The organism is Caldimonas tepidiphila, assembly GCF_003569765.1.
GTDB lineage: Bacteria > Pseudomonadota > Gammaproteobacteria > Burkholderiales > Burkholderiaceae_C > Caldimonas > Caldimonas tepidiphila.
The window spans coordinates 1-53,469 of sequence record NZ_QXMG01000036.1; the positions used below are offsets into that span (position 1 = coordinate 1).

General features: G+C 70.5%; 57 protein-coding genes, 1 tRNA gene and 1 pseudogene (1 of these 59 only partly in view). 16 read left to right on the top strand and 43 right to left on the bottom strand.

Annotation, left to right across the window (positions count from 1 at the left end):
* Together D3A59_RS26000 and D3A59_RS18015 are read right to left on the bottom strand one after the other, a co-directional pair.
* A pseudogene (locus D3A59_RS26000) lies at nt 1-218 on the bottom strand (tripartite tricarboxylate transporter substrate binding protein); the annotation flags it as partial.
* 141 nt (nt 219-359) lie between these two features.
* A complete protein-coding gene (locus D3A59_RS18015) occupies nt 360-1,658 on the bottom strand; it encodes a gallate dioxygenase (protein ID WP_119156718.1) in 1,299 nt (432 codons plus the stop codon).
* Nucleotides 1,659-1,942: 284 nt separating this feature from the next.
* Here D3A59_RS18015 and D3A59_RS18020 point away from each other — a divergent pair, with 284 nt between their 5' ends.
* From D3A59_RS18020 to D3A59_RS18045, 6 genes are all read left to right on the top strand, one after another.
* Complete coding sequence (locus D3A59_RS18020) at nt 1,943-2,854, top strand: LysR family transcriptional regulator (protein WP_119156719.1); 912 nt, start codon at nt 1,943-1,945, stop codon at nt 2,852-2,854.
* A gap of 117 nt (nt 2,855-2,971) precedes the next feature.
* Nucleotides 2,972-4,204: an efflux RND transporter periplasmic adaptor subunit gene (locus D3A59_RS18025; protein WP_240636111.1), complete on the top strand. Its 1,233-nt coding sequence runs from the start codon at nt 2,972-2,974 to the stop codon at nt 4,202-4,204.
* Between the two features lie 13 nt (nt 4,205-4,217).
* Entirely contained in the window at nt 4,218-7,364 is a 3,147-nt protein-coding gene (locus D3A59_RS18030; RefSeq protein ID WP_119156721.1) for an efflux RND transporter permease subunit, read from the top strand.
* Between the two features lie 335 nt (nt 7,365-7,699).
* Nucleotides 7,700-9,973, top strand: coding sequence for a TonB-dependent receptor (locus D3A59_RS18035; RefSeq protein ID WP_119156722.1), 2,274 nt, complete (start codon nt 7,700-7,702; stop codon nt 9,971-9,973).
* Nucleotides 9,974-9,987: 14 nt separating this feature from the next.
* Nucleotides 9,988-10,674 carry a Fe2+-dependent dioxygenase gene (locus tag D3A59_RS18040; RefSeq protein ID WP_119156723.1) on the top strand — a complete coding sequence of 229 codons (687 nt, stop codon included), beginning with the start codon at nt 9,988-9,990 and terminating at the stop codon, nt 10,672-10,674.
* 10 nt (nt 10,675-10,684) lie between these two features.
* Nucleotides 10,685-11,815: an alpha-hydroxy acid oxidase gene (locus tag D3A59_RS18045; RefSeq protein ID WP_119156724.1), complete on the top strand. Its 1,131-nt coding sequence runs from the start codon at nt 10,685-10,687 to the stop codon at nt 11,813-11,815.
* Between the two features lie 40 nt (nt 11,816-11,855).
* Here the strand turns inward: D3A59_RS18045 and glmS are convergent, their stop codons facing one another.
* Nucleotides 11,856-13,718, bottom strand: coding sequence for a glutamine--fructose-6-phosphate transaminase (isomerizing) (gene glmS / locus D3A59_RS18050; RefSeq protein WP_119156725.1), 1,863 nt, complete (start codon nt 13,716-13,718; stop codon nt 11,856-11,858).
* 160 nt (nt 13,719-13,878) lie between these two features.
* On the opposite strand from glmS, the gene D3A59_RS18055 reads away from it, so the two are divergent.
* Entirely contained in the window at nt 13,879-14,358 is a 480-nt protein-coding gene (locus D3A59_RS18055) for an Lrp/AsnC family transcriptional regulator (RefSeq protein ID WP_240636112.1), read from the top strand.
* Nucleotides 14,359-14,457: 99 nt separating this feature from the next.
* Entirely contained in the window at nt 14,458-14,700 is a 243-nt protein-coding gene (locus D3A59_RS18060; protein ID WP_119156726.1) for a hypothetical protein, read from the top strand.
* An 18-nt stretch (nt 14,701-14,718) separates the two neighbouring features.
* Here the strand turns inward: D3A59_RS18060 and D3A59_RS18065 are convergent, their stop codons facing one another.
* The 6 genes from D3A59_RS18065 to D3A59_RS18090 all read right to left on the bottom strand — a co-directional run bounded on the left by D3A59_RS18065 (nt 14,719) and on the right by D3A59_RS18090 (nt 19,396).
* Complete coding sequence (locus D3A59_RS18065; protein WP_119156727.1) at nt 14,719-14,991, bottom strand: cysteine-rich CWC family protein; 273 nt, start codon at nt 14,989-14,991, stop codon at nt 14,719-14,721.
* 1 nt (nt 14,992) lies between these two features.
* A complete protein-coding gene (gene glmU, locus D3A59_RS18070; RefSeq protein ID WP_119156784.1) occupies nt 14,993-16,357 on the bottom strand; it encodes a bifunctional UDP-N-acetylglucosamine diphosphorylase/glucosamine-1-phosphate N-acetyltransferase GlmU in 1,365 nt (454 codons plus the stop codon).
* A gap of 178 nt (nt 16,358-16,535) precedes the next feature.
* A complete protein-coding gene (locus D3A59_RS18075) occupies nt 16,536-17,123 on the bottom strand; it encodes a DUF4136 domain-containing protein (RefSeq protein ID WP_119156728.1) in 588 nt (195 codons plus the stop codon).
* Between the two features lie 101 nt (nt 17,124-17,224).
* Nucleotides 17,225-18,163 carry a tRNA 2-thiocytidine(32) synthetase TtcA gene (gene ttcA / locus D3A59_RS18080; protein WP_119156729.1) on the bottom strand — a complete coding sequence of 313 codons (939 nt, stop codon included), beginning with the start codon at nt 18,161-18,163 and terminating at the stop codon, nt 17,225-17,227.
* A gap of 68 nt (nt 18,164-18,231) precedes the next feature.
* Nucleotides 18,232-18,603 (bottom strand): dihydroneopterin aldolase, encoded by a 372-nt coding sequence (locus D3A59_RS18085; RefSeq protein WP_119156730.1) that lies wholly within the window; start codon nt 18,601-18,603, stop codon nt 18,232-18,234.
* Between the two features lie 10 nt (nt 18,604-18,613).
* Nucleotides 18,614-19,396: an SDR family oxidoreductase gene (locus D3A59_RS18090; protein ID WP_119156731.1), complete on the bottom strand. Its 783-nt coding sequence runs from the start codon at nt 19,394-19,396 to the stop codon at nt 18,614-18,616.
* Nucleotides 19,397-19,415: 19 nt separating this feature from the next.
* Between D3A59_RS18090 and D3A59_RS18095 the strand changes: the two genes are divergently transcribed.
* Both D3A59_RS18095 and D3A59_RS18100 read left to right on the top strand, forming a co-directional pair.
* On the top strand, nt 19,416-20,591 hold the full coding sequence (locus D3A59_RS18095) for a class I SAM-dependent methyltransferase (protein ID WP_119156732.1): 1,176 nt from the start codon (nt 19,416-19,418) through the stop codon (nt 20,589-20,591).
* Nucleotides 20,592-20,633: 42 nt separating this feature from the next.
* Nucleotides 20,634-20,828 (top strand): DUF2905 domain-containing protein, encoded by a 195-nt coding sequence (locus D3A59_RS18100; RefSeq protein ID WP_119156733.1) that lies wholly within the window; start codon nt 20,634-20,636, stop codon nt 20,826-20,828.
* A gap of 34 nt (nt 20,829-20,862) precedes the next feature.
* On the opposite strand, the gene D3A59_RS18105 is transcribed toward D3A59_RS18100, so the two are convergent.
* On the bottom strand, nt 20,863-22,119 hold the full coding sequence (locus D3A59_RS18105; RefSeq protein ID WP_119156734.1) for a multifunctional CCA addition/repair protein: 1,257 nt from the start codon (nt 22,117-22,119) through the stop codon (nt 20,863-20,865).
* Nucleotides 22,120-22,296: 177 nt separating this feature from the next.
* Between D3A59_RS18105 and D3A59_RS18110 the strand changes: the two genes are divergently transcribed.
* Complete coding sequence (locus tag D3A59_RS18110) at nt 22,297-22,803, top strand: FxDxF family PEP-CTERM protein (RefSeq protein WP_157991582.1); 507 nt, start codon at nt 22,297-22,299, stop codon at nt 22,801-22,803.
* A gap of 83 nt (nt 22,804-22,886) precedes the next feature.
* On the opposite strand, the gene D3A59_RS18115 is transcribed toward D3A59_RS18110, so the two are convergent.
* From D3A59_RS18115 to D3A59_RS18125, 3 genes are all read right to left on the bottom strand, one after another.
* Nucleotides 22,887-23,570, bottom strand: a complete 684-nt coding sequence (locus D3A59_RS18115; protein WP_119156736.1) for a glutathione S-transferase family protein — start codon at nt 23,568-23,570, stop codon at nt 22,887-22,889.
* A 97-nt stretch (nt 23,571-23,667) separates the two neighbouring features.
* Entirely contained in the window at nt 23,668-24,615 is a 948-nt protein-coding gene (locus D3A59_RS18120; protein ID WP_119156785.1) for a complex I NDUFA9 subunit family protein, read from the bottom strand.
* A 46-nt stretch (nt 24,616-24,661) separates the two neighbouring features.
* Nucleotides 24,662-26,671 carry a lytic transglycosylase domain-containing protein gene (locus D3A59_RS18125; protein ID WP_119156737.1) on the bottom strand — a complete coding sequence of 670 codons (2,010 nt, stop codon included), beginning with the start codon at nt 26,669-26,671 and terminating at the stop codon, nt 24,662-24,664.
* 20 nt (nt 26,672-26,691) lie between these two features.
* Between D3A59_RS18125 and D3A59_RS18130 the strand changes: the two genes are divergently transcribed.
* Entirely contained in the window at nt 26,692-27,264 is a 573-nt protein-coding gene (locus D3A59_RS18130; RefSeq protein ID WP_157991583.1) for a 5-formyltetrahydrofolate cyclo-ligase, read from the top strand.
* A 31-nt stretch (nt 27,265-27,295) separates the two neighbouring features.
* On the opposite strand, the gene D3A59_RS18135 is transcribed toward D3A59_RS18130, so the two are convergent.
* A complete protein-coding gene (locus D3A59_RS18135) occupies nt 27,296-28,285 on the bottom strand; it encodes a LysR substrate-binding domain-containing protein (RefSeq protein ID WP_119156739.1) in 990 nt (329 codons plus the stop codon).
* A 108-nt stretch (nt 28,286-28,393) separates the two neighbouring features.
* On the opposite strand from D3A59_RS18135, the gene D3A59_RS18140 reads away from it, so the two are divergent.
* Nucleotides 28,394-28,747 (top strand): DUF2917 domain-containing protein, encoded by a 354-nt coding sequence (locus tag D3A59_RS18140; RefSeq protein ID WP_157991584.1) that lies wholly within the window; start codon nt 28,394-28,396, stop codon nt 28,745-28,747.
* 22 nt (nt 28,748-28,769) lie between these two features.
* Here the strand turns inward: D3A59_RS18140 and D3A59_RS18145 are convergent, their stop codons facing one another.
* The 4 genes from D3A59_RS18145 to def form a co-directional block, all read right to left on the bottom strand.
* A complete protein-coding gene (locus D3A59_RS18145; RefSeq protein WP_336470423.1) occupies nt 28,770-29,156 on the bottom strand; it encodes a hypothetical protein in 387 nt (128 codons plus the stop codon).
* 156 nt (nt 29,157-29,312) lie between these two features.
* A complete protein-coding gene (gene htpX / locus D3A59_RS18150; RefSeq protein WP_119156742.1) occupies nt 29,313-30,170 on the bottom strand; it encodes a zinc metalloprotease HtpX in 858 nt (285 codons plus the stop codon).
* A gap of 71 nt (nt 30,171-30,241) precedes the next feature.
* On the bottom strand, nt 30,242-31,201 hold the full coding sequence (fmt, locus tag D3A59_RS18155; protein WP_119156743.1) for a methionyl-tRNA formyltransferase: 960 nt from the start codon (nt 31,199-31,201) through the stop codon (nt 30,242-30,244).
* A complete protein-coding gene (gene def, locus D3A59_RS18160) occupies nt 31,201-31,713 on the bottom strand; it encodes a peptide deformylase (RefSeq protein WP_119156744.1) in 513 nt (170 codons plus the stop codon). Before def ends, fmt begins: the two co-directional genes overlap by 1 nt.
* 250 nt (nt 31,714-31,963) lie before the next feature.
* Here def and D3A59_RS18165 point away from each other — a divergent pair, with 250 nt between their 5' ends.
* The 3 genes from D3A59_RS18165 to D3A59_RS18175 all read left to right on the top strand — a co-directional run bounded on the left by D3A59_RS18165 (nt 31,964) and on the right by D3A59_RS18175 (nt 34,810).
* Nucleotides 31,964-33,115 (top strand): LysM peptidoglycan-binding domain-containing protein, encoded by a 1,152-nt coding sequence (locus D3A59_RS18165; RefSeq protein ID WP_119156745.1) that lies wholly within the window; start codon nt 31,964-31,966, stop codon nt 33,113-33,115.
* 40 nt (nt 33,116-33,155) lie between these two features.
* Nucleotides 33,156-34,268, top strand: coding sequence for a DNA-processing protein DprA (gene dprA, locus D3A59_RS18170; RefSeq protein ID WP_119156786.1), 1,113 nt, complete (start codon nt 33,156-33,158; stop codon nt 34,266-34,268).
* A gap of 89 nt (nt 34,269-34,357) precedes the next feature.
* Nucleotides 34,358-34,810, top strand: coding sequence for a Smg family protein (locus D3A59_RS18175; protein ID WP_119156746.1), 453 nt, complete (start codon nt 34,358-34,360; stop codon nt 34,808-34,810).
* A 78-nt stretch (nt 34,811-34,888) separates the two neighbouring features.
* On the opposite strand, the gene D3A59_RS18180 is transcribed toward D3A59_RS18175, so the two are convergent.
* The 25 genes from D3A59_RS18180 to rplE form a co-directional block, all read right to left on the bottom strand.
* Nucleotides 34,889-37,186 carry a DUF1631 family protein gene (locus D3A59_RS18180; RefSeq protein ID WP_119156747.1) on the bottom strand — a complete coding sequence of 766 codons (2,298 nt, stop codon included), beginning with the start codon at nt 37,184-37,186 and terminating at the stop codon, nt 34,889-34,891.
* A 44-nt stretch (nt 37,187-37,230) separates the two neighbouring features.
* Nucleotides 37,231-38,262 carry a protein translocase subunit SecF gene (gene secF / locus D3A59_RS18185; RefSeq protein WP_119156748.1) on the bottom strand — a complete coding sequence of 344 codons (1,032 nt, stop codon included), beginning with the start codon at nt 38,260-38,262 and terminating at the stop codon, nt 37,231-37,233.
* A 131-nt stretch (nt 38,263-38,393) separates the two neighbouring features.
* On the bottom strand, nt 38,394-40,277 hold the full coding sequence (gene secD, locus D3A59_RS18190) for a protein translocase subunit SecD (protein ID WP_119156749.1): 1,884 nt from the start codon (nt 40,275-40,277) through the stop codon (nt 38,394-38,396).
* Nucleotides 40,278-40,355: 78 nt separating this feature from the next.
* Nucleotides 40,356-40,682: a preprotein translocase subunit YajC gene (yajC, locus tag D3A59_RS18195; RefSeq protein WP_119156750.1), complete on the bottom strand. Its 327-nt coding sequence runs from the start codon at nt 40,680-40,682 to the stop codon at nt 40,356-40,358.
* A 227-nt stretch (nt 40,683-40,909) separates the two neighbouring features.
* Nucleotides 40,910-40,986: transfer RNA gene (locus tag D3A59_RS18200), tRNA-Met, on the bottom strand.
* Nucleotides 40,987-41,053: 67 nt separating this feature from the next.
* Complete coding sequence (gene dsbD / locus D3A59_RS18205; RefSeq protein ID WP_119156751.1) at nt 41,054-43,045, bottom strand: protein-disulfide reductase DsbD; 1,992 nt, start codon at nt 43,043-43,045, stop codon at nt 41,054-41,056.
* On the bottom strand, nt 43,042-43,380 hold the full coding sequence (gene cutA / locus D3A59_RS18210) for a divalent-cation tolerance protein CutA (protein WP_119156752.1): 339 nt from the start codon (nt 43,378-43,380) through the stop codon (nt 43,042-43,044). The genes dsbD and cutA overlap by 4 nt, the downstream gene beginning before the upstream one ends.
* A gap of 30 nt (nt 43,381-43,410) precedes the next feature.
* The gene (locus tag D3A59_RS18215; RefSeq protein ID WP_119156753.1) at nt 43,411-44,196 is read right to left on the bottom strand and encodes an ABC transporter permease; all 786 of its coding nucleotides are present in this window, start codon (nt 44,194-44,196) and stop codon (nt 43,411-43,413) included.
* 12 nt (nt 44,197-44,208) lie between these two features.
* Nucleotides 44,209-45,147, bottom strand: a complete 939-nt coding sequence (locus tag D3A59_RS18220; protein ID WP_119156754.1) for an ATP-binding cassette domain-containing protein — start codon at nt 45,145-45,147, stop codon at nt 44,209-44,211.
* 87 nt (nt 45,148-45,234) lie between these two features.
* The gene (gene rplQ, locus D3A59_RS18225) at nt 45,235-45,636 is read right to left on the bottom strand and encodes a 50S ribosomal protein L17 (protein ID WP_119156755.1); all 402 of its coding nucleotides are present in this window, start codon (nt 45,634-45,636) and stop codon (nt 45,235-45,237) included.
* Between the two features lie 165 nt (nt 45,637-45,801).
* A complete protein-coding gene (locus tag D3A59_RS18230; RefSeq protein ID WP_119156756.1) occupies nt 45,802-46,788 on the bottom strand; it encodes a DNA-directed RNA polymerase subunit alpha in 987 nt (328 codons plus the stop codon).
* Between the two features lie 151 nt (nt 46,789-46,939).
* Nucleotides 46,940-47,563, bottom strand: coding sequence for a 30S ribosomal protein S4 (gene rpsD, locus D3A59_RS18235; protein WP_119156757.1), 624 nt, complete (start codon nt 47,561-47,563; stop codon nt 46,940-46,942).
* A gap of 181 nt (nt 47,564-47,744) precedes the next feature.
* Nucleotides 47,745-48,149, bottom strand: coding sequence for a 30S ribosomal protein S11 (rpsK, locus tag D3A59_RS18240; protein ID WP_119156758.1), 405 nt, complete (start codon nt 48,147-48,149; stop codon nt 47,745-47,747).
* 36 nt (nt 48,150-48,185) lie between these two features.
* On the bottom strand, nt 48,186-48,551 hold the full coding sequence (rpsM, locus tag D3A59_RS18245) for a 30S ribosomal protein S13 (protein ID WP_119156759.1): 366 nt from the start codon (nt 48,549-48,551) through the stop codon (nt 48,186-48,188).
* A 48-nt stretch (nt 48,552-48,599) separates the two neighbouring features.
* Entirely contained in the window at nt 48,600-48,713 is a 114-nt protein-coding gene (gene rpmJ, locus D3A59_RS18250) for a 50S ribosomal protein L36 (RefSeq protein WP_047196694.1), read from the bottom strand.
* A gap of 74 nt (nt 48,714-48,787) precedes the next feature.
* Nucleotides 48,788-49,006: a translation initiation factor IF-1 gene (infA, locus tag D3A59_RS18255; protein WP_089416251.1), complete on the bottom strand. Its 219-nt coding sequence runs from the start codon at nt 49,004-49,006 to the stop codon at nt 48,788-48,790.
* A 35-nt stretch (nt 49,007-49,041) separates the two neighbouring features.
* Nucleotides 49,042-50,352 carry a preprotein translocase subunit SecY gene (gene secY, locus D3A59_RS18260; RefSeq protein ID WP_119156760.1) on the bottom strand — a complete coding sequence of 437 codons (1,311 nt, stop codon included), beginning with the start codon at nt 50,350-50,352 and terminating at the stop codon, nt 49,042-49,044.
* Nucleotides 50,353-50,405: 53 nt separating this feature from the next.
* Nucleotides 50,406-50,840, bottom strand: a complete 435-nt coding sequence (gene rplO / locus D3A59_RS18265) for a 50S ribosomal protein L15 (protein ID WP_119156761.1) — start codon at nt 50,838-50,840, stop codon at nt 50,406-50,408.
* Nucleotides 50,841-50,857: 17 nt separating this feature from the next.
* Nucleotides 50,858-51,040, bottom strand: a complete 183-nt coding sequence (rpmD, locus tag D3A59_RS18270) for a 50S ribosomal protein L30 (RefSeq protein WP_119156762.1) — start codon at nt 51,038-51,040, stop codon at nt 50,858-50,860.
* Between the two features lie 17 nt (nt 51,041-51,057).
* On the bottom strand, nt 51,058-51,576 hold the full coding sequence (rpsE, locus tag D3A59_RS18275) for a 30S ribosomal protein S5 (protein WP_119156763.1): 519 nt from the start codon (nt 51,574-51,576) through the stop codon (nt 51,058-51,060).
* A 35-nt stretch (nt 51,577-51,611) separates the two neighbouring features.
* Nucleotides 51,612-51,977, bottom strand: coding sequence for a 50S ribosomal protein L18 (gene rplR / locus D3A59_RS18280; protein ID WP_119156764.1), 366 nt, complete (start codon nt 51,975-51,977; stop codon nt 51,612-51,614).
* 11 nt (nt 51,978-51,988) lie between these two features.
* Entirely contained in the window at nt 51,989-52,522 is a 534-nt protein-coding gene (rplF, locus tag D3A59_RS18285) for a 50S ribosomal protein L6 (protein ID WP_119156765.1), read from the bottom strand.
* Between the two features lie 16 nt (nt 52,523-52,538).
* A complete protein-coding gene (rpsH, locus tag D3A59_RS18290; protein ID WP_119156766.1) occupies nt 52,539-52,934 on the bottom strand; it encodes a 30S ribosomal protein S8 in 396 nt (131 codons plus the stop codon).
* Between the two features lie 23 nt (nt 52,935-52,957).
* Nucleotides 52,958-53,263, bottom strand: coding sequence for a 30S ribosomal protein S14 (gene rpsN / locus D3A59_RS18295; RefSeq protein WP_119156767.1), 306 nt, complete (start codon nt 53,261-53,263; stop codon nt 52,958-52,960).
* An 8-nt stretch (nt 53,264-53,271) separates the two neighbouring features.
* Nucleotides 53,272-53,469, bottom strand: the 3' portion of a protein-coding gene (rplE, locus tag D3A59_RS18300) for a 50S ribosomal protein L5 (RefSeq protein WP_119156768.1). Its footprint extends 342 nt past the window's final position; the window shows 198 of its 540 coding nt (coding positions 343-540); its start codon lies beyond the right edge, outside the window; it ends in the stop codon at nt 53,272-53,274.

Consider the following 53,469-nt stretch of genomic DNA (forward strand, 5'->3'; position numbering starts at 1 on the left):
CCGCCCGGGCGGTTCTCGACGATGACCGGCTTGCCCCACTTCTTCTGCAGCTTCTCGGCCAGCATGCGCAGCACCGCCTCGGGGCCGGCACCCGCGGGGAAAGGGGTGATGATGCGCACCGGCTTGGTGGGGAACTCCTGCGCGTGCGCCGCACCGGCACCGATCAGGGACAGCACGGTTGCGGCTGCAGCGGCCATCAGGGCGAGAGGTTTCTTCATGGGATGTCTCCGATAGTTGTGTGGACGGCGCCGCCGGGGGTGCGCGGGGCCGCGGGCTTGCGCGATCCCGGTGCGCACCGCACGAGACCCGGGAGCAGGCCCTCGTGCGACCTGTCCCGCAGGCGCCCTTGCGGGCTCAGGTCAGACTTTTTCGCTGTGCTTGTCCCAGGCGAGGCTGGCCGCGTCCTTGCCGGCTACCGAGTACAGGGCCCCCGGCGCGTTGCGCGTGGCCTGGAACTGCTCCAGGGTCTCGCCGCGCATCGCCGCGTAGATGTGCAGGTTGGAGACGCCCACCACCGCGCCCAGCTTCTCCAGCACGAAGAACGAGGCGCCGTAGTGGATCAGCGCGCGCCAGTCGCGGCGGCGCACCAGGTCGCGCTCCTGCTCGGTGAGGCCGGCATCCTCGAAGGCGGCCTCGGGCGTCTCGAGGAAGCGCGTGCGCTGCGCCGGGATCACCAGGTCGTGCAGGAAGCGGTTGAGCCGGTAGGCCTGCACGCTGCGCGACAGCGTGAAGGGATAGGTGCCCTGCAGCTTTTCCGCGCCGCGCAGCTGCTGCGCCATCACGTCGCGGTGCCGCTGCAGGATCGGCTCGGCCATCCTCCCGGCCGTGTTCTCGTAGATCGCGGTGGCGATGCCCGTCATCGACGGCAGGTAGTAGCTGCGGTGCCGGCAGTTCACCTGCGCGCCCAGGGCGCCTCGCATCGTGAGCCACATGATGACCTCGGCGCCCTCCAGGCCGCCGAGCTCGGCGTACTCGGCCTGCGTCATGCCGGCCAGCTGCTCGGGGTCGCGCTCGAACAGGTCGAGGAAGCGCTGGTCCCACTCGGTGTTGTTGAAGCCCGCGCGCTCGCCGTGCACCTGGTGCGACAGCCCGCCGGTGGCCACCACCGCCACGCGCAGATCCTCGGGGTAGCTCTCGATCGCGCGGCGCAGCGCCTGGCCCAGCTTGAAGCAGCGGCGCGCCGTCGGGATCGGGAACTGCAGCACGCCCACCTGCAGCGGCACCACCCGCACCGGCCAGGCCGGCTCGCTCGGGCACAGCATCGACAGCGGCGAGAAGCAGCCGTGGTCGAGCGCCTTGTCCTGGAAGAAGGACATGTCGAACTCCTCGCTCATCAGCGACTGGCCGATGTGCGCCGCCAGCTCCGGATGGCCGCCCACGGGCGGCAGGTCGCGCGCGCCGCCGCCCTCGTCGGCCACCGACCATTCGGCACCCACGCCGAGCGCAAAGGCCGAGTAGTGGTCGAAGAAGAAGGAGGTGATGTGGTCGTTGTAGATGAACAGCAGCACGTCCGGCTTCTGCTCGGCGAGCCACTGGCGCACCGGGTCGAAGGCCTCGAAGACCGGCTTCCAGGCCGGATCGGCGCGCTTGTCGCGGTCGAAGGCGAAGCCGATGGTGGGGGTGTGGGACGCGGCGATGCCGCCGATGATGCTTGCCATGGGAGTTCTCCGTCAGTCAGCTCGTGCTTCGCCCGTCAGCGGGGCAGCGAAGGGCGGGCGGCCCCTCGCGGTGCAGCGCTTGCCGACGCGTCGGGGATGGAAATCTTCTTCTTCGCCAACACCGCCTGTCTCCTTGAGATGCCATCCGCGACTGCCGGCTCGAGCACCTCGATGTGCAAGGCCGCTTGATCGTCGTCACGAGGCCGTGACTCTAGGGACGGCACTGCCGGCCAGTAAGATGACGGAAAGCAAGGGGCGATAACCGAAAGGCATCAGGGATAACCATGAAGCTGCATTCGCTGCGCGCGCTGGTCGCCGCCGTGGAGACCGGCAGCCTGCGCAATGCCGCGCGCAAGCTCGGCGTGTCGCAGCCCGCGCTGACCAAGGCGATCCGCGAGCTGGAGCTGGAGCTCGGTGCGCCGCTGCTGCTGCGCTCGCACACCGGCGTGGCGACGACCGCGCAGGGGCGCGTGCTGGCCGACCGCGCGAAGTCGGTGGAGCGCGAGCTGGCGATCGCCGTGGACCAGATCCGCCAGCTCGGCGGCGAGATGGTCGGCAGCCTGCATGTCGCCGCGGTGCCGCTGGCCCTCACGCTGCTGGTGCCCGAGGCGCTGCGCACCTTCAGCGCCAGCTACCCCGGCATCCGGCTGCGCATCGACGAGGAACTCTACATGGCGCAGCTGTCGCGGCTGCGCGCCGGCGAGGTCGATGTCGCCGTCGGACCGGTGCCGGCGGGCCTGCCGGCCGGCGAGCTGGTGGTCGAGCCGCTGATGCCGATCCAGATGGTGGTGGTGGCGGGAAATTCCTCGCACCATGCCAGGGCCCGCTCACTGTCCGAGCTGGCGGAGGCGCGCTGGGTGTTCACCGGCACCTCGGCCGATGCGGGCTACGCGCGGCACCTCTTCGCCGAGCACGACCTGCCCGCCCCCCGGGCCAGCGCCGTCGTGAACTCGACGCTCGGCCTGGTGGCGCTGATCTCCGGTGGGGAGTTCGTCGGGCTGATGCCCCGGCAGATCGCCACGCACCTGCTGGCGGCCGCCTACATGAAGATCGTGCCAATCCGCGAAGGCGCGCTCGAGGCCCGCATCGCCGCGATGACGCGGCCGGAGAGCGCGCTGGTGCCCGCGGTGCGGCACTTCATCGCCCACCTGAGCCGGGCCGCGCACCACTTCGGACATCTGGAAGCGCTGGCATAGCGGCGGGATTCCCCGGGGCCGGTCCCTTCGGGCCGGAACGAGCGGCAGCAACATTTCTTCAAGCCAGCTTTACATTCGCCCCCCAGCATGGCGGACCGATCCCCGCAGGAGTCCGCTGTGCCGTCCGCCCTCGCCTCGCGTCCGCTTCCCTGGTGGCCCTCCGGCCTGCTGCTGGCCGCCGCCGCCGCGCTCGCCGGCTGCAGCCAGGGCCAGGCGCAGCAGACCTCGCAGGGGGAGCCGAGGACGGTGGAGGTCGGCGTCGTCACGCTCGTCCCCCAGGCCGTTGCGCTGAAGACCGAGCTGGCCGGGCGCACCGTGGCGACGCGCTCGGCCGAGATCCGGCCGCAGGTCGGCGGCATCGTGCGCGAGCGGCTGTTCCAGGAGGACTCGTTCGTGCGCGCCGGCCAGCCGCTATACCAGCTCGACCCGGCCAGCCACGAGGCCGCGCTCGACAGCGCGGAGGCCGGTGTGGCGCGCGCGCAGGCCGCCTTGAACGCCGCGGAGCTCAAGGCGCGCCGCCAGCAGGAGCTGCTCGCGGCCGACGCCGGCAGCCGCCAGGAGCACGAGGCGGCCGAGGCCGAGCTGCTCAAGGCCCGCGCCGACCTGAAGACCGCACAGGCCGCGCTCGCGAACGCCCGCATCGAGCTCTCCCGCACCCGCATCACCGCGCCGATCGCCGGCCGCGTCGACACCTCCAGCGTCACGCCCGGAGCACTCGTCACCGCGAACCAGGCTGCGGCGCTGACGACGGTGCAGCAGCTCGACCCGATCTCGGTCGACATCCCGCAGAGCAGCGTCGAGCTGCTGAAGCTGCGCCGCCAGCTCGCCAGCGGCGCGCTGCAGGACGGAGAGCTGTCGATCCGGCTGAAGCTCGAGGACGGATCGGCCTATGCGCACGAGGGCCGGCTGCAGGTGCGCGGCGTGGCGGTGAACCCCTCCACCGGCGCGGTGACGCTGCGCGCGCAGCTACCCAACCCGGAAGGCCTGCTGCTGCCCGGCATGTACGTGCGCGCCGTGCTCGCGCAGGCGCAGGACCCGGCGGCGATCCTCGTGCCGCAGGCCGGCATCAGCCGCAACCCGCGCGGCGAGGCCACCGCCCTCGTCGTGGGCAGCGACGGCATCGTGCAGCGCCGCGCCGTCACCGTCGCGGACGTGGTGAACGGGCAGTGGCGCGTGACGCAGGGCCTCGCGGCCGGCGAGCGGCTGATCGTCGAGGGCGGCGGCAAGGTGCGCGAAGGCCAGGCGGTGCGCGCGGTGACGGCGGGCTCCCCGCCCGGCGGAAAGCCCTCCGAGGCGGCGGGCGGCGCCGGCGCACCGGGCGCGACAGGCCGCCCCGTCGCGAGCCGCTGAAGCGGAAGGCCCCATGGCACGCTTCTTCATCGACCGCCCCATCTTCGCGTGGGTCATCGCCATCGTCATCATGCTCGCAGGCGCCTTGGCCATCCGGCTGCTGCCGCTGGAGCAGTACCCCGACATCGCCCCGCCCCGCATCACCGTCAGCGCGAGCTATCCCGGCGCGTCGGCCCAGACCGTCGAGGATTCGGTCACCCAGGTCATCGAGCAACGGATGAAGGGGCTCGACGGGCTGCTGTCGATGTCCTCGTCGAGCAGCGCGTCGGGCGCGGCCAGCGTGGTGCTGGGCTTCGTGGCCGGCACCAACACCGACGTCGCGCAGATGCAGGTCCAGAACAAGGTGCAGCAGGCGATATCGCAGCTGCCCCAGGCCGTGCAGAACCAGGGCGTGACGGTCAACAAGGCCGGCACCGACTACCTGCTGATCGCCAACCTCACCTCCGACGACCCGGGCGTGACGGCGGCCGACATCGGCGACTACGTCGCCTCGACCCTCGTCGACCAGATCAGCCGCATCGAGGGCGTCGGCGAGGTCACCACGATGGGCTCCGGCTACGCGATGCGCATCTGGCTCAACCCGGCGCAGCTGCAGAAGTACGCGCTGATGCCCTCGGACATCAGCGGCGCGCTGGCCAGCCAGAACACGCAGGTCTCGGCCGGGCAGCTCGGCGCGCTGCCCGCAGTGGAGGCTCAGGGGCTGAGCGCCACCATCACCGCCCGCAGCAAGCTGCGCACCGTCGAGGAGTTCCGCAACGTCATCGTCAAGTCCTCGGGCGACGGCGCGGTCGTGCGCCTGGCCGACGTGGCGCGGGTGGAGCTCGGCCGGGAAAGCTACACGGTGCAGTCCTGCTACGACGGCAAGCCCGCCGCTGGCATGGGCGTGCGGCTGGCGACGGGCGCCAACGCGCTGGCCGTCTCGAGCGCGGTGAAGGCGCGGCTGGAGCAGCTCGCGCCCTTCTTCCCCGCCGGGATGAAGGCCGAGATCGGCTACGACACCACGCCCTTCGTGAGGATCTCGGTGAAGGAGGTGCTGGTCACGCTCGCCGAGGCGATGGTGCTGGTGGTGCTGATCATGGGCGTGTTCATGCAGAGCCTGCGCGCGACGCTGATCCCCGCCGTCGCGGTGCCGGTGGTGCTGCTCGGCACCTTCGGCGTGCTGGCGGCCTTCGGCTACTCGATCAACACGCTGACGCTGTTCGGCATGGTGCTGGCGATCGGCCTGCTGGTGGACGATGCGATCGTGGTGGTGGAGAACGCCGAGCGACTGATCCGCGAGGAGGGGCTGTCGCCGCGCGAGGCGACGCGGCGCAGCATGGGCGAGATCAGCGGCGCGCTGGTGGGCATCTCGCTGGTGCTGTCGGCGGTGTTCGTGCCGATGGCCTTCTTCGCCGGCTCCACCGGCGTGATCTACCGCCAGTTCTCGATCACGATCGTCTCGGCGATGGCGCTGAGCGTGCTCGTGGCGCTGACGCTGACGCCGGCGCTGTGCGCCTCGCTGCTGCACCCGGTGGGCCGGGCGCCGGCGCGCGGTCCGCTCGGCCGCTTCTTCACGGCTTTCAACCGCGGCTTCGAACGCAGCAGCGCGGCCTGGCAGCGCCTGGTCGGCCGCACGCTCGCGCGCGGCGGGCGCATGCTGGTGATCTACGCGGTGCTCGCCGCCGGCATGGCGCTGGGCTTCACCCGGCTGCCCACCGCCTTCCTTCCCGACGAGGACCAGGGCGTGCTGATGGCGATCGTGCAGCTGCCGCCCGGTGCCACCGACGCCCGCACCGTCGTCGTGCTGCAGCAGATCGAGGCGTACCTGGGGCAGCAGCCCGAGGTCGCCGGCCTCACCGCGGTGCGCGGCCTGGGCGGCGACCAGTCGAGCGGCATGATGTTCATCCGGCTGCGGGACTGGTCGCAGCGCAAGGGCCCGGGGCAGGACGCGCGCGCGCTGGCCGGGCGCTTCACCCGCGAGCTGTCGCGGGTGCGCGACGCGCGCGTGTTCGTGAACCTGCCGCCCGCCGTGCGGGGCCTGGGCAGCAACGCGGGCTTCACGCTGCAGTTGCAGGACCTGGGCGGCGCGGGTCAGCGGACGCTGCAGACGGCGCGCGACGAGTTCGTCGCGCTGGCCGCGCAGGACGGACGTCTCGTCGGCGTGCGCGCCAGCGGCCTGCCCGGCTCGGCGCAGCTGCAGGTGCGCATCGACGACGGCAAGGCCGCGGCACTGGGCCTGGCCACCGGCGACATCAACGCCACGCTGTCGGCTGCGCTCGGCGGCAGCTACGTCAACGACTTCATCGACCGCTCGCGCGTGAAGAAGGTCTACCTCCAGGGCGATGCGCCCTACCGGATGCAGCCGCAGGACGTGCTTGCCTGGCACGTGCGCAACGGCTCGGGCCAGATGGTGCCCTTCGCCGAGTTCGCGACGGTGGAGTGGACCAGCGGCCCCGCCAAGCTCGAGCGCTACAACGGCCTGCCCTCCTACGAGATCGTCGGCTCGGCGGCCCCCGGCGTCAGCTCCGGCGAGGCGATGGCGGCCGCCGAGGCGATCGTCGGGCGGATCCGCGAGAAGCTCGGCGCGGGCATCGGCCACGAGTGGTCGGGCCAGTCCTACCAGGAGCGGCTGTCGGGCTCGCAGGCGCCGGCGCTGTACGCGCTGTCGATCCTGTTCGTGTTCCTCTGCCTCGCGGCGCTCTACGAGAGCTGGGCGGTGCCCTTCGCCGTGATGCTGGGGGTGCCGCTGGGCGTGCTCGGCGCGGTGCTCTCGACCTGGGGGGCGGGCCTGTCCAACGACGTGTACTTCCAGATCGGGCTGCTGACCACGGTCGGCCTGTCGGCGAAGAACGCCATCCTGATCGTCGAGTTCGCGCAGCAGTTGCATGCGCGCGGCGCGTCGCTGGTCGAGGCCACGCTGCAGGCGACGAAGCTGCGCCTGCGCCCGATCCTGATGACCTCGCTCGCCTTCATGTCCGGCGTGCTGCCGCTGGCGCTGGCGAGCGGCGCCGGCTCGGGCAGCCGCCGCGCGATCGGCACCGGGGTGCTGGGCGGCATGTTCAGCGCCACGGTGCTGGGCCTGCTGTTCGTGCCGGTGCTCTACGTGCTGGTGCGCCGCCTCTCGGGCCACCGGACCGCGGCGGCGAGCGCCCGCCTGCAGGCCCTCGCCGCGCAGGAATGAAGACGACGCGGCACCAGATCCGTCTTGCAGCCTGGCCGCCATGTGCCTGACTCATGCCGTGAGCCGATGAGCGGCCCATCAGCCAAGCAAAAAGCCCCGTGCGGCTCGGGCTTCCGGACTAGGTGCGATGAAATCGACGGCATCCGGCACCCGAACGCTATTGAGTTTTGTTTGAGAATTATTATCATTCGCAACAAGTGGCCGCGCGTTCTATCGCCAGCGAGGCAGCGAGGAATACCGGGAAGGCTTCGGAGCCCTCCCGGTTTTGCCCGCCCCAGCCAGCCAAGAGCCCCGAGGTTCCTCCCCCCCCGAAATCCACCTCCAGGAATTGGTCCATGCCCCGCTCTTCCCGAGTTCGCCGCAAGTCCGCATCCCCCTCGAACTCGTCGACCCCCGTGTCGTCCACCAAGCCCGCCTCGCTGTCCGTCCTGATCCCGCTCGGTGCGCTGGCTGCCGGTTTCGGCAGCAGCGCCTGGGCGCAGACGCCCGCCGCCGCGGCCCAGGAAACCGTGCTGCCGCAGATCACCGTCAAGAGCAGTGCCGAGCCGCAGGGCAAGGAGGCCTACCAGGCCGTCACGACGACGATCGGCAAGGGCAAGCAGGAGTTGCGCGACATCCCGCAGTCGGTGACGGTGATGACCGAGAAGCTGCTCGACGACCGTCGCATCGACACGCTGAAGGAGGCGCTGCACCACACCGCCGGCATCACCTTCGCCGCCACCGAGAACGGCACCGACCAGGACATCCGGCTGCGCGGCTTCCCGGTGGCGACCGTCGGCGACCTCTTGATCGACGGCATGCGCGATCCCTCGCAGTACGACCGCGACGCCTTCAACTACGACCGCGTCGAGGTGATGCGCGGCTCCGCCTCGATGCTGTTTGGCCGCGGATCCACCGGCGGCGTGGTCAACCAGGTGACCAAGCAGCCGATGCTGATGAACCAGCACGAGGTGGAGCTCACCGTCGGCTCGCGGGGCTACAAGCGCACCACCGGCGACTTCAACTGGGTCACCGGCGAGGACGCGGCGCTGCGGCTGAACGTGATGGCGACGAAGGCCGACAACGGCGGCGCCGAGATCGAGAAGTACGGCATCGCGCCGACCTTCCGCTGGGGCATCGGGACGCGCGACGAATTCTCGATCGGCCTGTTCCATCTCGACGTGGACAACGTGCCGATGGCCGGCATCCGCTACCTCGGCGGCACCGTCGCGGATGGAATCGATCCGGGCAACTTCTACGGCACCTCCAGCGACTACCTGCTGGGCAAGGCGTCCTACCTGAGCGCCAAGCACACGCACCGCTTCGATGGCGGCGGCGAGCTGAGGAGCCAGTTGCGCAGCGGCACCTTCGACCGCTCGCAGTGGGGCACCACGGCCGGCTTCGCCGCCGGCACGACGGCGGCCAACCTGAGCGGCAGCACGGTCCTGACGCGCGTCGGCCTCTCGCCCCGCAAGGACGAGTACGAGGGCACCTATCTGCAAAGCGACTACAGCAAGGCCCTCCAGTGGTTCGGGCTGAAGAACGAAGTGCTGACGGGCGTCGACGCCTCCGTCGAGAAGGCCCATCGCTGGGGCGCGTGGGGCACGGTCGGGACCAACTACAACAAGGGCAACACCACTGTCGGCACGCCGAACGACGGCAGGACCCTTGCGGTCGCGCCCGTGTACCGTGACAGTGCCGACTACTCGGCCAAGGCGTTCGGCGCCTACGTCCAGGACCTGGTCCAGCTCGCCCCGGCGTGGAAGCTGCTGGCCGGCCTGCGCTTCGACCATTTCGACGGCGACTTCAGGCAGTGGACCTACCCCAACGCGCAGACCGACGTGGCGAGCGCGACGCCGCAGACCGGACTGTCGGATTCGATGGTCAGCCAGCGCTGGGGCGTGCTGTACCAGCCGACGCCCACGAGCTCCTACCACCTCTCCTACGGCACCTCGTTCAACACCTCGGCCGACACCTACCAGTACGTCACGCAGCAGACCGCGAACACGCCGCCCGAGAAGAGCCGCAACATCGAGGTCGGCGCCAAGCACGACTGGCTCGAAGGTGCGCTGTCGACGCGCGTGGCCGCGTTCCGCACCGAGAAGTACAACGAGCGCACCACCGACTCGGACTTCGCGGGGACGGCCTACACGCTGTCCGGCAAGCGGCACTCGGCGGGCGTGGAATTCGACATGACCGGGCGCCTGTCGCCGAAGTGGGAGCTCTACCTCTCCTACGCGCTGACGCCGAGCGCGAAGATCGACAAGGCCGGCAGCGCCGCCACCGCGCAGGCCTCCGTCGGCCAGCGCGTGGGCCTCACGCCGCGCCACAGCGGCAGCGCCTGGGTCAGCTACCAGGCCACCTCGAAGCTGCGCCTGGCCGGCGGCGTCAACGGCGTTTCGGAGAACCGGCCGCTGCAGGGCACGACCGGCGCGGCCAGCCTCACCGCCAAGGCCCCGGGCTACGTCGTGGCGGACGCGATGGCCGAATACAAGTTCACCGAAGCCACCTACGCCCAGCTCAACGTCTCGAACCTGGCCGACAAGACCTACGGCGACCAGCTCTACCCAGGCTTCTATGTCGCCGGCGCCCCGCGCACCGTGAAGCTGACCGTGGGCACGCGCTTCTGATCGGAGACTGAACCATGCTCCTGCACATCCGTGAAGTCCTCGGTCCCGAGCCGCTGCGGCAGGCGCGGAGGATCCTGCGCGACGCGCCCTGGGAAGACGGCCGCAAGACGTCCGGCGAACAGGCGGCGCAGGCCAAGCGCAACGAGCAGTTGCCTGAGAGCTGCGAGGAGACGCGGGTGCTGCAGGAGCTGGTGATGCGGGGACTGGAGCGCCATGCGCTCTTCTTCTCCGCGGCGCTGCCCAAGCAGGTCTCGCCGCCGATGTTCAACCGCTACGGCGGGGCGGCCGACCGCTTCGGCAACCACGTCGACAGCGCGGTGCGCTACCTGCGCAACGGCGCGGGCCGCGTGCGCACCGACATCTCCTGCACGCTGTTCCTGGCCGAGCCGCAGGAGTACGACGGCGGCGAGCTGGTGGTGGAGGACACCTTCGGCGACAAGCGCGTGAAGCTCGCCGCCGGGGACATGGTGCTCTACCCCGGCACCAGCGTGCACCGGGTGGAGCCGGTGACCCGCGGCCACCGCGTGGCCGCCTTCTTCTGGGTGCAGAGCATGGTGCGCAGCGACGAGCAGCGGCGCCTGCTGTTCGACATGGACACCCACCTGATGCGCCTGCGCAGCCAGGCCGGCGAAACCGACCCGGCGGTGGTCGGGCTGACCGGCACCTATCACAACCTGCTGCGCATGTGGATCGACACCTGAGCCTGCCTTCATGAAACCCGTTCCTTCGCTCGACCCGCTGCCCGAGGGGCTGATTTCACTGGCCGACCACGAGGCCCTGGCCCGCACGAGGCTCGACGAAAACGCCTGGGCCTACTTCAGCGGCGGCGCGGCCGACGAGATCACGCTGCGGGCCAACCGTCAGGCCTGGAACGAGCTGATGCTGCACCCGCGGGTGCTGCGCCCGCTCTCGGGCGGCCACACCCGGGTGGAACTGCTCGGGCGCACGCTCGCCCATCCCGTGATGCTCGCGCCGGTCGCCTTCCAACGCATGGCGCATCCCGACGGCGAGCTGGCCTGCGCCTACGCCGCCGCCGCACTGGGCGCCGGCCTCGTGCTGAGCACGCAGGCGAGCACGCCGCTCGAGACCGTGGCCGACGCTGTGCGCGACGACCCGGGGCGGGGACCGCTGTGGTTCCAGCTCTATCTGCAGCCGGACCGGGGCTTCAACCGGGAACTGATACGGCGCGCCGAGGACGCCGGCTACGAGGCGCTCGTGCTGACGGTGGACGCGCCGAGCAGCGGCGCGCGCGACCGCGAGCGCCGCGCCGGCTTCCGGCTGCCGCCCGGAATCTCCGCGGTGAACCTGCAGGGGCTGCGCCCCCCGGCGCTGGGGACGCTGGCGCCCGGGCAGAGCGCGATGTTCGACAGCCTGCTCAGGCACGCCCCGACCTGGGCGGACGTCGAGTGGCTGCTGGGTGCGACGCGCCTGCCGGTGCTGCTCAAGGGCGTGCTGCACGAGGCCGATGCGCGCCAGGCTGCCGCGCTCGGCGTGGCGGGCCTGATCGTCTCCAACCATGGCGGCCGCACGCTCGACACCGCCCCCGCCACGGCCTGGGCGCTGCCGCGCATCGCCGACGCGGTGGGCGAGGCCCTGCCGCTGCTCGTCGACGGCGGCATCCGCCGCGGCACCGACGTGCTCAAGGCCGTCGCGCTCGGCGCCCGGGCCGTGCTCGTCGGCCGGCCCTGCGTCTACGCGCTGGCGAATGCCGGCACGCGCGGGGTGGCTCATGTGTTACGCCTGCTGTGCGACGAGCTCGAGATCGCGATGGCGCTCACCGGCTGCGCCACGCTCGCCGAAGCGACGGCGGACCTGATCTTCACGCGGGCACCGCTGCGCTGAACCCGGTCCCGCCCGCCCCCCGGGAGGACGGGCGCGGGACTTACTCCACCGTCACGCTCTTGGCGAGGTTGCGCGGCTTGTCGACGTCGGTGCCGCGCGCGCAGGCGGTGTGGTAGGCCAGCAGCTGCAGCGGCACCACGTGCAGGATCGGCGACAGCGCGCCGTAGTGCTCCGGCATGCGGATCACGTGCAGGCCCTCGCTCGACTCGATGCGCGTGTCGGCGTCGGCGAACACGTACAGCTCGCCGCCGCGCGCGCGCACTTCCTGCAGGTTGCTCTTGAGCTTCTCGAGCAGCGCGTCGTTCGGCGCGACGGTGACCACCGGCATCTCGGCGGTGACGAGTGCGAGCGGACCGTGCTTGAGCTCGCCCGCCGGGTAGGCCTCGGCGTGGATGTAGCTAATCTCCTTGAGCTTCAGCGCGCCTTCGAGCGCGATCGGGTAGTGCAGGCCGCGGCCGAGGAAGAGCGCGTTCTCCTTGCGCGAGAACTCGTCGGCCCAGGCGATGACCTGCGGCTCGAGCGCCAGCACCGCCTGCAGCGCCACCGGCAGGTGGCGCATCGCCTTCAGGTGCTCGGCCTCCTGCTCCTCGCTCAGGTGCCCGCGCACCTGCGCGAGCGCGAGCGTCAGCAGGAACAGGCCCGCGAGCTGCGTCGTGAAGGCCTTGGTGGAGGCCACGCCGATCTCGGCGCCGGCGCGCGTGATGTAGGCGAGTTTGCACTCGCGCACCATCGCGCTGGTCGCGACGTTGCAGATGGTGAGCGTGTGCGGCATGCCGAGGCTGCGCGCGTGCTTGAGCGCGGCCAGCGTGTCGGCGGTCTCGCCGCTCTGCGTGATCGTCACCACCAGCGTCTTCGGGTTCGGCACGCTGTCGCGGTAGCGGTACTCGCTCGCGATCTCGACCGAGGTCGGGATCTTCGCGATCGACTCGAGCCAGTACTTGGCCGTGGAGCCGGCGTAGTAGCTGGTGCCGCAGGCGAGGATCAGCACCTGCTCGACCTCCTTGAACACCGGGTAGGCGCCGTCGCCGAACAGCTCGGGCGTGATGCCGAGCACGCCCTGCAGCGTGTCGCCGATCGCGCGCGGCTGCTCGAAGATCTCCTTCTGCATGTAGTGGCGGTAGGGGCCGAGCTCGGCCGCGCCCGAGTGCGCCTGCACGGTGCGCACCTCGCGCACGACGGTCTCGAAGCGCTCGCTGCCGTCGTCGCGGCGGCGCTCGATCCAGTGGCGGCCCGGCTGCAGGTCGACCACGTCGCCGTCCTCGAGGTAGACGATGCGGTCGGTGACGCCGGCGAGCGCCATCGCATCGGAGGCGAGGAAGGTCTCCTCCTTGGCGACGCCCAGCACCAGCGGCGAGCCCTCGCGCGCGCCGACCACGCGGTGCGGCTCGTCGCGGCAGAACACCGCGATCGCGTAGGCGCCGCGCAGGCGCAGCGTGGCGCGGCGCACCGCGTCGAACAGGTCGCCGTCGTAGTGGTGGTCGACCAGGTGCGCGATGACCTCGGTGTCGGTCTGGCTCGCGAACACGTAGCCGCGCGCGGTGAGCTCGGCGCGCAGCTCCTCGTGGTTCTCGATGATGCCGTTGTGCACCAGCGCGATGCGGCCCGGGCGGCTCCCGACCTCGCCGCTGCCGTGCGAGAAGTGCGGGTGCGCGTTGTGCACCACCGGCGCGCCGTGCGTGGCCCAGCGGGTGTGCGCGATGCCGGTGCCGCCCTCGATCGACTCGGTCTTCACCTGCGTGCACAGCTCCGACACGCGCGAGGTGCTGCGCGCGCGGCGCAGCGCGCCATCCTGGTGCACGGCGACCCCGCAGGAGTCGTAGCCGCGGTATTCGAGGCGCTTCAGGCCTTCGACGAGAACGGGGACGATGTTTCGAGCGCTGACCGCGCCGACGATGCCGCACATGCTGGGCCTCCTGGAAAGAACTGCGGGCGAATGGTAAGGAGGAAGGCGAGAAATTAGCTTTCAATCATAGCTGACTATTGACGCTTTATTTCTCTTGCCCCATCCTTCACAACAATATTTCGCCAGACTACCGGAAGTGCAAGAAACCATCCCCCCTGAGTTGAATGTCGACGCGGTCGACCTGCGCATCCTCGAGCAGCTGCAGCGCGACGCGGCGCTGTCTAACCAGGCGCTCGCCGAGCTCGTGCAGGTCTCGCCCGCCACCTGCCTGCGCCGCGTGCGGCGTCTCACCGAGGCGGGCGTGATCGAGCGCACGCTCGCGCTGCTGTCGCCCGAGAAGCTCGGCGCCGGGCTGCAGGCGGTGGTGGAGGTGACGCTCGACCGCCAGGGCGCCGAGTGGCTCGACGCCTTCGAGCAGCGCGTGATCGCCGACGACGCCGTGCAGCAGTGCTGGCGGGTGTCGCCAGGGCCGGACTTCGTGCTGGTGGTGCAGGTGCCGGACATGGCGGCCTACCATGCGCTGGCGCAGCGCCTGCTGACGCAGGACGCCAACGTGCGCAACGTGAAGGCCTTCTTCGCGGTCAAGCGCGCCAAGTTCGCGCCGGCGATCGCGCTGCCGCGCCCGCCTGCAGGCGGCTGAGGCAGGGGCGCGGCCCTTGCCCCCATCGACTTGCATGACTTGACGGCACCGGGCGGCTTTGTGACAGTGGGCCGTCCCCCACCCCTGCCCCGCACGTCCATGGAATCAGCGAACGGCCACCCCACTCCCTCCTTCGTTCCCCTGTTCGGCGCACCGGCCGAGGCGGCGCTGGACTGGATCGACGCCCATTCCAGGCTGGTCGAGATATGGCTGGACTGCCAGCGCGAGGTCTGGCAGCCGGTGCTGGACTGGCAGGCCGACTGCTGGCTGCGCTGCCTGGAGAACTCGGGCCTGCCGGGCGTGGACGCGCTCGCCGTGCGCGGCCAGGAGCAGCTCGCCTGAGCCGGACGCGCTCGCGGCTCAGTCCGCCGGCGGCTGCGCGACGCCGAGCCCGGCCGCGCAGGCCGGGCAGAGGCAGGCACGCCGGCGCGCGTCGAGCGGCACGCGCGCGAGCTGCGCCGCATCGACCCGCACGCTGACGCACCAGCACGGCAGCGTGCCGGCCCGCGCCGCGTCGCGCGTGGCGGGGTCCGCCATCGCGCAGCGGTTGGACGCGCCGCACAGCGGGCAGCGCGCCGGGTCGGGCGCGCCGCCCGCGCTGTCGCCGGCGGCCTGCGGCACGTCGCCGCCCATCTCAGCCGCCCTTCTTCGGCCGCGTCCAGCCCGGCAGCGAGGCCTGCCGCGCGCGCGCGACGGTGAGCTGCCCCTCGGGCGCGTCCTTCGTGATGGTGCTGCCGCCGCCGATCGTCGCGCCCGCGCCGATCGTCACGGGCGCCACCAGCACACAGTTGGAGCCGACATGCGCGTCCGCGCCGATCACGGTGCGGTGCTTGTTGGCGCCGTCGTAGTTCGCGGTGATGCTGCCGGCGCCGTAGTTGACGCGCTCGCCGACCGTCGCATCGCCGAGGTAGGCGAGGTGGTTGGCCTTGGCGCCGCGCGCCAGCGTCGAGTTCTTCACCTCGACGAAGTTGCCGATGTGCACCTCGGGGCCGAGCACCGCGCCGGGGCGCAGCCGCGCGAAGGGGCCGATCATCGCGCCCTCGCCCACCTGCACGCCGGCCTTCTCGCCGTCGATGTGCGTGAAGGGATGGATCACCGCGCCGGCGGCGATCTCAGCGTTGCGGATCACGCAGTTCGCGCCGATGCGCGCGCCCTCGCCGAGCACCACGCGCCCCTCGAAGACGCAGTTGACGTCGATCTCGACGTCGCCGCCGCAGACGAGCTCGCCGCGCAGGTCGAAGCGCGCGGGATCGGCCAGGCGCACGCCCGCCTCCATCAGCGCCTCGGCGCGGCTGCGCTGGAAGCGGCGCTCGAGGTCGGCGAGCTGCAGCGGGCTGTTGACGCCGAGCACCTCGATCTCGCTGCCCGCGTGGCTCGCGACCACCGGCACGCCCTCGGCCACCGCCATCGCGACGACGTCGGTCAGGTAGTACTCGCCCTGGGCGTTGTCGTTGCGCAGCTCCGCGAGCCAGCGCTTGAGCAGCCGGTTGGGCGCGGCCATCATGCCGGTGTAGACCTCGCGGATCGCGCGCTGCTCGGGCGCCGCGTCCTTGTGCTCGACGATGCCGAGCACGTGGCCGCCGCGCGCGTCGCCGCTGCGCACGATGCGGCCGTAGCCGCTCGGGTCGTCGAGCTCGATCGTCAGCAGCGCGAGGCGTTCGCCGGCGCAGGCCTCGACCAGCGCGCGCGCGGTCTCGGGGCGGATCAGCGGCACGTCGCCGTTGAGGATCAGCGTGGTGCCCTCGTCCTGCAGCAGCGGCAGCGCCTGCTGCACCGCATGGCCGGTGCCGAGCTGCGGCGACTGGCGCACGAACTGCAGCGCCGGGGCCTGCACCGCCGCCTCCACCTGCTCGGCGCCGTGGCCGGTGATGGTGATGATGCGCGAGGCCTGCAGCGTCGCGGCGGCGTCGAGCACATGCTGCAGCAGCGCCCGTCCGGCCAGACGGTGCAGCACCTTCGGCAGACGGGACTTCATGCGCGTGCCCTTGCCGGCCGCCATGATCACGATATCGAGCGCCAAGTCGTACTCCCTCCGGGAAAAAGTGAATCGTCCGCGCCGGCGTCCGGGGTCTCCAGCCCCGGGGGCGCGTTTCTGCCTCGAGCGGACCGGCCCTGCGGCCCGCGGAAATCCATCAAGGATGCGCTCGCGGCCCGCGGGCCCGCGAGAGACCGAGCAATCAGCGCGGCACCTCGACGGCAACGCGCCGCGGGCTGATCGCCGGCATCGGGAAGTCCTTCAGCGCCGCCTCGAACAGCGCGCGCCACACGGTCTCGTCGTGCCAGCGGCCGTCGTGCCGCGCGCGCGTCTCGTAGAGCACCTGCTGGGTGCGCGCATCGCGGATCAGCACCGCGGCGTCGAGCACGTAGTAGGGCGAGGGCATCGACCAGCCCAGGCCCACGCCGGCGCCGAAGCCGCGGAAGCCCCCGCGGCCGAAGTAGAGGCTGTTGTGCCAGAGCGGGTCGTCCCAGGGCGCGCGCTCGTGGCGCATCTCGCTCAGGCCCACCTGCACCGTGACGCTTGCCGGCTCGCCGAGCGCCGCCGGCCGGAAGCCGGCCTGCTCGAGCGCCGGCAGCGCCGCCTGCTCGATGCGCGCCTGCTGCTCGGCCCGCGCCTGCTGCGAGGGCAGCCGCTCGAAGGCGAACACGCCCGGCTGGCGCTGCGCCGGCCACTGTCCATAGCTGCTGACGTCGCTCTCGATCAGCCGCACGTTCGCGCAGCCGCCGAGCAGCGCCGTGAGCGCGATCGCCGCCACCACCATTCTCATCTCATGCTCTCCTCAAGGCGCGGACCGGTTCCGTGGCCGCGCCGCAGCACAGCCCGGGCAAACTACTTGCCCGCACCCCCCTCCTTGCGCGGGCTGCCGGCTCAGTCCTCGTCGAGCGCGAGCCGCACGATGCCCGCCGGGGCCGGGCCGCAGTCCTCGTCCTCGTCGAAGGCCTTGTCGCCCGCCGCGTCGGCCACGCCGGTGGGCTGCAGCGTCGTGAACGGGTAGAGCTTGCGGTCCATCAGGTGCGAGGGCACGACGTTGGCGAGCGCGTTGAACATGTTGCCCACGCGCCCCGGGTGCTTGGCCTCCCACTCGCGCAGCATCGCCGCCATCTGCTGGCGCTGCAGGTTTTCCTGGCTGCCGCACAAGGTGCAGGGGATGATCGGAAATTGCCGGTGCTCGCTCCAGGCCTGCGTGTCGCGCTCGCTGACGTAGGCGAGCGGACGGATCACGACGTTGCGGCCGTCGTCGCTGACGAGCTTCGGCGGCATGCCCTTCAGTTTTCCGCCGAAGAACATGTTGAGCAGCACCGTCTGCAGCATGTCGTCGCGGTGGTGGCCGAGCGCGATCTTGGTCGCACCCAGCTCGCCCGCGACGCGGTAGAGGATGCCGCGCCGCAGCCGCGAGCACAGGCTGCACATCGTCTTGCCGGGCTCGATCTTGCTCTTGACGATCGAGTAGGTGTCCTGGTTCTCGATGTGGAAGGGCACGCCGCGGCCCTTCAGGTACTCGGGCAGCACGTGCTCGGGGAAGCCCGGCTGCTTCTGGTCGAGGTTGACCGCGACGAGCTCGAAGTCGATCGGCGCGCGCTCGCGCAGGTTGATCAGCACGTCGAGCAGCGTGTAGGAGTCCTTGCCGCCGGACAGGCAGACCATCACCTTGTCGCCCGGCTCGATCATGTTGTAGTCGACGATCGCCTGGCCGACCAGGCGGTGCAGGCGCTTGGACAGCTTGTTGGTCTCGAAGGCGCGGCGGCGCTCGGCGGCGTCGGCCGCCCCTTCGGGGGACTGGAGGTTTTCGGTGGGCACAGCGTTCATGCCCGGAATTGTGCGCCTCGCGGCGGGCTGCGCCGCCGGCTAAGGCTTTGGACGGCGTGTCGCGCTGCTCACCACTGCCCGGTCTCGACGCGGATCGCGACCTCGCAGTCGTCGAAGATCTCGAGCTTGGCGATGCGCACGCGCACGCCGAGCACGCCCGGCAGCTCCATCAGGCGCGCGGCGACCTTGCCGATCAGGCTCTCGAGCAGGTTGACGTGCCGCGCGGTGCACTCCTCGATGACGATGCTGCGCACGCGCCGGTAGTCGAGCACGTGGTGGATGTCGTCGTCGGGCGGCGTGAGCGGCTGCGTGCCGAGGTTGAGCTCCGCGTCGACCTCGATCGGCTGCGGGGCGTCCTTCTCGTGGTCGAGCACGCCGAGCTTCGCGTCGAAGCGCAGCCCGGTGAGCGTCAGGATCTGGGTGCCGCGGGTGAGGGACATCGGGGAGGCCTTACATCTTCGAGAAGTCGCGTGCCAGCGCCATCATGTGCTGGCCGCCGTCGACCAGCAGCGTGGTGCCGGTGATCGAGCCGTTCTGGATCAGGAAGCGCACGCCCGCGGCCACGTCCGCGGGCGTCGACGAGCGCCCGAGCGGCGACAGCCGGTGCAGCTCCTCGAAGCGCTCCGGGCTCATCGTGGTGCTGGTCAGCGTCAGCCCGGGCGCGACGCCGACGACGCGCACCGCCGGGGCGAGCGCGCGCGCGAGCAGCTGCGTCGCGCATTCGAGCGCGGCCTTCGACAGCGTGTAGCTGAAGTAGTCGGGGTTCGGGTTCCACAGCTTCTGGTCGAGCAGGTTCACGACCGCGCCGCGCGCGCCGGGCCGCTGCGCCAAGTGCTGCGCCAGCGCCTGCGCGAGCAGCACGGCCGGGCCGGTGTTGGCGCGCAGGTGCCGCTCCAGCATCGCGTAGCCGAAGCTCGCGGCGTCGTCGAACTCGAACAGCGCGGCGCTGTTGACCACCGCGTCGAGCCGGCCGAGGCGCGCGAGCACCGCGGGGACGAGCGCGCGGCAGGCCCCCTCGTCGGCGAGGTCGGCCTGGAAGGCGGCGGCCTCGACGCCGATGGCGCGCAGCTCCTCCACCGTGGCCTGCGCCTCGTCGGGGCCGCTGCGGAAGTGCAGCGCGATGTCGTGGCCGCCGCGCGCGAGCTCGAGCGCGATCTCGCGCCCGAGCCGGCGTGCCGCGCCGGTGACGAGCGCCACAGGTCGCGACACTGGCATCGGCGAGTTGGCAGACATGGTTCCTACAATCGGGTGGATGCAAAAAGACGAGCGCAAGCCGGGGCCGGGCCCCGGGTCCGAGAGTGTAGCGGCCGCCCCCGGGGCCGGGGCGCTGCGCGACCGCATCGCCGACGCGGTGCGCGAGGCCGGCGGCTGGCTGCCCTTCGACCGCTACATGGAGATGGCGCTGTACACGCCCGGCCTGGGCTACTACGCCAACGACAGCCTGAAGTTCGGCACGATGCCGGGCTCGGGCAGCGACTTCGTCACCGCGCCGGAGCTCAGCCCGCTGTTCGGCCGCACGGTGGCGCGCCAGGTGCGGCAGATGATGGTGGAGAGCGGCACCGCCGAGGTCTGGGAGTTCGGCGCCGGCGCCGGCACGCTCGCGGTGCAGCTGCTCTCGGCGCTCGGCACCGCGCTGCTGAGCTACCACATCGTCGACCTGTCGGGCGTGCTGCGCGAGCGCCAGCGCGAGCGCATCCTCGCCGAGGCGCCGGAGTTCGCCGACAAGGTGCAGTGGCACGACCGGCTGCCCGACGAGATGCGCGGCATCGTCGTCGGCAACGAGGTGCTCGACGCGATGCCGGTCAAGCTGCTGCATTTCGACGGCACGCACTGGTTCGAGCGCGGCGTGCGCGTCGAGGGCGCGGGCTTCGCGTGGGAGGACCGCCCGACCGGGCTGCGCCCGCCGTTCGAGGGGCCCTTCCTGCCCGGCACCGTCACCGAGGTCCACCCGCACGCCGAAGCCTTCGTGCGCACGCTCGGGCAGGTGCTGGTGCGAGGCGGCGCGCTGCTGATCGACTACGGCTTCCCGGAGGCGGAGTACTACCACCCGCAGCGCGCCGGCGGCACGCTGATGTGCCACCGCGCGCACCGTGCCGACCCGGACCCGCTCGAGGACCCGGGCCTGAAGGACATCACCGCGCACGTGAACTTCACCGGCATCGCGGTGGCGGCGCAGGAATCCGGCTTCGACGTGATCGGCTACGCCAGCCAGGGCCGCTTCCTGCTCAACACCGGCATCCTCGACCTGCTGCCCGCCGCGAGCGAGGACGCGGCCGCCGACGCGCAGCGGCTGCGCCAGGTCGCGATGGTGCACAAGCTCGTCAACGAGCACGAGATGGGCGAGCTGTTCAAGGTGCTGGCGCTCGCGCGCGGCTTCGAGATGGCGCCGATGGGCTTCGCCCAGGGCGACCGCACCCACCTGCTGTAAGGGCGCGCCCGGCCGCCGGGCGCGCCGAAAGGTTCATTCCCGATGTTGCGCTGGATGATCGTGATGGTGCTGGCGCTGGCGCTGTTCAGCGGCCTGCGGCCCTGGCTCGAGAAGCTCGGCCTCGGCCGGCTGCCCGGCGACTTCCACTTCCGGCTGTTCGGCCGCGAGTTCCATCTGCCGATCGCGAGCTCGGTGCTGCTGAGCTTCATCGCGCTGGCGATCGGCCGCTTCCTGTAGCGTCCCCCCGGGCGGACCCGAGGCGCCGGGCGACTCAGCCCTGTGCCGGGGCCTCGCCGTCCTTCCCCGCGGCCCAGGCCTGCGCCAGCGCGCGCACGCGCGCCTCGTGCACCGCCTGCGCGATCTGCTCGCCGCCGCCGCCGCGCCCAACCACCTCCGCGGCGATGTCGGCCGTCACCACCGAGCGCACCGCCGCGAGCGCCTCGTTCAGCCGCTGGCGCTGCGGATAGGGCCGCTGCTCGAAGCCGAGGCGCCCGCGCGCGTCGCACTCGCAGGCGAGCAGGATGTCGTCGAGCCGCCGCGGCTTGCGGATCGCGTCGCAGCGCTCGAGCAGCCGCACCACCGCCGCCGCACCGAACTCCTCGCTGCGGTGGATGTTGCCGTGCTCGCGCGCCACCACCTCGGCGAACTCGCGGCACTCGGTGGGCACGCGCAGCCGGGCGCAGACCTGCCGCAGCAGGTGCACGCTGCGCTGCTCGTGGCCGATGTGCTTCGGCAGCACCTCGGGCGGTGTCGTGCCCTTGCCGAGGTCGTGGCACAGGCAGGCGAAGCGCACCGGCAGCGACGCGCCGAGCGCGGCGCTCATGTCGAGCACCATCATCAGGTGCACGCCGGTGTCGACCTCGGGATGGTACTCGGCGCGCTGCGGCACGCCCCACAGCCGGTCCACCTCGGGCAGCAGCCGCGCGAGCGCACCGCAGCCGCGCAGCACCTCGAACATGCGCGAGGGCCGCGCCTCCATCAGCCCGCGCGCGAGCTCCTGCCACACCCGCTCGGCCACCAGCGCGTCGACCTCGCCGGCCTCGACCATCTCCCCCATCAGCGCCTCGGTCTCGGTCGCGACGCGGAAATCGTGGAAGCGCGCCGCGAAGCGCGCCAGCCGCAGAATGCGCACCGGGTCCTCGGCGAAGGCCGGCGACACGTGGCGCAGCACCCGCTCGCGCAGGTCGCGCTCGCCGCCGTGGGGATCGATCAGCGCGCCGTCCTCGCCGCGCGCCATCGCGTTGATCGTCAGGTCGCGGCGCGCCAGGTCCTGCTCGAGCGTCACGTCCGGCGCGGCATGGAAGGCGAAGCCGTGGTAGCCGCGCGCGGTCTTGCGCTCGGTGCGCGCCAGCGCGTACTCCTCGCGCGTCTCGGGATGCAGGAAGACCGGGAAGTCGCGCCCCACGGGCAGAAAGCCCGCGTCGACCATCTGCTCGGGCGTGGCGCCCACCACCACCCAGTCACGGTCCTGGGAGGAAAGACCCAACAACTGGTCGCGCACCGCGCCACCGACGAGGAAATTCTTCATGTACAACAGTGTAGAGAATTCACCTAGCACATAAGTTGTGCGCTTTACAAGAGGGCGGCAAGCGAAATGCCGCTCATTCCCCACATATGTGGGAGTGCTCCCCCCGAAATGAGTGAGTAAAAAGGGGTCGCGGCACGCCGGATGGTCTGGCGTGCGGCTTCTTTTCAGGGAGTTTTCATGAAACTGAAGTCCACCCTTGCAGCCCTTGCATTGGCGGTCTCCGGCGCGTCGGCCTTCGCAGCCGACACCACCATCGCCTGGAACCCCACGTTCAGCATCGGCAACTTCTTCGGCAACTACTCGACCGGTGACGCGGTCGACGAACGCTTCGGCTTCACCGTGCACGCGCCCTCCTACGTCACCGCGAGCCTGATCTCCAACGACCTGGACACGTTCTCGAACTTCGACTTCACGTCGGTGTCCCTGAACGGCAACAACTTCACCAACCTCGGCAACAACACCAGCGTGAGCGGCACCGAGGTGGAGTCCTGGGCGCTGGGCCGCACGCGGCTCGATCCGGGCACCTACTACCTGACCGTCAACGGCACGGTCGACGGCACGAACGGCGGCGCCTTCAGCGGCATGATCAACGTGTCGCCGGTGCCTGAGCCCGAGACCTATGCGCTGATGCTCGCGGGCCTCGGCGTGGTCGGCTTCCTCGCCCGCCGCCGCCAGAAGTCCTGAACTGGGCCGGCAGCCGGCTGCCGGATCCGGGAAGCGGGCCCTCGGGCCCGCTTTTTCGTCCCGGAGCGCCACCAGTCGAGGCCTCAGCGCGCTGGCGCGCTGCGATAGGGCTCGTCGTCGGCGATGAAGTCGTGCTCCTCGCGGGCCTCGGCACACCACTGGCGCATCGCCGGCAACTCGTGGATGCGCGCGACATAGGCGGCCGCCGCCTCGGGCAGCGGCACGCCGTAGCTGCGCAGCCGGCTGCACACCGGTGCGTAGTAGGCATCGGCGATGCAGAAGTCGCCGAACAGGAAGGGGCCGTCGTGCTGCGCGAGCAGCCCGGTCCACATCGAGACGATGCGCGCGAGATCGCGCGCCACCTCCGGCCGCTCGGCCAGCACGCGCGGCCCGACCTCCGGCATCTCCAGCTCGACGTTCATCGGGAAGTGCGTGCGCAGCGCGGCGAAGCCCGAGTGCATCTCGGCGCAGACGCTGCGCGCCCGCGCGCGCCGGTGGCGCTCGGCCGGCCACAAGCCCTGCTCGGGAAATCTCTCGGCCAGGTACTCGGCGATCGCCAGCGAGTCCCACACCGCGAAGTCCCCGTCGACCAGCACCGGCACCCGCGCGACCGGCGCGACGCGCGCGAGCCGCCGCTGGAATTCCGAGCCCTCGCCGAGCTCCAGCCGCAGGCGCACCTCCTCGAAACCGATGCCGGCGTGCTTCATCAGCAGCCAGGGGCGCAGGGACCAGGACGAGTAGTTCTTGTTGCCGATGTAGAGCTGCATGGGGCCTCCGAGAGCGGAAGGCCCATGCTAGCGGGGCGGGGCGTGCCCAGGGAGCCTCCCTCGCCCCTGGCGCCGACGGACGGCGCCGTCGTGCATTTCAGGCATCCGGATGCGGGACCGGGCGCCGGCCCCGCCCCCGTCGGGGCACGAGGTAGAAGGGCGCCACCGCCTCCATCGCCGCCGGCTCGATGCCGAGCGCCTGCAGGCCCGGCAGCTCGCCGCCGGCCACGCTCGGCACGCGCATCGAGTCGAGGTTGTCGCGGCTCATCGGCGGCTCGCCGGGCAGCAGCTCCATCAGCCGCGCCTGCAGCCGCCCGAGCGCCATCGGCAGCGGCACGACGGGGCGGCGGTGGCCCGACCACAGCCCCGCCAGCCGCACCAGCTCCGCCAGCGTGTAGACGCGCGGGCCGGCGCATTCGTAGGTCCCGCCGACGCTGTGCGGCTCGTCGAGGCAGCGCACCACGGCGCGCGCCACGTCGTTGACCCAGACCGGCTGGAAGCGCGCGTCGTGGCCCGCCAGCGGCATCACCGGCAGCACCGCCTGCAGCCGCGCGAACAGGTTGAGGAAGTGGTCGCGCTCGCCGAACATCACCGAGGGGCGCAGCACGGTGAGCGCGAGCCCCGCGGCCTCGCGCAGCGCCGCCTCGCCGGCGGCCTTGCTGCGCAGGTAGTTCGACGGCGCGTCGGGCGCCGCGCCGATCGCGCTGACGTGCACGACGCGGCGCACGCCCGCCTCGCGGCAGGCCTGCGCCAGCCGACGCGGCAGCGCGGCATGCACCTGCTCGAAGCGGCGCGCGTCGCCGTGCAGCACGCCGACGAGGCTGATCACCGCGTCGATGCCGCGCAGCAGCCGCGCGAGCGAGGCATCGTCGTGCACGTCGGCGCCGAGGCACTCGACCGTCGGCAGCGTGCAGAGATGGCGGCCGTGGCCGATGCGCCGCGAGGGCACGACCACGCGCCCGCCGCCGGGGCTGCGCTCCAGCAGCCGCAGGCAGACCTGGGTACCGAGGAAGCCGGTACCGCCGAGCACCAGGACATTGCGGATCATGGCAGTCTCCTTCATCGATGCGCCCTTCCCCGCGTCCCGGCCCTCAGGGCAGGTCGCGCTGCGGCTCGGGCGCGCTGGCCTCGCGCGGCCCGATCGCGCCGCCCAGCCTCGCCTTGAGCGGCGGGAGCTGGCCGTGGATCAGGCCGGCGTAGTAGGTCGCGTTCGACAGCACCTTCTTGACGTAGTCGCGCGTCTCGCTGAACGGGATGTTCTCGGCCCAGATCGCCGGCTCCAGCACGGGGCCCTCGCGCCAGCGGCGCGGCCGGCTCGGGCCGGCGTTGTAGGCGGCGGCGGCCATCGGCTGCGAGCCGGCGAAGTCGTCGAGCACGAGCTTCAGGTAGCTGGTGCCGATCACGAGGTTGGTGTCTCGGTCGGTCAGCATCTCCTGCCGGAAGGGCAGGCCGATGCGCTTGGCGGTCCACTGCGCGGTGGCGGGCATCACCTGCATCAGGCCGGAGGCGCCGACATGCGAGCGCGCGTCCATGATGAAGCGCGACTCCTGCCGGATCAGCCCGTAGACGTAGGCGGGATCGAGCCCGATCTCGCGCGTGCGCGCCAGCACCTCCTTGCGGAAGGGCATCGGGAAGCGCTGCTCGAGGTCGACCAGCGTCCTGGTGCGGTCGCTGGTGTTGATGCAGCGGTCCCATATCTCGCGCTCGCAGGCGAGTTGGGCCGCGGCGAGCAGCTCGCGGTCCGGCAGCCCGCCGCTCACGCTGAAGTTGGTGGTCCAGTTCCATTCGCGCACGCCCTCGTTGCGCAGGCCGAGCGCGATCAGCTGCAGCGCGCGCGCCAGGCCCGGGTGGCGCCGCGCAGCGTCGCGCTCCGCCTCGGTCAGCGGCGCGGGCTTGGGCGGCAGCGTCTGGGGCCGGCCGAGCTCCTCGGCAGCGAGCTGGCCGTAAAAGTGGATCTGGCCGGAGATCGACTCGAGCAGCGTCCTCGACTCCGTGCGCAGCGCCGCCGTGCTGCTCGAGTCGGGCGCGAGCGCGGCCAGCGCGCGCGCCTTCCAGTACACCCAGGTCGGGTCGGCCTGCTCGGCGGGGCGCATCGCGTTGATCGCCTGCGACACCATCTGCCAGCGCCCGGCGCGCAGTGCCGCGCGCGCCTTCCAGGCCAGCGTGTCGTCGGGCCAGTCCGCCTCGCGCGCGCCGCGGATCGCGCGCTGGTAGTGATCGACCGCGGCGGGCGACAGGCGCAGTGCGGCCTGCTTGCCGATGCTGGCCCAGACCCAGGCGGCGAGCTCCGGCCGGAACTGCCGCTCCCACTGGTTGTCGAGCTGCACGGCCGCCGCGTCCGGGTCGCTGGCGGCGACGCGCACCAGCGCCAGCGCGGTCAGCTCGGCGCGCACCGGATCGCGCGCGCTGGCGTGGCGGGTGAGGTAGCGCGCCGGGTTCTCGTGCACCTGGGCCGCCTGCTTCGCGTGCTCCTCGCCGAGGATCGCGACCGCCTGCCGCAGCGCGCGCGGGCGGTTCGCCTCGGCGGCGAGGCGGGCCTTGCGCCACACGTCGGCGGCGCCGAGCCTGCCGGCCTCGTGCAGCGTCGCGGCCATCAGCGCGCAGCCCTGGTCGGCATCGCGCTGCGCGAACCAGGCCTCGCGCGCCGCGTCGCGCACGTCGCGTCCGGCGAGATGCTCGACCAGCAGCGCGTAGCAGCGCACCTCGCGGTCGTCGCGCATGCGGAACTTCTCGTGCTCGACGGCGAAATTGGCCCAGTCGCGCCGCCGGCCCAGCTCGAGCAGCCAGTCGTTGCGCAGCCGGTCCTCGACGTAGGTGCCGGGCCAGCGCGCGTAGAAGGCGTCGAGATCGGCCTGCGTCGCCTGCGCCAGCCGCAACCCCGTCTCCCAGTAGTCGGCCCAGGGCGCCAGCGGATGCTGCTGCGCCACCATGTCCGAGCGGATCGCGGCGAGCCGGGCGAGGTCGCGCTTGCCCCATGCGGCGCGGGCCTCGATGATCGGGTCGGCGGCCGCCTGCGCGGCGGCCGGCAGCGGCGCGAGCAGCGCCAGCGGCGCGACGCCGAGCACCAGCGCGCCGAGCGCGCGTCGATAGAATGATTTCAAGTCCAAGTCTTCCTGTGCAGATGTCCGAAACCCCCGCCTCCCGGCGCACCGAGCTGCGCCGCCACCTGCTCGCCGAGCGGGAACGCTTCCAGGCGAGCGAGGCCGGCCCGAGGGCGCAACAGGCGCTCGGCGAGCGGCTGTGCGAGGTGCTGCACGCCCTGGAGCCGCAGCTGCTGGGCGTGTACTGGCCGATTCGATCTGAATTTAACCCACTGGTTGCATTGCGTGCCGATCCGTTGCTGTGCAATCTGCCACTGGCGCTGCCGTGGTCCGCACGCACGCCCCGCGCGATGCACTACCGCCGCTGGGACGGGCGCCCGCCCACGGGGCAGGACGAATGCGGTATCCCTGCTCCCGAAGGGGCCGAGGTGCAGCCCGACGTGGTGATCGCGCCCTGCGTCGGCTACACGCGCGAGGGCTTCCGACTCGGCTACGGCGGCGGCTACTTCGACCGCTGGATGGCCGCACACCCGCATGTCACCGCCGTCGGCGTGGCCTGGTCGCACGCGCTCGTCGAGATGCCCGTCGAGCCGCACGACCAGCCGCTGATGCTGGTCGTCACCGAGCAGGGCGTGGTGACGTCGGCCGACTGAGGCGCGGCGGCCGCCGGCGAGCGGCCCGTCCTCAGTCGTGCTCGCCGAGGCCGTCGGTCTCCGGCTCCTCGCCGATGCGCCGGCGCGTCTGCGCCGCCTGGGCCCGCACCCAGTCGCAGAACTGCCGCACCTCCGGCCGCAGCCGGCGCTCCGGCGGCACCATCAGCCAGTAGGCATAGGGGCTCGCGACGCGGCGCGCCGCGCCGAAGGGCTCGAGCAGCTCGCCCTTGGCGAGCGAGTCGTCCACCAGCGCCAGCCGCGCCAGCGCGACGCCCTGCCCCACCAGCGCCCCCTGCACCTGCTGGTAGGTGTAGTTCAGGTAGATCCAGCGCTGCGGCTCCAGCCCCGCCGCGCCCTGCCGCGCCAGCCAGTGGCGCCAGCTGAGGAACTCGGCGCTCGGGCGGTGGTCGTCCTCCTCGAGCAGCGCGTGGCGCGCCAGGTCGGTCGGCACCGCCAGCGACGGCAGCCGGCCGCCCTGCACCTGCTCGAGCAGCCAGGGGCTGACCACCGGCGTGACCTGCTCGCCGAACAGCCGCTGCGCGCCCGGCACCGCGCGCACCTGCGCCGGGCTGCAGTAGCGCAGCACCAGATCGAACTCCTCGTCGAGATCCACCAGCCGGTCACTCGCGCTCACGCGGATGTCGATATCCGGATGCTCGCGCTGGAAGGCCTGCAGCCGCGGGATCAGCCACAGCGACGCGAAGGACGCGAAGGTGCTCAGGCTCACCACGCGCCGGCCCTTGGCCTGGCGGATCTGCCGCACCGTCGCGTCGAGGCGGTCGAGCAGCGGCGCGACCGCGCGCAGCAGCGCCGCGCCGTCGCCGGTCAGCTCGACATGCCGGGTGCCGCGCGAGAAGAGCGAGGCGCCGAGCTCGTCCTCGAGCCCCTGGATCTGCCGGCTGACCGCCGACTGCGTCAGGTACAGCTCCTCCGCGGCGATGCGGAAGCTCAGGTGCCGCGCGACCGCCTCGAAGCTGCGCAGCGCCCCCACCGGCAACGGTCTCTGGCGTATTCCACTCATGCGCCCTCCTCATCAATCCACGGCATCGAACTCATTGGACCACGCGCCGCCCCGGGAGGAAACTGCCCTTGTCGAACTCACCAGGAGCCAGTCATGCACAAGCTTTCGATGCCTGTCCGTCAAGAATCCGGCGACACGGGATGGCAGCTCGCGCCGGGCGAGGCCTGCAGCTGGGTGGCGCCGAAGGCGCACCTGCTCGAGGTGGTGGAGGGCCGTCTGTGGATCACCTGCACGCGGCGCGGCGAACCGCTCGCGCGCGACGTGGTGCTGGCCCGGGGCGAGACACTGCGCGTCGAGCGCGGCGACCGGCTGGTGCTGGAGGGCTGGCCCGGCGCGCGCTTCGAGTTCAAGCTGGTGCGCGAGCCGCGCGCGCGTCGGCCGCAGGCCGCGCAGCAGCCCGGCTGGATCGCGGAGCTGCGCGGGATACTGGGCGGGCGCCGGGTCGCGGCCGGCGGGGGCTGATGAGCCCGCCGGGTCAGGGTCCTTACAGGGCGCGCGCCAGCGGCCGGCCGCCGCGCTGCTGCGCCTTCGGCGGCGCCTCTTCCTCTTCTTCCTCGTCCTCGGGAGGCTTGTTTCCTGCTGCCGCGGCGGATTTCTGCAGCTTCGCGAGTGCCGGCGGGGGCAGCTGCGGCGTCACCTCGCGGATGTCGTTCTCGCGCATGTAGTCGTTCATCTCGCGCCATCCGGCGAAGACCGCCGCCTTGTCGGCCTGCGTGTTGAGCGTGTAGCAGTCCTCGATCGCGCGGCCGGCATGCCGGCAGGCGCTGCCGATCGCCCGGCTCTCGGCCTCGCGTGCGGCCGAGGCGCCGGGCATCGGGATGCCCAGCCGGGCGCAGCCCGCCAAAGCGAGGAGCAGGATCAGGGAGAGCATCGAAACGCGCATAGGTCGGACGACGAAAGGAAGGCAGGTGCTCCTGCTTTCGGCGCCCGGAGGGCGAACTTGAGCCGGCCGCCCGCTCCGACGCGGCCCGGACAAGAAAAAGCCCCGCGGAGCGGGGCTTCGGCCGGGAAAGTCCGCGCGGGCGCGTCAGCGCATCATGCCGCCGTGAGCCATCGCCATCAGCCGCGCCACCCGCTCCTCGGTGGACGGGTGGGTGCTGAACAGGCCGCGCAGGCCGCCGCCGGACAGCGGGTTCACGATCATCATCTGCGCCGTCTCGGGATGGCGCTCGGTCGCGTTCAGCGGGATGCCCTGCGCGTAGCGGTTGATCTTGTCGAGCGCGCTGGCAAGCGCCTGCGGGTCGCCGCAGATCTCGGCGCCGCCGCGGTCGGCCTCGAACTCGCGCGCGCGGCTGATCGCCATCTGGATCAGGCCGGCGGCGAGCGGCGCGAGCATCGCCACGAGGATGCCGGCGATCGGGTTGACCGGGCGGCCCTCCGCATCGCGGCCGCCGAAGAACATCGCGAAGTTCGCGAGCATCGAGATCGCGCCGGCCATCGTCGCGCTGATCGTCGAGATCAGGATGTCGCGGTGCTTGACGTGCGCGAGCTCGTGCGCCATCACGCCGCGCAGCTCGCGGTTGGAGAGCACGCGCATGATGCCGGTGGTCGCGGCCACCGCGGCGTTCTCGGGGTTGCGGCCGGTCGCGAAGGCGTTGGGCGCGTCCTCGTCGATGATGTAGACCTTGGGCATCGGCAACTGCGCCCGCGTGGCGAGCTCGCGCACCATCGCGTGGAACTGCGGCGCGGTGGTCTCGTCGACCTCGCGCGCGTTGTACATCTTCAGCACCAGCTTGTCGGAATACCAGTAGCTGAAGAAGTTCATGCCGAGCGCCACCAGCAGCGCCAGCATCATCCCGGTGCGCCCGCCGATCATGGCCCCCAGCGCCATGAACAGCGCGGTGATGGCGGCCATCAGGATGGCGGTCTTCATCAGGTTGAACATCGCGTCTCTTCTCCTGTGGGTGCGTGCGGGTTCGGTCCTGCTTCAGATGCGGGCGGCGGGCCGGAGTTCAATCAATCGACAGGCCGCTCGAACACCATGCCGGGGCGCACCGGGTGGCCGCGCAGGAAGTCGCGCGCGGCGAGCCGGCGCCCGCCCGGCTTCTGCAGCTCGGTGAGCCGCAGCGCACCGTGGCCACAGGCGACCGTGATGCCCTCGTCGTCGACGGCCAGCACGGTGCCGGGCACGCCCTCGCCGGGCGCCGGCTGCGCCGCCCAGCACTTCACCGGCACGCCGTCGAGGCTCGCGAGCGCGCCGGGGAAGGGATCGAAGGCGCGGATGCGGCGGTCGATCGCCTCGGCGGGCTGCGACCAGTCGATCGCGGCTTCCGCCTTCTCGATCTTGTGCGCATACGTCACGCCCTCGGCCGGCTGAGGCCGCACCGCGAGCGGGCCCTGGCGCAGCCGCTGCAGCGTCTCGACCATCAGCCGGCCGCCGAGCGCGGCGAGGCGGTCGTGCAGCGTGGCGGTGCGGTCCCCGGGAGCGATCGCGAGGCGCTCGACGCACAGCATGTCGCCGGTGTCGAGCCCCTCGTCCATCTGCATGATCGTGATGCCGGTCTCGGCGTCGCCGGCCTCGATCGCGCGGTGGATCGGCGCCGCGCCGCGCCAGCGCGGCAGCAGCGAGGCATGGATGTTCAGGCAGCCCAGGCGGGGCAGCGCCAGCACCCAGGCCGGCAGGATCAGCCCGTAGGCGGCGACCACCATCACGTCGGGCGCCGCGGCCTGCAGCCGCTCGCGCGCGGCCGCGGCCTCGTCGGGGTACTTGCCGTCGAGGCGCAGGCTGCGCGGCTGCGCGACCTCGATGCCGAGCTGCTGCGCGAGCTGCTTGACGGGGCTCGCCTGCAGCTTCATGCCGCGGCCGGCGGGCCGGTCGGGCTGCGTCAGCACCAGCGGGAGCTCGAAGCCCGCGGCATGCAGATCCTGGAGCGCGACGCGGGCGAACTCGGGCGTGCCGGCGAAAACGACCCGCATCAGGCCTTGACCTCGTCGCGCGACTTCTTCTGCAGCTTGGCGCGGATGCGGTTGCGCTTGAGCGGCGACAGGTACTCGACGAAGACCTTGCCCATCAGGTGATCCATCTCGTGCTGCACGCACACCGCGAGCAGCTCGTCGGCGTCGAACTCGTAGGGCTTGCCGTCGCGGTCGAGCGCGCGCACCCGCACGCGGGCATGGCGCTGCACCTTGTCGTAGATCGCCGGCACCGACAGGCAGCCCTCCTCCCAGACGATCATCTCGTCGCTGGCCTTCACGAGCTCCGGATTGATCAGCACGCGCGGATCGTTGCGCTCCTCGGAGGTGTCGATGACGATGACGCGCTCGTGCACGTCGACCTGCGTGGCGGCGAGGCCGACGCCGTTGGCGTCGTACATCGTATCGATCATGTCGTCGACCAGGCGGCGGATGCGGTCGTCCACCTGCGCCACCGGCTTGGCCACGGTGTGCAGGCGGGGGTCGGGATAACGCAGGATATTGAGTATGGCCATGGCAGGGAATCGGTGCGCGCGCGGCGCGCGGTGGCGGTCGCCGCAGGCGGCCGCAGTGTGAAAGGCGCCGCGCCGTGTCGCTTCGCGAGTGACACAAATCGTTGCGGCATCAATGCTTTGTGGGCAGAATCTGTGAGCGAAAGTGGGGATTTTCCCCCACTTGCCGCTGCCAGCGCGCGTCGAAAACTCATTAACCATATCCAGCCTCATGGCGGCGCCCGTCGCTGCCGTGCCGGCCCGCGGAGCCCCCATGTCCTCTCTCCCGTCGCTGTCCCGCCGCATCCTGGCCGGGGCCCTGGTCTCACTGATCGGCGTCGGAGCCGCCGGGGCCACCGGCTTTCCGGTCACCGTGGCACAGCGCACCACGGCGCAGCAGGTCGCGCAGGCCGGGGTGCCGCTGGAGGACATCGCACCGAACGCACCGGACAGCCACGTGGTGCGGCCGGGCGACACGCTGTGGCACATCTCGGGAATGTTCCTGAAGACCCCGTGGCGCTGGCCGGAGCTGTGGGGCCTGAACCTCGAGCAGATCCGCAATCCGCACCTGATCTACCCCGGACAGCTCCTGGTGCTCGAGAAGATCGACGGCCGCGCCCGGCTGCGCGTGGGTCAGGCGATCGGCACGCCGGGGAGCGGCCAGACCGTGAAGCTGTCGCCGCGCGTGCGCAGCTCGCTGCTGCCCGACGACGCGATCCCGCCGATCCCGCTGCACCTGATCGAGCCCTTCCTGAACGAAGCCATCATCTTCGACCACAACGAGCTCGAACGCGCGCCGCGCGTGGTGGCCGCACAGGAGGGCCGTGTGCTGCTGACGCGCGGCGACCGCGCCTACGTCCGCGGCGAGCTGGGCAAGGCGCGCGAATGGCGGCTGTTCCGCGAGGCTAAGCCGCTGCGGGACCCCGACACGCGCGAGATCCTCGGCTACGAGGCGGCCTACCTCGGCACCACCGAGTACGTGAAGCCGGCCGAGACGGGCCCGCGCGGCGAGTACATCCCGGCCAGCTTCACGGTGCTGAGCGCCAAGCAGGAGGTGGGCGTGGGCGACCGGCTCGCGCCGATGCCCGAGCGCGAGTTCCTGAGCTACGCGCCCCACGCACCGCAGAAGGAGATGGACGGCCGCATCGTCTCGATCTACGGCGAGGCGCTCTCGGCCGGACAGAACCAGATCGTCGCGCTCAACCGCGGCGAGGCCGACGGCCTCGAGCGCGGGCATGTGCTGGCCCTGTGGCGCTACGGCAGCAAGGCGGTGGACCGCACGCAGGGGCGGGCGCTGCGCATGCAGTTGCCCGACGAGCGTCACGGCCTGCTCTTCGTCTTCCGCACCTTCGAGCGCATGTCCTATGCGCTGATCCTGAACGTGCAGGAGCCGGTGAAGGTCGGCGACCGCTTCACGCAGCCCTGAGGACCGGCCCGCAAGGCCCCTTCTTCCCGCCCGCAGCGTGATCGCACACGGGGAACTGGCCGCCTGGCTGCGGCTGCTGGAGACACCGGGGGTGGGACGGGAGTCCGCCCGCCGCCTGCTCGCCGCCTTCGGCTCGCCGCAGGCCGTGCTGGAGGCCTCGACCGCGGCACGGCGCCAGGTGGTGCCGGCGGGGCCTGCAGCGGCGCTGGAGCGCGAGCCCGCGACGCTGGCCGCGCTGCTCGACGCGACGCTGCGCTGGCTCGAGGCAGAGCCGCAGCGGCATGTCGTCACGCTCGGCGACCCCGACTACCCGGCCCGGCTGCTCGCCACCGCCGACCCGCCCCTGCTGCTGCATGCCGCGGGACGGCTGGAGTTGCTGGCGGCCCCGTCGGTGGCCGTGGTCGGCAGCCGCCACCCGACCCGCCAGGGGCTCGACCACGCGCGGGCCTTCGCGGCCCACCTGAGTCGTGCCGGGTTGGCGGTCGTCTCGGGGCTCGCGCTCGGCATCGACGGCGCGGCGCACGAGGGCGCGCTGCAGGGACCCGGCGGGACCGTGGCGGTGGTCGGCACCGGGCTCGACCAGGTCTATCCGCGCGGACACGGCGAACTCGCCCGCCGCATCGCCGCGCAGGGCCTGCTGCTGAGCGAGTACGTGCTCGGCACGCCCCCGCTGCCCGGCAACTTCCCGCGCCGCAACCGCATCATCTCCGGCCTGTCGCTCGGCACGCTGGTGGTCGAGGCGGCGCTGCAATCGGGCTCGCTGATCACCGCGCGGCTGGCGCTCGAGCAGGGGCGCGAGGTGTTCGCGATCCCCGGCTCGCTGCATTCGCCGCAATCGCGCGGCTGCCATGCGCTGATCAAGCAGGGCGCGAAGCTCGTCGAGACCGCGCAGGACCTGCTCGAGGAACTGTGCCTGCCGACGACCGCCGCCGCCGCCGCGGGGCCCCGGGAGCCGGCGACCGGCGGGAACGAGGACGAGGACGGCGACCCGCTGCTCGCCGCGCTCGGCTGGGAGCCGGTGACGCTCGACGCGCTGGCCGCGCGCACCGGCTGGCCGGCGTCCGAGCTCAATGCCCGGCTGCTCGAGCTCGAGCTGCGCGGGCAGGTCGCGCGCCTGCCCGGGCAGTTGCTGCAGCGCATCGCGAGCGCCTGAAGTGCGCGCCGGCAAGCATCCCGGCAGACCGCACGCCATCCCGCCATCCGGGCACCGGAAGGCGCAGGCGGCTGGGGTATAGTGACTCCATGTTCGATGTGCTGGTCTACCTCTACGAGAATTACTTCCGGCCCGACGCCTGCCCGGACCAGGCCCAGTTGCGCCGCAAGCTCACCGCGGTCGGCTTCGAGAACGAGGAAATCCAGGAGGCGCTGAGCTGGCTGGACGGACTCGCGAGCAGCGCCGATTCGCACACCGGCACGCAGGGCGCCAGCAGCATGCGGGTGTTCATGCGGGCCGAGCAGGAGCAGCTCGGCGAGGAATGCATCGGCTTCGTCAGCTTCCTCGAGTCGGCCGGCGTGCTGCCGCCGCCGATGCGCGAGATGGTGATCGACCGCGCGATGGCCATCCCCGGCTCGCCGGTGGCGCTCGAGGACCTGAAGATCATCGTGCTGATGGTGTTCTGGAGCCTGGGCGAGGAGCCCGATGCGCTGATCCTCGACGAGCTGTTCGTCGATGCCGGCGACCGCCTGATCCACTGAAGCCCGCGGCCGGCGCCGCGCTGCAGGACCGAGGGCCGCGAGGCCCTTTTTTCATGCCCGGCCGACCCCGCCCCGGGCTCAGTCGAGCAGCCGGCTCGGGTCGGCGTCGAGCTTGGCCAGCGCGACGCGGGTGGCGCGTACCGTCAGCGCCTCGTCGTCCGCCGGCACCAGCAGCCCGGCCTGCAGGAAGGAGGCCAGCCGGTGCTGCTGGAACAGCACGCAGCGGCCGCCGGGCGAGGAGAACAGGCTCAGGTGCTTGCGCATGCCCTGCCAGGCGAGCTGCACCGGCTCGTTGCGCCCGCGGTAGTCGAGCTTGAACCACTGGCCGACCTGGATGCCCCTCGCCCAGGCGACCATGTCCGCGCTCGGCATCGACCCGCCTTCGCCGACCACCTCCAGCTCGGCGCTCTGGTGACCGGACAGGTCCAGCACCAGCGCCTCATCGATCTCGACGTCGTCGCCCCCGGGAAGCAGCTCCTCCAGCGCCTCGAGCCGCAGCATCAGCTCCTCGAACTGCTCGCTCGCAAGCGCCCCCGTCTTGGCGGTGAAGGCGGCCGCCAGCGAATTGTTGAGCCGCTGGATCTGCAGGTCCTGGCGCTCAGCAGGCAACCCCGCCAGCGTCATGCCCTCGCGCAGGCTCCTCAGCAGCGGCGGCAGCCGCCGGATGACCTCGCCCCGCTCCTCGCGCGTGACCTTGGCACTCGCCGACCAGATCAGGTCGGCGGCAGCCCGCTTCATCTGCCGCGTCTGCTCGCCCTGCCTCCCGGACTTGACGGCCGCCATCGCCAGCACGTCGGCCCAGACCTGGAACAGGAACTCGCGCACGCCGGCCTGCACCGGGACCTGGTCGAGCATCTTGCGCAACTCGATCATGTACTGGATCGACAGCGTCTCGCGCTGCTCGACCTGCTGCGCGAGCGACACGCCCACGCGCGAGCCCTCGTTCTCGTGGCGGAAGTAGTCCTCGAGGAACTTCTCGAACTCGCCGAGCACGGTCTGGAACACCTGCCGCCCGGTGTCCGGATAGGCCTCGACCACCTGCACGATGCGCTTGATCTCGGCCTCGATCGACGGGCCCATCGCCCCCGAGGTGGCCGCGTCGAAGCCCATCACGCACGCGCCCATGCGATCGATCAGCTTGCGCGCCGGATGGTCGGGCGAGGCGAAGAAATCGGGTTCGGTGATCGCCACGCGCAGCACCGGCATCTGCAGCCGCGCGAACCAGACCCGCACCGAGGCCGGCAGCCGGTCCTCGGTCAGGATGCTCTGGAACAGCAGCGCGACGATCTCGATCGTCGCGCGCTCGATCGGCGACTCGGCCGCGCTCTTGAGGAGCTGCCGGCTCGACTGGAGCCCGTCGAGCAGCAGGGGAGCGGTGGCCGCCGCGGGGCCGAGCTCGCGCAACTGCTGCGCGAGCCGCTGCTCCACGTCGGCCATCGCCGTCTGCAGCGCCTCGGAAACCGGTTGCCGCGGCTGCGCGGCGAAGGTCGGCAGCCGCGCCGCGATCAGGCGCTCGAGCTGCCCGCAGGCGGTCGGGGCACCGCCGCCGGCACCCGGCGGCCGCGAGGGCGCGAGACGCGACATGAGCCGGGTCTCCTCGTAGGCCGCGGCCGGGCCGCGCCATCTCGCGGGCTCGTCCCCCGACGATCCCTGCGGCCCGCCTCCCGCTGCGCCGGCAAGCGCCGCCGGGAGCGTCGGCTGGGCCACCGCGCTCACGCTGTCGTGCGCGCGCCGGATCATCGGCCGCAAGTCGATCTCGGGCATGACCCCCTGCTCGACCAGCCAGCGGTTGGTGTCGTGATAGGCGCGCACCAGCAGGTGCGCGAGTTCGGTGTGCAGCACCCCCTGCGCGGCGCGCCAGGAATCGAGCGTCAGGCCGGCCTCGCGCCAGGAATCGAGCAGCACGCGCGCGAGCACGTGCGGGCGCAAGCCGTCGCCGCCCGACAACTCCTCGCGGCGCTCCAGATGGCTCAGCCGCGAGCGCAGGTCGGTGAACTCGAAGGAGGCCCGGTCCACGATCGCCAGAGCGAGCCGCGACGCCAGAATCTCGCAGTCGATCGTGTCGTCATCGACGAGCGAGAAATCGCCCACCTTCCGGGAGAATCCGGAAGGGATCGAATCGGCCCAGCCCCTGTCGGAACGCAATCGCTCCAGGGCCTTCGAGAGGCCGCGCTCCCAGTCCCCGCGCTGGCGCCTGAGGTCCAGCCAGCTGTCGCGGCGGCGGATCGCGAGCTCCGGGGAGGCATTCTGCTCGGTCAGCAGGCGCAACCCGTCGTCCACCGCCTGCACGGCGGCGGGCAGCTCGCCCAGCAGCACTTGCAGGAAGTGCGCGCGCGCCTGGCTGGCGATCGCCTTCGGGTCAGCGGGAGGCTGCATGGCAGAAGCAGTGACTCCAGAATGCCTTGGAGCGCCCCACTCTACTACACGACCGCGCCCGCGTTGGGGTCGTCCGGATCGCCTTCGCGGCGGGTCGCCTTCACCAGGTCCTCGCGCTTGACGCCGAGCCACATCGCGATCGCGGCGGCGACGAAGACGGACGAATAGATGCCGAACAGGATGCCGATCGTCAGCGCCAGCGCGAAGTAGTACAGCGTCGGGCCGCCGAAGATCAGCATCGACAGCACCATCATCTGCGTCGAGCCGTGCGTGATGATGGTGCGGCTCATCGTGCCGGTGATCGCGTTGTCGATCACCTCGCTCGTGCTCATCTTGCGGAAGCGCCGGAACGATTCGCGGATGCGGTCGAACACCACCACCGACTCGTTGACCGAGTAGCCGAGCACCGCGAGCACCGCCGCGAGCACCGACAGCGAGAACTCCCACTGGAAGAACGCGAAGAAGCCGAGGATGATGATCACGTCGTGCAGGTTGGCGATGATCGCGGCGACCGAGAACTTCCACTCGAAGCGCAGCGCGAGGTAGATCATGATGCCGACGATCGTGACGGCGAGCGCGATCGCGCCGTCGCGCGCGAGCTCCGAGCCCACCTGCGGGCCGACGAACTCGCTGCGCTGCAGCCGCAGCGGCTCGGCACCGCCGGCCTGGCAGACCTGGCGGCTGACGGCCTCGCCCTTGTCGGTGACCGTCTCGCGCGCCTGCACGCTGCCGCCCTCGGCCTTGCACAGCGCGCCGAACACCTGCCCCACCACGTCGGACTGGCGCGCCTCGCCGCGCAGCGGCAGGCGGATCAGCACGTCGCGCGAGGTGCCGAAGTTCTGCACCTGCACCTCGCCGAGGCCGAGCCCCTCGACGGTGGAGCGCACCCGCTCGAGCTCGGCCGACTGCGCGTAGCTCACCTCGACGACGGTGCCGCCGGTGAACTCGATCGACAGGTGCAGCCCGCGCGTGACGAGGAAGAACACCGCGGCGGCGAAGGTCAGCGCCGAGATGAGGTTGAACACCAGCGCGTGCCGCATGAACGGGATGTCGCGCTTGATCCGGAAGAATTCCATCGAAGATCCTCGAGTGTCGGGCGCCGGGCCGAGCCGCCCGGGCCACAGGGCCGCTCAGGCTGGCAGCCCGGGCAGCCCGCCATGCGGACCCGCCCTGCCGGGCAGGCCGGGTCCGCACCGCTTTTTACGCATCACGCCTTGCCGGTCGCGTCCGCGGCCGTCGCCGGCCTCCAGACCTGTCCGATCGCCACCGACTTGAGCTTCTTCTTGCGGCCGTACCAGAGATTCACCAGCCCGCGCGAGAACAGCACCGCCGAGAACATCGAGGTCAGGATGCCCAGGCAGTGCACCACCGCGAAGCCGCGCACCGGGCCGGAGCCGAAGGCGAGCAGCGCGAGACCCGCGATCAGCGTCGTGATGTTGGAGTCCAGGATGGTGGCCCAGGCGCGCTCGTAGCCGGCGTGGATCGCCGCCTGCGGCGCAACGCCCGCGCGCAGCTCCTCGCGCACCCGCTCGTTGATCAGCACGTTGGCGTCGATCGCCATGCCCAGCGTCAGCGCGATGGCGGCGATGCCGGGCAGCGTGAGGGTGGCCTGCAGCATCGACAGCAGCGCCACGAGCAGCATCAGGTTGACCGCCAGCGCGATCGTCGAGAACACGCCGAAGAGCTGGTAGTAAACGACCATGAACACGGCGATCGCGATGAAGCCGTAGATCACGCTGTTGAAGCCCTTGGCGATGTTGTCGGCGCCCAGGCTCGGGCCGATCGTTCGCTCCTCGATGATCTCCATCGGCGCGGCGAGCGAGCCCGCGCGCAGCAGCAGCGCGGTGTCGGCCGCCTCGGCGGTGGTCATGCGCCCGGAGATCTGCACGCGGCCGCCACCGATCTCGGAGCGGATCACCGGCGCGGTCACCACCTCGCCGCGGCCCTTCTCGAACAACAGGATCGCCATGCGCTTGCCGACGTTCTCGCGCGTGACGTCGCGGAAGATGCGCGAACCCTTCGCGTCGAGCGTCAGGTGCACCGCCGGCTCCTGGGTCTGGCCGTCGAAGCCGGGCTGCGCGTCGGTGAGGTTCTCGCCGGTCAGGATGACCTGGCGCTTGACGATCACCGGGGCGCCGCCGCGCTCGAGGTAGCGCTCGGTGCCGAAGGGCACCGGGCCGGTGCCGGCCGCGGCGGCCGCGGCTTCCGCGCTGTCGTCGACCAGGCGCACCTCCAGCGTCGCGGTGCGGCCGATGATGTCCTTGGCCTTCGCGGTGTCCTGCACGCCCGGCAGCTGCACCACCACGCGGTCGAGGCCCTGCTGCTGGATCACGGGCTCGGCGACGCCGAGCTCGTTGACGCGGTTGTTCAGCGTCGTGATGTTCTGGCGCAGCGCCTGCTCCTGCACGCGGCGCGCCGCCTCGGGCTTGAGCGAGCCGATCAGGCGGAACTCGCCGCCCTCGGGCTGCTCCTGCCACTGCAGGTCGGGCAGCGTGTCGCCGAGCGTGTTGCGCGCCGCGGCCAGCGTGGCCGCGTCGCGGAAACGCAGCTCGATCGCGTTGCCCTGCCGCTGGATGCCGGCGTGGCGGATGTTCTTGTCGCGCAGCAGGCTGCGGATGTCGCCGGTCAGCGATTCCGCGCGCTTGGTCAGCGCCGCGTTCATGTCCACCTGCATCAGGAAGTGGACGCCGCCGCGCAGGTCGAGGCCGAGGTACATCGGCAGCGCGTGCAGCGAGCTCAGCCACTCGGGCGAGGCCGACAGCAGGTTCAGCGCGACGATGTAGCCGGGATCGGCGGGATTGGGGTTCAGCGCGCGGCTGAGCACGTCCTTCGCGCGCAGCTGGGTGTCGGTCGAGGAAAAGCGCGCCTTCACCGAGTTGCCGTCGAACTGCACGAAGTCCGGCTGCAGGCCGGCCTCCTTCAGCACCGTCTCCACGCGGGCGGCCAGCGCCGGCTCGACCTTCAGGGTCGCCTTGCCGCTGGACACCTGGACCGCCGGCGCCTCACCAAAGAAGTTCGGTAGCGTGTAGATCAGGCCGACCAGCACGGCGACCACGAGGATCGCGTATTTCCACCAGGGGTAGCGGTTCATCTCGTCTCTTTCGCCGGCCGGCCGCGCGTGCGGCCGCCAGCTCGTTTCGCGGCGGACGAACGGGCGTCCGCCCGCGGCTTACTTGAAGGTGCCCTTGGGCAGCACCTGCACCACCGAGCTGCGCTGCACCTGCAGCTCGACGCCGTTGGCGACTTCGACATGGAGGTAGGTTTCGCCCATGCGCGCGATGCGTCCGAGCACGCCACTGGCCAGCACCACCTCGTCCCCCTTGGCGAGCGCATCGATCATCGCCTTGTGCTCCTTCTGCCGCTTCATCTGGGGACGGATCATGATGAAGTACAGCACCACGAACATCAGCACCAGCGGCAGCATGCTCATGAGGGTCGACTCGGCGCCGCCTTGAGCGGCCGGAGCGGCCTGGGCAAAGGCTTCAGAGATAAACACGGATCACTTCTCCAAGGGGTCAGGACAAACGACTGATTGTATGTCCTGCCATGAAGGCTCTCGGTTCCCTGCCCTTGCCGCACCCCAGGAGTTTTGCACCGCCCCGCCCAGGGAAAACCCTCGATGGACGCACGCGCATCCCGGCACGTGCAGGTCTTCCCCCATTGAGAAGAAAACCGCAACGCGAAAAAAAGCAGGCCCTCGCGATGGAGGGCCTGCTTGATATTTGGTTGCGGGGGCTGGATTTGAACCAACGACCTTTGGGTTATGAGCCCAACGAGCTACCAGACTGCTCCACCCCGCGTCAGAAGTGAAACTATAGCACGACCAAAACTTCCTGCGCAAGCACTTCGTCGATTTTTTGAAAGGGCTCAGAGCCCGGCGGCTTGCAGGCTCTGCAGGAAGCGATCCGCGGACTGGAAGCCGATCACCCGCACGCCGGGCAGCTCGCGCCCCTGGGCGTCGAAGAAGATGATGCCGGGCGGGCCGAAGAGGCGGAAGCGCTTTAGCAGCGCGCGGTGCTCGGCGTCGTTGGCCGTCACGTCCGCCTTCAGCAGCAGCGCACCGGACATCAGCTCGCGCACCCGCGGATCGCTGAAGGTGAAGGCCTCCATCTCCTTGCACGAGACACACCAGTCGGCATAGAAATCAAGCATCACCGGCCGGCCCGCGCTGCGCAGCAGCGCATCGAGCTCGGCATTGCTCGCGACTGGACGGAAGCGCAGCGCGGCATCGTCGGCGGCGGCTTCCGGTGATATGGCCCCGGCTGCCGATGACCGCGCGAAATGGCGAAGCGGCTGCCAGGGATCGCTGCCGCCGGAGGCCGCACCCACCAGCTGCAGCCCGCCGAGCATCGCGAGCACGACACCAACCCCCTTGAAGAAGCGCGCCCAGCCGCGCGCCCCCGCATGCAGTGGGTCGAACACGCGCAGGTAGACCGCGCCGATCAGCAACAGCGCGCCCCACAGCAGCATCGCCAGCGCCCCGGGCAGCACCGGCTGCAGCAGCCACAGCGCGACCGCGATCAGCAGCGCGCCGAAGAAGTGCTTCACGTGCTCCATCCAGCCGCCGGCGCGCGGCAGCCAGCGGCCCGCCGAGGCGCCGAGCAGCAGCAGCGGCACGCTCATGCCCCAGGCGAGCGAGAACAGCGCGCCGCCGCCGAGCAGCACGTCGCGCGTCTGGCTGATGTAGAGCAGCGCCCCGGCCAGCGGCGCCGCGACGCAGGGGCTGACGATCAGCGCCGAGATGCCGCCCATCGCGAACACGCCCAGCAGCGAGCCGCCGCGCGAGCGCCCCGCGGCGTGCGCGAGCCGCTCGCGCAGCGCGGCGGGCAGCTGCAGCTCGTAGAAGCCGAACATCGACAGCGCCAGCAGCACCAGCAGCGCCGCGAAGGCGCCCAGCACCCAGGGCGTCTGCAGCCAGGCGGCGAGCCCTTCGCCGACCAGACCGGCCGCCACGCCGAAGGCGGTGTAGACGAGCGCCATGCCGAGGGAGTACGCCAGCGCCAGCGTGAGCCCGCGGCTGCGCTGCGACGCCGCGGGCGCCTCCTGGCCCGCGATCAGCGAGGACAGGATCGGCAGCATCGGCAGCACGCAGGGCGTCAGCGACAGCAGCAGTCCCGCGACGAAGAAGACGGCGGCGACCAGCAGCAGGTTGCCCGACTGCAGCGCGGCGTCGATCCGGTCCCCGACGCCGCCTCCCGCCGCCGCATCGCCCGGGCCTCCCGCGTCCTGAGGCGCCGCGGCGGCGGGCAGCGCCGGTGCCGACTGCGCTGCTGCCGAGGCGTTCGGCGTCGAGGAGAACCAGCGCGAGAGGACGCCGCCCGGCCCGCGCCAGCGCTCGGCCTCCGACTCGCTCAGCACGGCCACCCGGTCGGTCGCGGCGCCGAAGGCGGCGAGCTGGACCTCGGCATGGCTCTGCATTGGCGGATAGCAGATGCCCTGGTCGGCACAGCCCTGGCTGGTGACGCCGAGCTTGAAGGGTCCGCCCGCCTGCTCCACCGGCAGGCGGATCGTCAGCGTGCCGCGGTGGGTCTCGACCTCCTTCTTGAAGGTCTCGTCGAACTTGACCTTGCCGGCCGGGATGTCGGCGGTGCCGAGCGTCACCGGCGCCCCGTCCACGCCGCTCGCCTCGAAGCGGAACTGCTCGCGGTACATGTAGTAGCCGGGCGCGACGTCGAAGCGCAGCTCGAGCGTGCGCGCATCGGCAGCGCGGGCGGAGAAGCGGAAGGCCTTCTCCGGCGCCAGGAAGTCCTCGGACGCGCGCGACAGCGCCGGGGCCAGCAGCAGCCACAGCGCGAGCAGGCCCAGCAGCCAGGACCAGGGCAGTCGGGACGCGGGCGCGCGTCCCCGGGGGCAGGTCATCTCGGATCTCCTTGGGTCTGTGTGACCAGCCATTCCAGATAGGGTTCCAGGCTGGCCGCCACCGGCAGCGCCAGCAGCTCCGGCACCTCGTAGGGATGCAGGCCGGGCAGGCGCTCGAGCAGCGCCGGCCAGCGCTCGGCGGTGGTCTTGAGCAGCAGCAGCCACTCGGCACTCTCCTCGATCGCGCCCTTCCACCAGTACATCGAGACGGCGCCGGGCAGCAGCGTGGCGCAGGCGACCAGCCGTGCCTCGAGCAGCTCACGCGCGAGGCGCCGGGCGGACGCCTCGTCGGGTGCGGTGCTCAGCGCAACCAGGACGGCAGGGGATTCGGACATGGCAGGCTCCCGGAAGGACGTGCGGGGGACTCAGCGGTAGAAGCGGCGCCGCGTGATCACCACCGCGAGATAGTAGGAAGCGAGGGCGTAGGCCGCCAGCACGCCGAGCGGCTGCGCCCACTGCGCCGGCCACTCGCCGATGATCAGCGGCCGCACCAGATCGACCGCGGCGCGCAGCGGCAGCAGCGCGGAGACGGTCTGCAGCCAGCCGGGCAGTTGATCGAGCGGAAAGTAGATGCCCGACAGGAAGGTCATCGGCGTCAGCACCAGCGTGAAGTAGTAGGTGAAGAAGTCGTAGCCCTTGGCCAGCGCGTTGAACACCAGCGCGATCGACGCGAAGGTGATGCCGACGAACAGCAGCACCGGCAGCGCCGCGAGCATCGTCGGCGCGCGGCTGATGCCGAGCGCGACGATCACGAGCAGGATCGCCGTCACCGAGAACAGCGACTTCAGCGCCGCCCACAGCATCTCGGCGAACACGATGTCGTCGAGCAGCATCGGCGCGTTGAGGATGCCGTCCCAGGTCTTCTGCACGTGCATGCGCGAGAAGGCCGAATAGAGCGCCTCGAAGGTCGCGGCATTCATCGCGCTCATGCAGATGCCGCCCGAGGCGAGGAAGAGGATGTAGGGCAGGCCCTGCACCTCGCCGAGCAGCGCGCCGAGCCCGTAGCCGAAGGCCACCAGCATGATCAGCGGCTCGGCGATGTTGGCGAGCAGGCTTGGCAGCGCGAGCTTGCGCCATACCAGCAGGTTGCGCTGCACCACCGGCAGGCAGCGCCGGCTCACGCGCGGAAGGGAATAGAGGGTGTCGATCATCGGCGGCGGCGCTCAGGAGTCGCGGATCTGGCGGCCGGTCAGCTTGAGGAACAGGTCCTCGAGGTTGGCCGGGCGGTGCAGGTAGCGCACGGTGTGCTCTCCGGCGAGCGCCTGCAGCAGCGGCGCGGGCTCGCTCAGGTAGAAGAACACCGTCTCGCCGCTGGTCTCGACGCGCTGTGCCATCGCGCCGAGCGGCCCAATCAGGCGCGCCGCGCCGTCGCCGTAGACCTCGACCACGTCGGTCTCGAGGTGGCGCTCGATCAGCCCGCGCGGCGTGCCCTCGGCGATCTTGCGGCCGTGGTCGATCACGAGCAGCCGGTCGCACAGCCGCTCGGCCTCGTCCATGAAGTGCGTCGTCAGCAGGATCGACTTGCCGCGCTGCAGCAGGCGCTGCAGCCGCTCCCACATCAGGTGCCTCGCCTGCGGGTCGAGCCCGGTGGTCGGCTCGTCGAGCAGCAGCAGGTCGGGGTCGTTGACGAGCGCCCGCCCCAGGCTCAGGCGCCGCTTCATGCCGCCCGACAGCTCGGCCGGCTTCGCGCGGGCCTTGGCCTGCAGCGCCGAGAACTCGAGCAGCTCGGGGATGCGCCGCTCGATCACCGCCGCCGGCAGCCCGAAGTAGCGGCCGTAGACGCGCAGGTTCTCGGTGCAGTCGAAGTCCGGGTCGAGGCTGTCGAATTGCGACACCACGCCGATGCGCTGCTTGGCCTCGCGCACGCGCGCCGGGATCGGCAGCCCGAAGGCCTCGATCTGCCCGGCGTCGGGCTTCGTCAGCCCGAGGCACATGCGGATCGTGGTCGTCTTGCCCGCGCCGTTCGGCCCGATCACGCCGAGGCACTCGCCGGCACGGATCTCGAAGGACAGGTCGTCGACGACCTGGTTGGCGCCGAAGCGCTTGGACAGGTGGCGGACCTGGAACAGCGACGGCGTGGACGCTTGCAGGGGCAGGGACATGGCGAGGCAGTGTGCCAAAGAAAAAGGGCCAGCACAGGCTGGCCCTTCTCGCGCTGACGCCGCCCGGAGGCGGCAGCAGCCGTCGGCTTACTCGGCAGCTTGGGCCGGTGCAGCCTCGGCCTCGACGGCCTCGGTGCGCTCGACCAGCTCGACGTAGGCCATCGGCGCGTTGTCGCCGACGCGGAAGCCCATCTTCAGGATGCGGGTGTAGCCGCCCGGGCGCGCCTTGAAGCGCGGGCCCAGCACGTCGAACAGCTTGACCACGTTCTCGCGGTTGCGCAGGCGGTCGAAGGCCAGACGGCGGTTGGCGACGGTCGGCTCCTTGGCCAGGGTGATCAGCGGCTCGACGACGCGGCGCAGTTCCTTGGCCTTCGGGACGGTGGTCTTGATGGCCTCGTGCTCGATGAGCGAGTTGGCCATGTTGCGCAGCATCGCGAGGCGGTGCTCGGAGGTGCGGTTCAGTTTGCGAAGACCGTGACGGTGGCGCATGGTGCGTTCCTTTCCTTATTGAACCCCGGCCGGACAAGGTACCGGGGGTTGCACGTGCAAAAGTGGTGAGTTGTCAGGCCGAGCCGGACACCACGGATCCGGCTCGGCCGGGCCGTCGGTGTCGCCCCCTGGGGGGCGGCCGAAGGCCGTAGGGGGGTACCCGTTTCAGCGCTTGTCCAGGCCGGACGGCGGCCAGTTCTCGAGACGTGCGCCCAGCGTGAGGCCACGCGAGGCCAGCACTTCCTTGATCTCGTTGAGCGACTTGCGACCCAGGTTCGGGGTCTTGAGCAGCTCGGTCTCGGTGCGCTGGATCAGGTCGCCGATGTAGTAGATGTTCTCGGCCTTGAGGCAGTTGGCCGAGCGCACCGTCAGCTCGAGCTCGTCCACGGGGCGCAGCAGGATCGGGTCGAACTGCTGGCTGCGCTGCGCCGGCTGGTCGAAGGCGGCGATCTCGTTGCCCTCGAGCTGCGCGAACACCGCGAGCTGCTCGACCAGGATCTTGGCCGACGAGCGGATCGCCTCTTCCGGGGAGATCGCGCCGTTGGTCTCGATTTCCATCACCAGCTTGTCCAGGTCGGTGCGCTGCTCGACGCGGGCGCTCTCGACCGTGTAGCTGACGCGGCGCACCGGCGAGAAGGACGCGTCGAGCACGATGCGGCCGATCGCCTTGGTCGCCTCGTCGCCGTAGCGGCGCAGGTTGCCGGGGACGTAGCCGCGGCCCTTCTCGACCTTGATCTGCATGTCCAGCTTGCCGCCCTGCGACAGGTGCGCGATCACGTGGTCGGGGTTGATCACCTCGACGTCGTGCGGCGTCTGGATGTCGCCGGCCGTGACCGGGCCCTCGCCTTCCTTGCGCAGCACCAGCGTGACCTCGTCGCGGTTGTGCAGCCGGAAGGTGACGCCCTTGAGGTTCAGCATCACGTGCACCACATCTTCCTGCACGCCGTCGATCGACGAGTACTCGTGGAGCACGCCTGCGATCGTGACCTCGGTCGGCGCATGACCCACCATCGACGACAGCAGCACGCGGCGCAGCGCGTTGCCCAGCGTGTGGCCGTAGCCGCGCTCGAAGGGCTCGAGCGTGACCTTCGCGCGGTGGCCGCCGAGCGGCTCCACATTGATGGCTTTGGGTTTCAGCAGATTGGTTTGCATGAGGTCTCCCTCTCAATACCCTCGGCTCGTTACACCGATAAGGCTGATGGACCACCCGGCCGCAAAAAAGCACGGGCCGGGAAACAAGAACAAGGCGCCAGCCCCTGCCGCGTGCTTCGCGCAGCAGGTGTCCGGCGCCTTGGGGTGAGCGTCAACGCGAGTAGAGTTCGACGATCAGCGATTCGTTGATGTCGGCGCCGAATTCGTCGCGGTCCGGAGCCTTCTTGAAGGTGCCTTCGAGCTTGTTCGCGTCCACCGCGACCCAGCCCGGCAGGCCGATCGATTCGGCCAGCTTCAGCGACTCCTGCACGCGCAGCTGCTTCTTCGCCTTCTCGCGGATCGCGACCACGTCACCGGCCTTGACCAGGTAGGACGGGATATTGACGACTTCGCCGTTGACGGTGATGGCCTTGTGCGACACCAGCTGGCGCGCCTCGGCACGGGTCGAGCCGAAGCCCATGCGGTAGACGACGTTGTCCAGGCGCGACTCGAGGATGACCAGCAGGTTGGCGCCGGTGTTGCCACGGCGGCGGTCGGCTTCCTCGAAGTAGCGGCGGAACTGGCGCTCGAGCACGCCGTACATGCGCTTGACCTTCTGCTTCTCGCGCAGCTGCAGACCGAAGTCGGAGGTGCGGGAGCCGGAGGTGCGGCCGTGCTGGCCGGGCTTGGATTCGAACTTGGCCTTGTCCCCGATGGCGCGACGCGCGCTCTTCAGGAACAGGTCGGTGCCTTCACGGCGGGACAGCTTGGCCTTCGGGCCGAGATAACGTGCCACTTGAGTGCTTCCTCTTTGTGTCTGACGTGGCTCGCTGGAATCTGCGAGGTCACGCGAGTCTGTCGCAACGGCAAGCCCGGGGAACCGGGCGCGGCGCAGACGGTGGGCTTCAACGAAAACCGCCGACCGGGCGCGCGAAGCGCCGGCCGGCGAACTGCAAAGCAGCGGATTCTAGCTCAGATCAGATGCGACGGCGCTTCTGGGGGCGGCAGCCGTTGTGCGGCACCGGCGTCACGTCGGAGATCGAGTTGATGCGGATGCCGAGAGCGGCGAGCGCACGAACCGAGGACTCGCGACCCGGGCCGGGGCCCTTGATCTCGACGTCGAGGTTCTTGATGCCCTGCTCCTGGGCGGCACGGCCGGCCACTTCCGCCGCGACCTGCGCCGCGAACGGGGTGGACTTGCGCGAGCCCTTGAAGCCCTGGCCGCCGCTGGAGGCCCAGGACAGCGAGTTGCCTTGGCGGTCCGTGATCGTGATGATCGTGTTGTTGAACGACGCGTGCACGTGGGCGATGCCGTCGGCGATGTTCTTGCGAACCTTCTTGCGCACGCGCTGCGCGGCGCTATTGGCGGGAGACTTAGCCATGGTGACCTTCTTTCAATCAGCGGGAGCGACGACGGCTTACTTCTTCTGAGCGACGCCCGACTTGCGCGGACCCTTGCGGGTGCGTGCGTTCGTGCGGGTGCGCTGGCCGCGCATCGGCAGACCGCGACGATGACGGAAGCCGCGGTAGCAGCCCAGGTCCATCAGTCGCTTGATGTTCATCGAAAGCTCGCGGCGCAGGTCGCCTTCGATCGTGAGTCGGCCCACTTCATCGCGAAGTTTCTCGAGATCCGCATCGTTCAGGTCCTTGACCTTCTTCGAGCGCTCGATGCCGCAGGCATCACAGATCTTCTGGGCGGTCGTGCGGCCAATGCCGTAGATCGCGGTCAGACCGATCTCGGTGTGCTTCTGGGGCGGAATGTTGATACCAGCAATACGTGCCATTTGCGTCCTCTAATTCGCGTTCAGCAGGGCGATCGACTCAACGCCGCCTCAGCCCTGGCGTTGCTTGTGACGCGGGTCGGTGCAAATCACGCGAACCACGCCGTTGCGACGGATGATCTTGCAATTGCGGCAGATCTTTTTGACGGATGCCGAAACTTTCATGGTCTTCTCCTTGACCTGTTGTTGCACGCCGCGCGTCTTCTGGACGCCACGGCTCCGGGTTCAGTAAAACTTGCTCACTTCGCCCGGAACACGATGCGAGCGCGACTCAAATCGTAGGGCGTCAGCTCCACGGTCACCCGGTCACCCGGCAGGATGCGGATGTAGTGCATCCGCATCTTGCCGGAGATGTGGCCGAGAACCACGTGCCCGTTTTCCAGCTTCACACGAAACGTGGCATTGGGCAGGTTCTCGAGGATCTCGCCCTGCATCTGAATGACGTCGTCTTTGGCCATACCTGGTGGACCGCTTCGCTAACCGGCCGACTTGTTCAGCCCGCCTTGAAATTTGCCTTCTTCAGCAGCGACTCGTACTGCTGGGACATCACGTAGGACTGCACCTGAGCCCAGAAGTCCATCGTCACCACCACGATGATCAGCAGCGAGGTGCCACCGAAGTAGAAGGGGACGTTGTACTCGAGGATCAGGAACTCGGGCAGCAGGCACACCAGCGTGATGTACAGCGCGCCCGCCAGCGTGAGCCGGGACAGGATCCGGTCGATGTAGCGCGCCGTCTGGTCACCCGGGCGGATGCCCGGGATGAACGCGCCGCTCTTCTTCAGGTTGTCCGCCGTCTCACGGCTGTTGAACACCAGCGCCGTGTAGAAGAAGCAGAAGAAGATGATCGCGGCGGCGTACAGCATCACGTAGGGCGGCTGGCCCGGGTGCAGCGCGTCGGCGATGTTCTTGAGCCAGCGCATGCTGTCGCCCGTGCTGAACCAGCTCACCACCGTCGCCGGCAGCAAGATGATCGACGAGGCGAAGATCGGCGGGATCACGCCGGCCATGTTCAGCTTCAGCGGCAGGTGCGACGACTGGCCGCCGTAGACCTTGTTGCCGACCTGGCGCTTGGCGTAGTTCACCAGGATCTTGCGCTGACCCCGCTCGACGAACACCACGAAGTAGGTCACTGCGACGACGATCGCGATGATGAACAGCGCCGCGATGATGCTCATCGCGCCGGTGCGCACCAGCTCGAACAGGCCACCGAGCGCGCTCGGCAGACCCGCCGCGATGCCGGCGAAGATCAGGATCGAGATGCCGTTGCCCAGACCCCGCTCCGTGATCTGCTCGCCCAGCCACATCAGGAACATCGTGCCGGCCGTGAGGCTGACCAGTGCCGTGACGCGGAACATCAGGCCCGGATCGATCACCAGGCCCGGCGAGCTCTCCAGCGCGACCGCGATGCTGAGCGACTGGAAGATCGCCAGCCCGAGCGTGCCGTAGCGCGTGTACTGCGTGATCTTGCGCCGGCCCGCCTCGCCTTCCTTCTTCAGCGCCTCCAGCGTCGGCACCACGTAGGTCATCAGCTGCATGATGATCGATGCCGAGATGTAGGGCATGATCCCCAGCGCGAAGACCGTGAAGCGCGACAGCGCCCCGCCCGAGAACATGTTGAACAGGCTCAGGATGCCCCCCTGCTGCCCCTGGAAGAGCTGCTGGAGCTGCGCCGGGTCGATGCCGGGCACCGGGATGTGGGCGCCGATACGATAGACGACGAGTGCCAGCACCAGGAAGACAAGCCGGCGACGCAGGTCGCCGAACTTGCCGGTCTTGGCCAGCTGAGTTGCGTTGGTTGCCACTTGCGGGGGTTTCCTAGAGCCGAATCAGAGCACGCCGGACGGGCCGCGGGTCATCACTCGACGAACGAGCCGCCGACAGCCTCGACGGCCGCCTTGGCACCTGCCGTCGCGCCGATGCCCTTGAGCACGACCTTCTTGGTCAGCTTGCCGGCAGCGATGATCTTGACGACCTTCGCCAGCTCCGGAACCAGACCGGCCTGCTTGAGCGCCAGCACGTCGACCTCGCCCAGGTCCAGACGCTCCAGATCCGACAGGCGGACCTCGGCGTTGAACTTCAGGGAAGCGGACTTGAAGCCGCGCTTGGGCAGACGGCGCTGCAGCGGCATCTGGCCGCCTTCGAAGCCGACCTTGTGGAAGCCACCGGCACGCGACTTCTGGCCCTTGTGACCGCGACCGGCGGTCTTGCCCAGGCCAGAACCGATACCCCGGCCCACGCGGCGCTTGGCGTGCTTGGCACCCTGCGCCGGCTTGATGGTGTTGAGTTGCATCTTGTCCTCAGCCCGAATCAGAGCACCTTGATCAGGTAGCTCACCTTGTTGATCATGCCGCGCACCGCAGGCGTGTCCTCGAGAACGGACTCGCTGTTGACGCGGCGCAGGCCCAGGCCGCGCACCGTGGCGCGGTGCGATTCGCGCGTCCCGATCGGGCTGCGAACCAGCTTCACCTTGACAGTTTTCTTGTCAGTCATGATTTGCTCCAGGCGCTTCAGCCGAGGATCTCTTCGAGCGTCTTGCCACGCTTGGCGGCGATCTCGGCCGGCGTGGTCGAGCGGCGCAGCGCGTCGAACGTGGCACGCACCATGTTGTACGGGTTGGTCGAGCCGTGGCTCTTGGCGACGACGTCCGTGACGCCCATCACCTCGAAGACCGCGCGCATCGGGCCGCCGGCGATGATGCCGGTACCGGCCGGGGCCGGGGCGACCATCACCTTGGCCGCGCCGTGCTCGCCCATCACCTTGTGGAACACGGTGCCGTTCTTCAGGCTGACCTTGAGCATGTTGCGGCGGGCCTGCTCCATGGCCTTCTGCACCGCCACCGGCACTTCGCGGGACTTGCCCTTGCCCATGCCCACGCGGCCGTCACCGTCGCCGACCACGGTCAGTGCGGCGAAACCGAGAATCCGGCCACCCTTCACCACCTTGGTCACGCGGTTCACCGCGATCATCTTTTCACGCAGACCGTCGTCGCGACCTTCGTCCGCTACTTTCGGTTGAAACTTCGCCATTTTGGGAATCCTTCCGGTGTGTCTCTAGCCGACGATCAGAACTGCAGGCCGGCTTCGCGGGCTGCTTCTGCGAGGGCCTTGACGCGACCGTGGTAGGCAAAGCCTGCGCGGTCGAATGCAACCTTCTCGATGCCGGCGGCCTTCGCACGCTCGGCGATACGCTTGCCGATCAGCTGTGCCGCTGCCACGTTGGCACCCTTGCCGGCGCCACCGAGCTGCTCGCGCACGTCCTTCTCGACCGTCGAGGCGCTGGCCAGCACGCGGCCGCCGTCCTCGGAGATCACGCTGGCATAGATGTGCGTGTTGGAGCGGAACACCGTCAGGCGCACCGCGCGCAGTTCTGCGATGCGGGCTCGGGTCTGGCGGGAGCGGCGCAGTCGCTGTTCTTTCTTGGTCAACATGTCGCAGCTCCTTACTTCTTCTTGGTCTCTTTCAAGACCACTTTTTCGTCCGAGTAGCGCACGCCCTTGCCCTTGTAGGGCTCGGGCGGACGGAAGGCGCGCACTTCGGCGGCGATCTGGCCCACCACCTGGCGGTCGGCGCCCTTGATCAGGATTTCGGTCTGGGTCGGGGTCTCGACCTTGATGCCCTCGGGCATGTCCTTGACCACCGGATGCGAGAAGCCGAGCTGCAGGTTCAGCTTCGTGCCCTGAGCCTGGGCACGGAAGCCCACACCCACGAGCTGCAGCTTGCGCTCGAAGCCCTTGCTGACGCCCGTGACCATGTTGGCCACCAGCGCGCGCATCGTGCCCGACATGGCGTTGGCTTCGGCGGAATCGTTCGCCGGAGCGAAGCTCACCTTGCCGCCTTCGCTCTTGACGGCCACCAGCGGGTGCTGGGGACGCACCAGCGTGCCCAGCGCGCCCTTGACGCTGATCTGCTCAGCGGTGATCGACACGTCCACGCCCTGCGGGACGGCGACCGGCATTTTTCCTACGCGAGACATTGTGCGTTCTCCTCGATCAGGCGACGTAGCACAGCACTTCGCCGCCGATGCCGCTCTGGCGGGCCTTGCGGTCGGTCATCACGCCCTTCGGGGTGGTGACGATCGCGACGCCGAGGCCGTTCATGACCTGCGGGATCTCGTTGCGGCCGCGGTAGATGCGCAGGCCGGGACGGCTCACGCGCTCCAGGCGCTCGATCACCGGACGGCCGGCGTAATACTTCAGCGCGATCTCGAGCTGCGGCTTGGCAGCCTCGCCACGCACGGCGAAGTTGTCGATGTAGCCCTCGTCCTTCAGGACCTGGGCGATGGCAACCTTCAGCTTCGACGACGGCATCGACACGCTGGCCTTCTCGACCATCTGCGCGTTGCGGATGCGGGTCAGCATATCGGCGATCGGATCACTCATGCTCATTTGATATCTCCTGATCCAACCGATTACCAGCTAGCCTTCACAACACCCGGGATGTCGCCCTTGAAGGCGAGTTCACGGATCTTGTTGCGAGCCAGGCCGAACTTGCGGAACGTGCCACGGGGACGGCCGGTCAGCTCGCAGCGGTTGCGCTGACGGGTCGGGTTGGCGTTGCGGGGCAGCTTCTGCAGTTCCAGACGGGCGAGGTAGCGCTCTTCGTCGGACTTGCTGGCGTCGTTGGCAACGGCCTTCAGCTCTTCGTACTTTTTCGCGAACTTGGCGGCCAGCGCGGCGCGCTTGAGTTCACGCTGAATCATGGAAACTTTAGCCACGAACCACCTCAGTTCTTGAACGGGAAACGGAAAGCCGCGAGCAGCGCCTTGCACTCGTCGTCCGACTTCGCCGTCGTGGTGATGCTGATGTTCAGACCGCGCAGCGCATCAACCTTGTCGTACTCGATTTCCGGGAAGATGATCTGTTCCTTGACGCCGACGTTGTAGTTGCCACGGCCGTCGAAGGAGCGACCCGAGATGCCGCG

Bases quoted from the DNA above. Each gene is read 5' to 3' on its own strand.
- D3A59_RS18015 (WP_119156718.1), bottom strand. From the start codon at position 1,658: ATGGCAAGCATCATCGGCGGCATCGCCGCGTCCCACACCCCCACCATC.
- D3A59_RS18020 (WP_119156719.1), top strand. From the start codon at position 1,943: ATGAAGCTGCATTCGCTGCGCGCGCTGGTCGCCGCCGTGGAGACCGGC.
- D3A59_RS18030 (WP_119156721.1), top strand. From the start codon at position 4,218: ATGGCACGCTTCTTCATCGACCGCCCCATCTTCGCGTGGGTCATCGCC.
- D3A59_RS18035 (WP_119156722.1), top strand. From the start codon at position 7,700: ATGCCCCGCTCTTCCCGAGTTCGCCGCAAGTCCGCATCCCCCTCGAAC.
- D3A59_RS18040 (WP_119156723.1), top strand. From the start codon at position 9,988: ATGCTCCTGCACATCCGTGAAGTCCTCGGTCCCGAGCCGCTGCGGCAG.
- D3A59_RS18045 (WP_119156724.1), top strand. From the start codon at position 10,685: ATGAAACCCGTTCCTTCGCTCGACCCGCTGCCCGAGGGGCTGATTTCA.
- glmS (WP_119156725.1), bottom strand. From the start codon at position 13,718: ATGTGCGGCATCGTCGGCGCGGTCAGCGCTCGAAACATCGTCCCCGTT.
- D3A59_RS18060 (WP_119156726.1), top strand. From the start codon at position 14,458: ATGGAATCAGCGAACGGCCACCCCACTCCCTCCTTCGTTCCCCTGTTC.
- D3A59_RS18065 (WP_119156727.1), bottom strand. From the start codon at position 14,991: ATGGGCGGCGACGTGCCGCAGGCCGCCGGCGACAGCGCGGGCGGCGCG.
- glmU (WP_119156784.1), bottom strand. From the start codon at position 16,357: ATGGCGGCCGGCAAGGGCACGCGCATGAAGTCCCGTCTGCCGAAGGTG.
- D3A59_RS18075 (WP_119156728.1), bottom strand. From the start codon at position 17,123: ATGAGAATGGTGGTGGCGGCGATCGCGCTCACGGCGCTGCTCGGCGGC.
- ttcA (WP_119156729.1), bottom strand. From the start codon at position 18,163: ATGAACGCTGTGCCCACCGAAAACCTCCAGTCCCCCGAAGGGGCGGCC.
- D3A59_RS18085 (WP_119156730.1), bottom strand. From the start codon at position 18,603: ATGTCCCTCACCCGCGGCACCCAGATCCTGACGCTCACCGGGCTGCGC.
- D3A59_RS18090 (WP_119156731.1), bottom strand. From the start codon at position 19,396: ATGTCTGCCAACTCGCCGATGCCAGTGTCGCGACCTGTGGCGCTCGTC.
- D3A59_RS18095 (WP_119156732.1), top strand. From the start codon at position 19,416: ATGCAAAAAGACGAGCGCAAGCCGGGGCCGGGCCCCGGGTCCGAGAGT.
- D3A59_RS18100 (WP_119156733.1), top strand. From the start codon at position 20,634: ATGTTGCGCTGGATGATCGTGATGGTGCTGGCGCTGGCGCTGTTCAGC.
- D3A59_RS18105 (WP_119156734.1), bottom strand. From the start codon at position 22,119: ATGAAGAATTTCCTCGTCGGTGGCGCGGTGCGCGACCAGTTGTTGGGT.
- D3A59_RS18110 (WP_157991582.1), top strand. From the start codon at position 22,297: ATGAAACTGAAGTCCACCCTTGCAGCCCTTGCATTGGCGGTCTCCGGC.
- D3A59_RS18115 (WP_119156736.1), bottom strand. From the start codon at position 23,570: ATGCAGCTCTACATCGGCAACAAGAACTACTCGTCCTGGTCCCTGCGC.
- D3A59_RS18130 (WP_157991583.1), top strand. From the start codon at position 26,692: ATGTCCGAAACCCCCGCCTCCCGGCGCACCGAGCTGCGCCGCCACCTG.
- D3A59_RS18135 (WP_119156739.1), bottom strand. From the start codon at position 28,285: ATGAGTGGAATACGCCAGAGACCGTTGCCGGTGGGGGCGCTGCGCAGC.
- D3A59_RS18140 (WP_157991584.1), top strand. From the start codon at position 28,394: ATGCCTGTCCGTCAAGAATCCGGCGACACGGGATGGCAGCTCGCGCCG.
- D3A59_RS18145 (WP_336470423.1), bottom strand. From the start codon at position 29,156: ATGCTCTCCCTGATCCTGCTCCTCGCTTTGGCGGGCTGCGCCCGGCTG.
- htpX (WP_119156742.1), bottom strand. From the start codon at position 30,170: ATGTTCAACCTGATGAAGACCGCCATCCTGATGGCCGCCATCACCGCG.
- fmt (WP_119156743.1), bottom strand. From the start codon at position 31,201: ATGCGGGTCGTTTTCGCCGGCACGCCCGAGTTCGCCCGCGTCGCGCTC.
- def (WP_119156744.1), bottom strand. From the start codon at position 31,713: ATGGCCATACTCAATATCCTGCGTTATCCCGACCCCCGCCTGCACACC.
- D3A59_RS18165 (WP_119156745.1), top strand. From the start codon at position 31,964: ATGTCCTCTCTCCCGTCGCTGTCCCGCCGCATCCTGGCCGGGGCCCTG.
- D3A59_RS18175 (WP_119156746.1), top strand. From the start codon at position 34,358: ATGTTCGATGTGCTGGTCTACCTCTACGAGAATTACTTCCGGCCCGAC.
- D3A59_RS18180 (WP_119156747.1), bottom strand. From the start codon at position 37,186: ATGCAGCCTCCCGCTGACCCGAAGGCGATCGCCAGCCAGGCGCGCGCG.
- secF (WP_119156748.1), bottom strand. From the start codon at position 38,262: ATGGAATTCTTCCGGATCAAGCGCGACATCCCGTTCATGCGGCACGCG.
- secD (WP_119156749.1), bottom strand. From the start codon at position 40,277: ATGAACCGCTACCCCTGGTGGAAATACGCGATCCTCGTGGTCGCCGTG.
- dsbD (WP_119156751.1), bottom strand. From the start codon at position 43,045: ATGACCTGCCCCCGGGGACGCGCGCCCGCGTCCCGACTGCCCTGGTCC.
- cutA (WP_119156752.1), bottom strand. From the start codon at position 43,380: ATGTCCGAATCCCCTGCCGTCCTGGTTGCGCTGAGCACCGCACCCGAC.
- D3A59_RS18215 (WP_119156753.1), bottom strand. From the start codon at position 44,196: ATGATCGACACCCTCTATTCCCTTCCGCGCGTGAGCCGGCGCTGCCTG.
- D3A59_RS18220 (WP_119156754.1), bottom strand. From the start codon at position 45,147: ATGTCCCTGCCCCTGCAAGCGTCCACGCCGTCGCTGTTCCAGGTCCGC.
- rplQ (WP_119156755.1), bottom strand. From the start codon at position 45,636: ATGCGCCACCGTCACGGTCTTCGCAAACTGAACCGCACCTCCGAGCAC.
- D3A59_RS18230 (WP_119156756.1), bottom strand. From the start codon at position 46,788: ATGCAAACCAATCTGCTGAAACCCAAAGCCATCAATGTGGAGCCGCTC.
- rpsK (WP_119156758.1), bottom strand. From the start codon at position 48,149: ATGGCTAAGTCTCCCGCCAATAGCGCCGCGCAGCGCGTGCGCAAGAAG.
- rpsM (WP_119156759.1), bottom strand. From the start codon at position 48,551: ATGGCACGTATTGCTGGTATCAACATTCCGCCCCAGAAGCACACCGAG.
- rpmJ (WP_047196694.1), bottom strand. From the start codon at position 48,713: ATGAAAGTTTCGGCATCCGTCAAAAAGATCTGCCGCAATTGCAAGATC.
- infA (WP_089416251.1), bottom strand. From the start codon at position 49,006: ATGGCCAAAGACGACGTCATTCAGATGCAGGGCGAGATCCTCGAGAAC.
- rplO (WP_119156761.1), bottom strand. From the start codon at position 50,840: ATGCAACTCAACACCATCAAGCCGGCGCAGGGTGCCAAGCACGCCAAG.
- rpmD (WP_119156762.1), bottom strand. From the start codon at position 51,040: ATGACTGACAAGAAAACTGTCAAGGTGAAGCTGGTTCGCAGCCCGATC.
- rpsE (WP_119156763.1), bottom strand. From the start codon at position 51,576: ATGGCGAAGTTTCAACCGAAAGTAGCGGACGAAGGTCGCGACGACGGT.
- rplR (WP_119156764.1), bottom strand. From the start codon at position 51,977: ATGTTGACCAAGAAAGAACAGCGACTGCGCCGCTCCCGCCAGACCCGA.
- rplF (WP_119156765.1), bottom strand. From the start codon at position 52,522: ATGTCTCGCGTAGGAAAAATGCCGGTCGCCGTCCCGCAGGGCGTGGAC.
- rpsH (WP_119156766.1), bottom strand. From the start codon at position 52,934: ATGAGCATGAGTGATCCGATCGCCGATATGCTGACCCGCATCCGCAAC.